This is a genomic window from Aliivibrio sp. 1S128 (genome assembly GCF_001691065.1).
In the GTDB taxonomy this organism is placed as follows: Bacteria; Pseudomonadota; Gammaproteobacteria; order Enterobacterales; family Vibrionaceae; genus Aliivibrio.
Map to the genome: position 1 here is coordinate 492,389 of NZ_MAJV01000025.1, position 43,731 is coordinate 536,119.

The window sequence follows — 43,731 nt, forward strand, 5'->3', positions numbered from 1 at the left end:
ATTTAGGTAAAATGACTCAAGCTTCACTGACGATAAACGATGAATTAGGACAAGTTGTTTTGGGGGACCCCTTAGCCTCCCTGCAAGCAGTTGTAGAAATCAATAACACAGAAGCGTATCGAAAAATTTTATTCGGTGGTGGGATTGGTGCGAGTGAGGCATATGTTGCTGGTTGGTGGACAAGTCCAAATTTAACGAAGGTTATTCAGGTATTAGGGCGTGAAGAAGGTGTGCTTGATAGAGTAGAAAATAGCTTTAGTAAATTGGTTCAGTTTTTTGATTTAATAAACCATAAGCGCAATAAAAATACCAAAGAAGGATCGAAAAAGAACATCTTAGCGCACTATGACTTAGGCAATGAAATGTATAAAACGTTTCTTGATAAAGAGATGTTGTACTCAAGTGCTATTTACCCAAATGCCGATGCAAATTTGGAAGAAGCGCAACTATTTAAGTTACACACCATTTGCGAGAGACTTGAACTAAAAGAAGGTGAAACCTTACTTGAGATAGGCACGGGATGGGGAGCGTTAGCTATTTATGCAGCACAGCATTATGGCGTAAATGTGACCACGACGACGATTTCTGATGCTCAATATGAATTTGCAGAGCAGAGAGTAAAAGCCTTAGGATTAGAAGACCGAATTACGCTTCTAAAACAAGATTATCGTACGCTGGAAGGCCAGTATGACAAATTAGTATCAATAGAGATGATAGAAGCGGTAGGACACGAATACCTAGGCACCTTTTTTGATGTATGCAGCCGACACCTTAAACCTGAAGGCAAGATGCTAATTCAAGCAATTACCATTGCAGACCAACGCTATGACCAATACCGTAAAAGTGTCGATTTTATTCAGCGTTATATATTTCCGGGGGGCTGTTTACCATCGGTTAGTGTGATGGCAAATAAAGTGGCAGAGAATACCGATATGGTGATTACTTCTCTACATGACATAGGGTTAGATTATGCAAAAACATTACGTCATTGGTATGAACGTTTTGATGAGGCGAACAGTGATTTAAAACAAATGGGGTATGGGGATGATTTTATTCGCTTATGGCAATTCTATCTTTGTTACTGCGAAGGTGGTTTTTTAGAGCGTAAGATAAGTACTGTGCATTTAGTGGCTGCAAAACCACAACATGGGGTGTGCTAGTAGTCGACCATTACTTGTATTTACCAATCTAAATATATTGTTAATAATCAATTATTTAGCTTGGTAACTTAGGAGGCATCAATGTTACGTTATTTCCCTCTAATTAATGCAATCTGGTTTCAATTAGTTTGGTTTGCTGTCATCCTTTATCAACAGCAAGCGATTCCTTTTTTACTTGTTTCAATATTACTTCACCTTTTAGTTTCGCCAACACGGAAAATAGACTTTTATTTACTCATTTTAATTTCAATGTTAGGTGTTCTTGGTGATGTATTATTATCATTTACAGGTGTATATCAATTCTCTAATGATGCACTAATACCCGTTTGGCTCATTTTATTATGGTGTCATTTTGGTTTTGCTATTAATCACAGTTTAGGGTGGTTATCTCGTTTTCATCTTGGACTAATCGTTTTAATTGGTGCGGTTGCAGGCCCATTAAATTATTTAGCGGGACATAGATTAGGCGCTGTGGACTTCTCATATTCATATCAAATAACTTTATTTTCAATTGGAGTGATCTGGGCGGTCAATCTACCCGTATTTATTATTATTCAAAAGCGTTTAAGAGCAAAAATAAATAATGAGGGGAAGAGCCATGAGAACACTGATAAGTATACTCATCATAGCAAGCCTGTTAACTATAAATAGTGTGGCTGCGGCGCCATTGCAAGGTTTACAAAGCAGTGGAAAATCAGAGCTGTCATGGTTCTTAATCTCAGTATATGAAGCGCAATTGTTTACCACCTCAGGACAATTTGTGTATGGGCAGTACCCACAGGCGCTTGAGATTGAATATTATCGTAATATAACAAAAGAAAACCTAATTAAAGCGACCAAAGAACAATGGGAAGAGCAATCAATCAAGCACCCAGATTTAGATTTTTGGTTAGTTGAGTTAGAGCAAGTCTTTCCTGATGTGAAACCTGAAGATAAATTGGTTTTTAGTATTGATAAAATAGGAAATAATCAATTTTTCTTAAATGATAAGCCTATTGGAGCAATAGCAAATAAAGATTTCTCCCAGCTTTTTTTGGATATTTGGGTTTCAGAAAAAACCACTTACCCAGATCTACGTCTTAAATTAATAGGAGAATAATAATGAAAAAGATAGTGCTGCTTATTTTCAGTATTCTATTAGTTGGCTGCTCTTCTCAAGATATTGATGACTATGCAAATATAAGCCCTGAGTTTTCAATGAAAGCTTTTTTTCAAGAGAATTTAAAAGCAGAAGGGATAGTTAAAGATTTCAATGGCACTGTCATCAGAACGTTCACCGTCGATCTTCAAGCTCAATGGAATGGAGATACATTAACACTAGACGAACAGTTTCTATTTAATGACGGTGAAGAACAAGAGAGAACGTGGATTATTCAAGATCTAGGTGATAACTCATACACAGGAACCGCCAGTGATATTCTTGATACGGCTTATGGAAAAAGTGCAGGCAATGCTCTTAATTGGCAATATTCGATGATATTAAAAGTAGATGATTCAGAATATGAAGTAGATTTTGATGATTGGATTTATCAAGTCTCAGATAGTATTGTTATCAATCAAACTGAAATTTATAAATGGGGTATACAAGTCGGTGAAGTTGTACTTGTTATCCGAAAATAAGTAAAACCTTGAAATGAAACATGCCGCTAAACCAAAACCACTCACTTTATTCCCTCGTCGAAGTGAGTGGTTTTTTATATAAGATTAATACGAATAAATCGTTTATTTAAAATAAGAGTAATTTAGTTTTTATGCTACGGCACAGTCATTTGATAGCATTAATTCATGAGCGAAGAAGCGCTTTAATGTGGTTAAGTTTTCATAATGGCCATCAGCTGAAAGAAATTGCACCTCATTACAATTAGCAGCGACTAAATAGGTGGTCATCTCAGCGTTCTTTGCTGCAGAAAGTCCAGTAAAGCTGTCTTCTATTACGATACATTCATGAGGAGATATTCCCAGTTTTCTTGCTGCAGTCAAATAAACATCGGGGTGAGGTTTTCCAAATTGTTCATTTTCAGCACTGCAAATAACATCGAATGATCCCCATAAATTAAGTCGATTAAAAACGGCGTTGATCACTGTATGAGTTGATGACGTTGCGAGTCCGATTTGATAGCCTGATTCTTTAAAGAATTGAATGATATTAGCTAGCCCCTCCATTGCCTGACCTCGTGTTGAAATACGAATGCAGAGTCGCGTCAGTATATTTTTTTCAAGTACTTTTGGATCAATCTCGATATGATAAGCATGACACCATATTCTGGCTATTTCATCTATTCGCTTCCCCATTGTTAGTCGTTCACATTCTTGAGTGGAAAGAGTAATGCCATATTGCAACAAAGATTCTTTTTGAGCTTCTTGCCAGAATGGTTCTGAATCAATGATGACGCCATCCATATCAAATATAACTGCTTTCTTATTCATATATTCCTTCGTTCTAAAAGTGGATGTGGTAATTATCAAGTTGTATTTACCACATCAAAATAAAAGCGTTATGATATTTTAATTTCATTTATACTGACTTCTGTATGGCTAAATCCCGGTTGTTCGACTTTCACTAGATAGGTAAAAACAAACGCAAGAAGATAAAGTACGGTATAGGCAAGTACGACTCCAATCGTGCTGAAATAAGGCAATAAAAGAGCGGCAATTGCCGGAGCTAAGAAGTTAGATAAGCCAGAAGATAGGTTATAAACAGATATAGCAGCACCTTTGTGTTTTGGTTCAAGTGCAGGGAACACTGCCGCCATCGGAACAAATGCTGCGACAAAAATACCTAGAGATATTGCAGGGATCAGTGCCATATAAAAGTTATTGCCAAAGTGTTGAGGTATATAGTAGAAGGCAAGGGTAGATGCGGCCATTCCTAAACAACCAAACCAACGTACTATTTTTATCCACCCAAATTTTTCGCCCATAATCCCCCAAAACACATTTGAGAAGATAGTAGTGAAGAAGAAAACCGTCCATACCTGTAACCAACTTGAGGTAGTAAATCCTAATTCATCAACAAACATCATTGGCATGATTACAGCAAAACCAAAGAGAGATAATGTATTAATAATGCGAATGAAGCTTGAATAGAGAATATTTTTATTTGTATATAGCAAGGTGACTGCACGGCTTAATTCGGTTAATTTCTCTTTAGTAGTCAAATTTTGCATGTGAGTAGAGGTTTTTATATTTCGTAATGAAATCATTGCGATAATGCCACCTATGAAACAAAAGACTAACGATAACCATAGTGTGCCTAATTCACCGATCCACGGAATAGTAAAGCTAGGGATATAACTGCCCGCAACGCCAATACCAATTGAATAGACAGTCCAAAACCAACCTAATGATGAACTCACACTATCACTGCGTACGTTGTGAATAATTATGACAATGAAAGAATATAAGAAGAGGGGATAAGCTAATCCTCTGATCCCGTAAAATAACAGTATGAGGCCATAGTTAGAATTGCCTAATCCAAAAATCAAGAACAGCACGTGGAAGATACACCACATTATGAATCCAATTTTCATTGTCTTTTGTGGTGTAATTATTTCAGCAACAACCCCTGAAACCCAAGCGGATAGAGCAGCCGCTAAACCATATACTGTGAACGCAAGAGAGGCCTGAGTTGGTGTGAACCCAAGTTCTGTCATGTAATGAGATAAAAAGGCCAATTCAAAACCATCACCAGTCATGAATACGGCGATAGCGATATATCCCCATAATAGATTTAGTGGTAATCCTAACCACTGCTTGTTTGTATTTTCCATATATTTCTCTTTCTGTAGGGTAAAGAAAATGAGCACCCTTAATCAATTAAGGGTGCGTAGTTTTTTATTTTTTTAATAATGTATGTTTTATTTATTTCTTAGTATTAAATCATTGGTGTATAGATTTCTAAATTGTGTATATCGAGCAGACAAGTAATCGGTATTTATTGGTTGAGGTTGGTACACTTTATGTATTTCTGGTTTCTTACACACATCAGATAGTGCTTTTCCAGAGGACAGGCACGCGAGTCTCGCAGCACCCAGTGCGCCGCCAGTTTCTCCCCCTTTGTGAGTAACAATTGATATCGTTAATGTATCGGCAAGTAATTGTGCCCAGAATGGGCTTCTTGCTCCACCGCCTACAAGGGAGCACTGTGAAATCTCAGTGCCACTGTCGTTAAGCATTCTGAGTCCATCTGCGATACCAAAACTTACCCCTTCAATTACGGCGTAACCAAGTAAGGCTCGGTTGCTTGAGTGAGTAATACTATGAAATATCCCCTTTGCATTAGGATCGTTATGAGGAGTTCGTTCGCCTGATAAATAAGGTAAAAATAAAGGGGCCTTTGATTTATCTTCTTGGCTTAATTGCTCGATTTCTTGTAGCAACTCGACTTCAGTAATATCAACGAGGCGACAAAACCATTGTAAACAACTGGCGGCACTCAGCATGACGCTCATTTGATGCCAGCGGTTAGGAAGTACATGACAGAATGCATGTACCGCGGCTTCTGGTGCAGGGCAGTAGCTATCATTTACCACAAATAATACGCCTGATGTGCCTAGAGAAATAAATGCATCTCCAGGAGATACGGCACCGATCCCAATTGCACTAACGGCGTTATCTCCGCCGCCACCAGCAACGATAACCGACGGACTTAATCCCCATTGGAGGGCTATTTCTGGAGATAAAGAGCCTGATGAATCGCACCCTTCGATAAGATCAGGCATTTGGCTGCGATTTAGTTCGCACTTATCCAATAAGTAATCAGACCAATCTCGTTTTTCTACATCTAACCATAGTGTGCCTGCAGAGTCGGACATATCTGATATTTTCAAGCCTGTCATCTTGAATCTCAGGTAATCCTTAGGGAGTAAAACGGTTGCTACGTTGGTAAAGTTTTCAGGTTCATTCTTTTTGACCCAAAGCAATTTTGGTGCTGTGAATCCTGGCATTGCTAAGTTACCCGTAATTTTATTTAATTCGGATGCGTTAGCCTCTAATTCAATACATTCCTGGTAACTACGCGTGTCGTTCCATAAAATAGCAGGACGGATCACGTCTCCTGCTGAATTTAACAACACGGCACCATGCATTTGACCAGATAAACCGATGGATTTAATGGCTGCCCAATGTTGTTCGTATTTTTTCCTAAGTGTATTAATCAGATAATCTGTTGTTTCCCACCATTCTTGCGGGGATTGCTCTGACCAATGAGGTTGAGGGCGTTGAATAGTTAACGGCGCACTATGTGAAGCAACAATGTCCCCATTTTCATCGATAATGAGTGCTTTAACTTCAGAAGTACCAAGGTCGATTCCTAAATACATGCTTTTCTCCTATCGAATGAGTGATGAAACGTGGTGAATTTTTTCACGCAGTAGTGCTTCAAAATCATCTCGTTCTGCTAATTCACCAAATAGTGCTTTATCTCGAGCATATATTGCGATCGGATCAGCTGAATTAAACATGGTGTGAACGGATTCACTGTCTAAGATCCCATCTTGGTATTCATAAGGAAGTTCCCCCTTATGCCATTGTTCCATGAAGGTGTAGAAAAGAGCGGGTAATAATGCGGTTGCTGATGGAACTGCCCCACGTTGATAGCATTCGATCATGGTTGGCGTGATCATTGCTGGTATTTTTGAGAAACCATCTGCGGCTACGCGTTGGTTGGTATCTTCAATGTAGGGATTCGTAAATCGTTCAAGTACGACGTCACGGTAGGTAGGTAAATCAATACCGTTGTCACCTAAGCAAGGAATAACATCTTGAGTGATATATTCATCGGCGATGTTGTAGATGTAATCGGTTAATGTACTTTCATGAATAAATGTTTTTCCAACTAATGTTCCAGCCCATGCAATGCAGCTGTGAGAGGCATTAAGAATTCGAATTTTTGCTTCTTCATAAGGAATAACAGAGTCAACCATCTCAACATTAACAGTCTCTAAATTAGGACGAACGTCTTTGAAGTTATCTTCAATAACCCACTGAATGAAGGTTTCGCCCATTACAGGAGCATTATCTGTGATGCCTGTTTTTTCTTTTATGCGGTTTGGAAGTTCAACGGTTGGGCGTGGTGTAATACGGTCAACCATTGTATTTGGGCAGGTTGTGTTGTTTGTAACCCATTCAAGAACGTCTATTTTTCCTGTTAAGGTTAAAAATTCAACGAGTCCATCTTGGAAGCGCTCACCGTTGTGACGTACGTTATCGCAATTCAGTAGAGTTAAACTGCCTGATTTTTGCTCGATACGTTTTTCAAGGATCTTCGTGATCGTGCCATAAATCGTGTCAGAACCACCAGAAAGATCGTGTTTTATAGCGATGTTATTGATCTCTAGTTTATGGTTTGTATCTAAATAGTATCCTCCTTCAGTAACGGTAAAAGCGATGACTTTTGTCTCTGCTTTTGCGCCTTCCTTGATCAGTGGTGCTAAATCATCTTGCCATGGAAGTAATTTTTTTATTGATGTTATTTGTTCATATTTACATTCGCCAGCAGGGCTAATTGTTTCAAGAACGTATTCACCATTTTGTTCGGCTAACGTTGAAACGACATCTTCAGCGTCATTGCGAATGTTTCCTGCTGAAATACTCCATGTATCGTCTCCTGATTCAATCAGTTTATGTAGATACCATGCTTGGTGCGCGCGATGAAATGACCCTAAACCAATGTGTAGCCATGTGTATTTATTGTTCATGTTTTAATCCTCTAGTATTTGATAGCTTGACTATAATCGAACAATTGAAATGATAATTGATCATAGATCACAAATGGTCAAAAGATATTTAATTGGTCTTTTGCTCATTTTAAATCGATTGAAAGGTGTTGAACTAAATGTGTATTAAGAGGAAAATGTATTTTTACTGCTTTTGGTGAGTTACAGAGTGATTAAGGGAGTTTACATTGGCTAAAGATGACAGTTTTAAGCTTGACCAAATGGTGCGATCTGCGTGGATGTATTATGTCTCAGGGAAAAACCAAACAGAAATAGCATCCCAATTAGGATTATCTCGCCCAGTAGTTCAGAGGTTGATAGCGAGCGCAAAAGAGGAAGGGGTTGTATCTATTGGTCTTCATCACCCGATTGCAAGGTGCCTAGACTATGCGGAGCTTCTAAAAGAAAAGTACCAACTAATTGAGTGCAATATTGTTCCTGATAGCAGCGAAGAAGAAAGATTAGATAATGTATCCTTTGGTTGCTTTCAGCTTATGTCTAAGTATTTAAAGAATCAAACCAACAAAATTATTGGTATTGGTTCTGGCTTAACGTTAAAAAATGCAATTTACCGAATAGATTTTGAAACTCCAGAGAGTAAGTGTGTTGCGCTGATCAGTGCAATGGCAGTAGATGGTATATGTAATTATTATGATGACGTACCGCTGTTGTTAGCTCGAAAGTTGCAAGCGAATTATTATCAATTACCAGCACCAAGATACACGCTTTCTCTTGAAGAACATGATTTTTGGCGTAATACGAATGCCTTTAAAAATGTGTCACAAGTAGCTGAATCATCAGATATTATTTTTATCGGAGTGGGTGCTCTTGATAATGCGAGTGCGATTGTGAAGGATGGGTTTATTAGTTTTGATAAAGGTGAAGAACTAAGAAAACAAGGAGCTGTGGGAGAAATATTAGGACGGTTTATTAGTGAGGATGGACAAGTTGTTGATTGCGAAATTAATTCAGTGATCACTAGTTATGACATCCGTCAAAATAATTGCCCTCGAATTGCTACCGCTTGTGGTGAAGAAAAGCGTCCTGCGATTCTTGCTGCTTTAAAAGGTAAATGGATTAATGGGTTGGTTACCGATGAAGGAACCGCTAGATGGTTACTTGCAAGATAAATAGATCTTACTTAGAACGCAAAAACGCTGAGGATCCTCAGCGTTATTTATTTTTTCTTGCTCTAAAATTTACTTGCAAACAAGATTATTGTTACGGTTCTTTAACCCCTTATAGGCCTTCATCATGTTTTCTTTCTTCACAAAACGCTTTGGTGGTGACAATACTTCTAATTGGTAATCCGTATTATTATTCGTAATATTTTCTGTTGGGGAGATAATAACGACATTAAGCTTTGGGTTTAACTTTATTATTTGTGCCGCAGTGCCTAATCCATTTTCAATATGGAATTTCCCAGCAATGTGCATAACTTGAGAATCAGGATGCTCAATTAAGTAATCAACAATACTTTCTGCCATTGTGGCGTCCCATACCATTTGAGCGGCAAATTGCTTTTGCGTTTGCTCTTCATCACCATGATGCATAGAAGCGAGAAATTTTGATTTATAAGGAGATTCTGAGACATCAATGTTTTTTGCTAACCATGACGTTTCCATTGCATCCAATTTGTCTAGGTAATTAATACCTTGTTGACCTATGCATTTAACAATGGGTTTTGGTGCATTAGACGCAATAATGTCACGATTTCCCGCTTTTGCTATTTCCACCAACGGGCGATAATCACTTTCGTAATTAGGCCATGCATTCGCGTCAGACATTAACGTTTGCTCACCTATTTGACCGGTTAAATATTCGTCAACAACCGTTTGTTTATCACGGCTGAACTGCTCCATAGATAATGCTAATTTAGGGTTTGTTGCAGAAAGTTCTTTAAATAAATCGGTTTGGAAGCGGTGAACTGCCGCGTGAGTGTGCCATTCACCAACCAGAATAACATCAGCTTTTATTATTTCATTAGGTAAGGTTGAAAGAGATAAAGGCAAGCCTGTTGGCGATAGTAATTGATAATCATAGAAACTGGTGATAGCTTGGGAAGGTGCTGATGTTGATTGAATTTGTTGACTGCAACCAGACAACAAAAGAACAGAAGCAAGAGAAAATAAAAGCGTGGATTTCATAATAGAGATTCAGTAGAGAACAGTCCTATAGAGTAGGATAAAACGAGAGATAATTCAATCTTAATAGTAATCATTACCATTCGTAATTGTAAGGTTTGGATTAGATCTTGTATCTCTGTCACAGTACTGCAATTCAAGACTCGTATAATCGGGCTCTTGGAACTCACATAAGGATATTAATATGAGTGCAAATTACCTTGATGAAACGAGGTATCATGAAGAGGTGGAATTAGAGTGGCTAGACGCAATTGAAGCGGGCTTGTACTTCCATAATTCAATAGAGGTTGAGAGTGGTTCTGATACGACCCTCAACGATTAATGTTTTCAATTCTCACTATTTTTAATAGTACAAAGTGATTTAATCACTTGATTTAGGCAAGAAGGAAATAGATTCGCCTTCCGCGGTTAAAATCGAAATCTGTTCCGGCTTGCCTTTTTCATCCAATCTCAATTCCCCGATCGAACTTTTGTTGATTAATTTATCGTTGTTTGTCACTGACGGATCTCGTTTGGTAACAACTAAATTCTTACGTTTAGTAAACCAATTCAACGGAGAGTGTGGGCTATAAAGCACTCTGTCCATAAAATCACAAAAACGAAGTAAGGTATTAGGAAACTCGTTTTTAAACCCACTACAAGTAATTTGGTAGATATCAGGGCTTGATTTGCTGTGACGTAATTTAATGTCATAGGCAAAAGAGTAATGCACATCACCAGACAAGATAACAAAGTTTTGTGGTGTTTTAGGATGAGTAAGAATACTCAATAATGTATTTGCTGACCCGGGATGAGCCATCCAGTTTTCAGCATCAATTACTAACGGTTGTCCTAATAGTGTCATTGTTTTTTGCAAGGCTTCAATAAATTTAACCCCAAAAATAGGCGCAGCAGAAATGATGATAATCGCGTCTTGTCCAATGAGCTCATGCTGAAAATCAAGCATAGCTTCCCAATCCATCAAACCAGAAGGCTTATTAGAATTTGATTCAGAGCGCCAACGACGAGTTCGTGTATCTAAAACGACGACTTTTGGGGTGGTATTAATTGAATAATGCCATTGTTCAAAGCGAGTTAGATCTCTGATAAGAGCGGTGTGTTCGCCATGATCATAACAATGGAAAAGGTGACGAAAACGAGTCAAAAATGTGTCATCAAATTGTTCAGGGTTATTTCCCCAACCTTGGCAAAGAAAGTAACCCATTAAGCCGTTACCGATAACTTGAGCAGCAAGGGGGTGGCCATTGACGGCATTTTCCCAACCAATCGTTAAATTCCAATCATCGGTAATGTCGTGATCATCAAAAATCATATATGTCGGAATATGAGCAAACAATTGTTGAACGTCAGTCAACCCTTGTACAAATTGCTTTATAACAGTTTTTTCTGTTTTCCAGCAAGCTTGCCATTTTTTATCCCATTTCTCTTCGGCATCAGGAAGAGAAATGGGCAAAGTAATGCAATCCCACAAGGTTGGTGACCAAACTAATAGATACATGACGAAGAACTCGGCACATGTCATTAGATGGTTCTCATGCTCACTAGAGCTAAAAATAGGGCGTGATTTATAGACATTCCATCGAGAAAGGAAATTAGTATTGTCTGTATAATGCGGTAAGATCTTATCCCTATGATATAAATTATGTTCATGCGAATACAATTCAGAGCTGGTTGAAATTAGCTTATCGGGCAGCTGTTCTTCGAATAAACCTAACAACGGTATAATTTGTTGAATTGCCATTAACATTGGCCCTGCAACATCATCGGCATAGATCTGATCGCCACTCATCATTAGTAAAGACGCACGATCTTCAATCGCTTGTGTTTTCACTTGTTGATTGGCAATAACTAAACTGTCTTTACTTGGATAATGCGGATTACGGCAAGAACCATGCAAAACGTAATCAGCTTTATCTTTAATTATCAAAGAGAAATGTTCTTCAGAAGGATAGAGCGCATTAGGTATTAATTCGGATAATGCACCATATTGAGTAATGATGTCGTAACCAAGAGCTTGATTTACGGGGAAGCTCTCTTTGCATTGAAGTAGATAAACCCAAGCATGATGGCCAATTTTGATGCATTGTTCATCGGTGATCATAAACTTAAATGCATTACCTTCCCATTGAATTAGGGTATGACCGTCGAGGGGTTCTGAAGTCGTTAGCCATAAGTTGACTTCAGTCGCACTCGATTTCCTAATAATAGGCCCAGCAAGAACTAATGGTAGTGTGTTAGACATCAATTAATACAACTCTTAATAATGGATGAGACCATCATAATACTTGGTATGGCTAACTTGCAACATCCTGAGCTTTGGCATTTTTGTAGATTTCTAGTGTTTTTAATCGTTGTACTGCATGTTCAATAATAGGTTCTACATAATTATCAGGTGTTAATAGTGGTTTGCTATTGGGTTGATGTAATAGTTTTCCTGTTAGTATTGTTAATTCTGGCAACCAATATTTAATAAAAGTGCCATTATTATCAAAGCGTTCACTTTGTGTTGTCGGGTTAAAAATACGGAAATAAGGCGTACTGTCACAGCCAACAGATGCACACCATTGCCACCCTCCATTATTCGATGCAAAATCACCATCAATAAGTTTTGACATAAAATACTGTTCGCCCCAACGCCAATCAATGTGTAAATCTTTAACTAAAAAACTGGCGGTGATCATTCGTAAGCGATTATGCATCCAACCTGTATTATTAAGCTGTTTCATTGCAGCATCAACAATAGGAAACCCAGTTTCGCCCTTGCACCATTGGTCAAATTTATTACGGTCATTATTCCATTGAATATATTTGTCAAAGCTAAGGAACGCTTGGTTTTTAGATAGCAAAGGGTAAAAGTGAAGCAGGTGAGTGTAAAACTCTCGCCAGATGATCTCATCAAGCCAAATTTCTTGCCCCTGAGTTAATTGATTATTTGCTTCTAAATGAAGGCGCATAATGCATTGTTTGGCAGAGATTGCCCCAATGGCTAAGTAAGGCGATACCTGACTTGTACCTTCAATGGCGGGGTAATCCCGTTGTTCATGGTAATGTTGTGATTTTTCACGACAAAACTGACGCATATTGTTAAGTATTGCTTTGTTTGAAACAGACCATGCTTTACTTTCATTACTCATCGAGTTAGTAAAATCGTTCTCACTATAACGCAGCAGTGAGTTCAATTGAGGAGTCGATAATTGAACTGAAGCTGTTACTTTTTCAATGGTTGGGAAGTGCTGATAAAAGTACTCTCTCCATGCTTTTTTAAATGGCGTAAAAACCTTATAAGGTTGTTGAGTTTTATTTAATATTTTACCTGGCGTTATTGTGCATTTATCGTCATAAAAAGTGCAGTGAATATTTGGTAATAGATCGGTTAGTTTATGATCTCTATCGAGTTCGTTTGCTTCATACTCTTTATTTGCAAAAAGGTGTGAAACATTAAGATCGTTAAATACCGGTTTTAACGATAAGTGAATGTCTTTGAACCAAGGACAAGAGAGTATGAGTAATGGAATATTGAGTTCACTAAGCTCTTTTTTAAGCTCAATCAACCGTCGTTTAATTAAATCAATTTGAATGGTTGATTTATGATGCTGCTGCCATTGAGATTCGCTGATGATATAAACAGCGATAGTCGGTGCTTGATTAGCAAGGGCCGAGGATAACGCCTTGTTATCCGCGACTCTTAAATCATGCCTAAACCAAACACATTGCATTGTTGGTTTATAAGCCATAGCGTAATCTTAATTCTTGTGGGTATGGATTGAGGAACGATTGTTTAGCTAAATATTCATTAGAATGAATCCCTAAATGATGCTTAATTAAGGTAATAGGGGATAATAAAGGAAGTAACCCTTGATTGTAGTCTTGGATAATTTGAGCTAATTCAACTTTTTGTGGTGATGCGAGTTCTTTTTTGAAATAACCTTGGAGATGCATCAATACATTCGTATTGTTTTTACGAGACGCTCGTATTGTCATTGTTTGCATCAATTGAGTTCGATAAATAGCAAAGAAGTCATTAATGTCATAATCGGCTACTTTGGCCACTAATTTGCCTAAATTTTTGTACCCTACGGTAGAGTGTGACATTAAGGTATATTTATAACGAGAATGAAAGGCAACGATTTTACCGGCAGTAGGTTCACCATCCATTGATTGGTATAAATCGTGTAAACAGAACACACGAGTAATGAAGTTTTCTTTAAGTACAGGATCACTTAATCGGCCATCTTCTTCTACTGGTAGCCAAGGCATTTCTTTCATTAGGATTTGAGTGTAAAGACCAACCCCATTTTTTGTGGCACTGTTTTTACTGTATACCTTAACGCGTTCCATTCCACAGCTTGGCGAATTAGCACATACAATATAGCCACACATATCGGTTTCTTTGAGTCTATTAACTGTTTTTTGAGAGAATTCGATCATTGAATCGGTGTAATCGAGCGATGAATCTTTTGAATCAACCAGCGCGATTCTTTGCTCGTTTGTTATCAAACGTATTGTCGGTCGGGGAACAGACATACCACTGCCAACTTCTGGGCAAATAGGTACGTAAGTAAAGTACGGGGCAAGTACTTTAGACGCGAATTTGTTGCTTTTGTGTCCGCCATCAAAACGTACACTTTCGCCATTTACGCAGGAACTAATACCAACTTTAATATCCATGATTTGACACTCCATTGCTTATTTTTATTATCAATAGCTAATTAAACGAATTAACTCTCTATTTGGTTCACTTCAGCTTGACTCTTTTTTTTTACTCGCGCAAACTGCCTGTAAACATATTGTGACACCCATCTTAGTTAAGGAAGTATTTGTGCGTCTTGAAGTACAATGTAAAGATCGATTAGGACTAACCCGTGAATTACTTGATATTTTGGCTTCTCAAAACATCGATTTGAGAGACATTGAAATAGAAAAAACAGGGTTAATCTACCTTAACTTTCCAGAAGTAGAGTTTGATGAGTTTAGTCTATTAATGGCAAAAATTCGTCGAATTGAAGGCGTAATGGATGTTCGTAAAATCCCATTCCTACCAAGTGAGCGTCGCAATACTGAATTACTAGCGGTATTAAGTACACTTCCTGATCCTGTTTTTTCTATTAGCTTGAAAGGAAAAATAGACAATGCGAATCAGGCCGTTGCTTCTTTATTTAATTTAGATAAAGAGACCTTGATTGGGCAACCAGCGAGCTTATTATTATCTAATTTTAATGTTATTGATTGGCTCGAGAATTCACGTATTCGCCAGCGAGAATCAATGGTAATTGAAGGCATGAATTACCTCATGGAAATCATGCCTGTTTATATTACGGATGATGATAATGCCTCTATTTTAGCCAGCGCGGTTGTCATTATTAAACCGTCAATTGAATCGCAACGAGTTCGTCCATTTTTGTTAGAGCCCTCTAATATTGGGTTTGAACATTTTGTTGGATCATCCACTAAATACAAAAAATTAATATCCCAAGCTAAAAAGCTGTCGGATATTGATCAATCTTTACTGATCCAAGGTGAAACTGGTACGGGCAAAGAAATGTTAGCGCGTGCGTGTCACACTGCGTCGATTCGTTCAGGCAAAGCTTTTATGGTAGTTAACTGTGCAGCGATGCCAGATGATGTCGCTGAAACTGAATTGTTTGGTTATGCTTCGGGTGCATTCCCTAATATGCCAGAAGGCAAAAAAGGGATCATTGAACAAGCGGACGGCGGCACGGTCTTCTTTGATGAAATCAGTGAAATGAGTCCGCTTCTGCAAATAAAATTATTGCGTTTTATTCAAGATGGTAACTTTCGTCGTGTCGGTGAAGAAAAAGAAATTCACGTTGATGTGGGGATTATTGGTGCAAGTAAAAAAGAACTTCTAGATTTAGTTGAACAAGGCCTTTTCCGTGAGGACCTTTACTACCGCTTAAATGTATTGTTTTTAGAAATTCCACCATTACGTGAACGTCCATCAGATGTAGCAACATTATTCGAGTTTTTCGTTGCTCAACTATGCAAAGAATTAAATATTGTTAAGCCTTCGATCTCTGAGGATGTGCATGATTATTTACGCAGTTATTCATGGCCTGGTAATGTACGTCAGCTAAGAAGTTCTACGTTAAAAGCATTGACGCAAATGGATAGGAATCAATTGAATACTTCTCACTTTATGCTGCCAACTGCGGATAGTAGTACTAATATTATAAATATTAATACTGATGGGACATTAGATGAGATCATGAAGTCATACGAGTCAAACATACTTTCTGGATTGTACAGTGAGTTCCCATCAAGCCGTAAATTAGCGAAGCGCTTAGGGGTTTCGCACACCGCTATTGCGAATAAGTTACGTGATTACGGTATTGGTAAGAAGTAGGGAGAAATAACATGGATGTGCATTTTGATTTTGACCATTACCAAGTTCGTTTAATTAAAAGTACAGATTCAGTGATGATTGCGAATTATTTTATGCGTAATCGCCATCATTTAGAGCCATGGGAACCAAAACGTGCGAATGCTTTTTTTACACCAGAGGGGTGGAAACAGCGTTTATTGCAGTTAGTTGAATTACATAAGCATAATTTGGCGTTTTATTTTGTTGTTTTTGATAACCAAAAAAGTCAAATTATTGGCACGGTGAGCTACAGTAATATTACTCGTTTTCCTTTTCATGCTTCTCATCTTGGGTACTCTTTGGATGAGAAATACCAAGGAAATGGCATTATGCAACGAGCAGTAAAAAAGACGGTAGATTGGATGTTTTCAGTACAAAAACTTCACCGAATTATGGCGGCTTATATTCCCCATAATGAAAAAAGTGGCAAGGTATTATCTGCCCTTGGTTTTGAGAAAGAAGGTAAGGCAAAAGATTATTTGTTCATTAATGGAGCGTGGGAAGATCATATTCTTACATCAAAAGTGAATAGGGCTTGGAAGGCTGAATAATCGTATTTCGTCATAAAAGTAAGAAAAAATGAGAAAATTGGAAAAGTTAACCATAGAGATGTACTAAGTTTAGTGTAATCTATGTAAGTTAATTTCAATTATTTTAAGATAATGATAAAGAAGGAATTTAAATGCTGAAGTTCATCAAGTTTTTACAGTTATTGATTTTAGGTGTGGTTGGTGCGTTTGTGATTCAATCAACCGTGCTACACGGCATTGGTATTTTTAGTGAGCGCTATGTCATCATGAGTTTAGTGCTAACGGCATTGTTAGAGTTAGCTATCTTCATTATTTATAAGTTAGTAGAAGATGATTTTACTAATGAAGCCAAGAAGAAATAATAGCTATTTAGAATTGTAGCTAAAATAAAAGCCGATATATTTAAATGTATCGGCTTTTTTGTGCTTATAGATAAAGGCCTGTTATGTGAGTTAAAACAACTCACATAACGCGCTATCAATGGCCTTTACTAGTTTGGTAATATGCTCTGGTTGTGAAATAAATGGTGGCATCATATAGATCAGCTTGCCAAATGGACGTATCCAAACCCCTTGTTTAACAAAATGCGCTTGGATCTTTTCCATATTGACCGGTGTCGTTAATTCCACCACACCAATAGCTCCTAACCAACGCACATCTGCAACCACATCGTATTTTTTAAGCTGTGGCAGTAATTCTGAAAAACAAGTTTCAATCTGTTTAGTTTGAGTCTGCCAATGATTCTGTTGAATTAATTCTAGACTCGCATTAGCGACAGCACAGGCCAATGGATTTCCCATAAAAGTTGGTCCATGCATAAAGCATCCGGCGTCTCCACTGCATACAGTATCAGCGACAATTTTACTGGTGAGAGTTGCAGATAATGTCATGTAACCACCAGTAAGCGCTTTACCAATACACATGATGTCAGGTTCAATGTCGGCATGCTCACAAGCAAACAATTTTCCTGTTCGACCAAAACCAGTCGCAATCTCATCCAAAATTAGCAATAAGCCATATTCATCACACAAACGGCGCACTTCTTTTAAATATTGAGGGTGATACAAGCGCATTCCGCCAGCGCCCTGAACAATTGGTTCAAGGATCATGGCAGCGATCTCTTCGTGGCGTTCTGCCAGCATCTTTTCTAAAGGAATAATATCAGCAGGGTTCCATTCACCACCAAAACGGCTATCCGGAGATTCAACAAACAGGTGTTCAGGTAAAAAACCTTTATATAAACCGTGCATTGAATTATCAGGATCGGTGACAGACATCGCGGCAAAGGTATCACCATGATAACCATGTCGAACAGTGACAAATTTAGAGCGAGGTTGACCTTTTGCGTGCCAATATTGCAGAGCCATTTTTAAACTAACTTCAACCGCTACTGAGCCTGAATCAGCTAAAAAGACTTGCTCTAATCGAGAAGGGCTTAGTTCAACTAATTTTTTACATAAATCGACCGCAGGCTGATGAGTAATGCCACCAAACATCACATGGGCCATTTTATCGGTTTGATCTTTAATGGCTTGATTTAGATGAGGATGACAGTAACCATGAATGGTAGACCACCAAGAAGACATTCCATCGACCAACTCTTGACCATCCTCTAAATAGAGATGTACGCCATTAGCATGGGTAACAGGATAGCAAGAGAGCGGGTTAATAGTAGATGTGTAGGGATGCCAAATGTGCTGACGGTCAAAATCCAAATCGACGTTACTGTTCATTAATTCACCGGTTGTAAACTTAATCTTTTCATTAAGGTTGACAGTGTATCGTTTAACCGTAGACTAGCCAAGTATAAATATAAGCTAAAACCACAATAGAAAGTGGTCGGATGTTAGTAATAGCAATGGTTATAGCATGTTAATGGAAGGAATTTACACGTGGAAGTGAGACATAACTGGACAGTCGCCGAAGTACAAGAATTGATGGATATGCCGTTCATGGATTTAGTTTTTGAGGCTCAATTAGTGCATCGAAAACACCAACAAGCGAATTATGTACAAGTCAGTACCTTGCTATCAATTAAAACAGGTGCCTGCCCTGAAGACTGCAAGTATTGCCCTCAAAGTGCTCATTATCGTACAGATGTTGATCGTGAACGCTTGATGGAAGTAGAAAGCGTACTTGATGCAGCTCAGAAAGCGAAAAACTCAGGTTCGACTCGTTTTTGTATGGGTGCAGCGTGGAAAAATCCAAAAGAGCGTGATATGCCATATCTTCTTGATATGATTAAAGGCGTGAAAGAAATGGGCCTTGAAACATGCATGACGCTAGGCATGATCACTTCAGATCAAGCAGGTGAATTATCGGGTGCGGGCTTAGATTACTACAACCACAACCTAGATACTTCGCCAGAATTTTACGGCAACATCATTACTACTCGTACGTATCAAGATCGTTTAGACACGTTATCTCATGTTCGCGATGCAGGAATGAAGATTTGTTCTGGCGGCATTATCGGTATGGGCGAAAGTGACAGTGATCGTGCGGGTCTGTTTGTTGAACTAGCGAACCTTCCTCAACATCCAGAATCAGTTCCTGTGAACATGTTAGTGAAAGTGAAAGGTACACCGCTAGAAGACGCAGAAGATGTCGACCCATTTGATTTCATCCGTCTGATTGCGGTTGCGCGTATCATGATGCCAGAATCTGCAGTTCGTTTATCTGCGGGTCGTGAAAGCATGAATGAGCAGATGCAAACGCTATGCTTTATGGCGGGTGCAAACTCTGTATTTTATGGTTGTAAGTTGCTGACTACCCCAAATCCAGATGAAGACAGTGATATGCAACTGTTTAAAAAACTGGGTGTGAATAGTCAACAAGTAGCGCAGAAACCAGATGTGGTTCAAGAACACGAATTATTAGATCGCGTTGCTGAACGTGTCGCTTCTCGTCCTGAAAAAGACGATTTATTTTATGAAGCAAGCGTTTAATCAACGTATTAGCTCCGCGCTTACCCAACGTAGGCAAGCGGGGCTAACTCGTTCTCGAAGAGTAATAGAGCAAGGTAATCAATCAAGGTTAGTGGTGGATGGTAAATCCTACATTAACTTTTCGGGTAATGATTACCTTGGCCTTGCAGGCAGCAAAGAACTAACTCAAGCATGGCAACAAGGGTTATCTTTATATGGCAGTGGCAGTGGTGCTTCACCATTAGTGACGGGTTATTCAAAACCGCATGCCAATTTGGAATCTCAACTGGCTGAATGGCTTGGGTTTGATTGTGCATTACTGTTTAATTCAGGTTTTAGTGCCAATCAAGCGGTGCTTTTTTCATTATTAGAAAAAGGCGATACGTTGTTACAAGATAAATTCAACCACGCTTCATTAATGGAAGCGGGAATGTTCTCACCTGCGACCATGAAACGCTTCAAACACAATGATATTGCTCACTTAACTAAATTATTAGACGCTTGTGATGATTCACCTTCTTTAGTTGTGACTGAAGGGGTTTTTAGTATGGATGGAGATTTATCACCACTTTCAGATATTGCTAAAGTAACCAAAGATAAAAATGCGTGGTTAATGGTGGACGATGCCCATGGGTGTGGCGTGTTAAGCAATAATGGCCGAGGTTGTTGTGATTTTTATCGAGTAACACCAGATATTTTAGTCGTCACGTTTGGTAAAGGGTTTGGTCTATCTGGCGCTGCGGTTTTGTGTAATCACGAATGTGGTGATTACCTCGCACAATTTGCTCGTCATCATGTCTATTCAACAGCAATGCCTCCTGCTCAAGCTCATGCGTTATCTCATGCCTTATTGATGATCCAACAACAAGAATGGCGACGTGAAAAACTCAAAGAATTAAATCAACAATTTGAATCAGAATTGACTGGTTTTTCAGGAGCGGTGAAAACAGAGACGCCGATAAAGCCGATTATTATCGGCGAAGCGGACGCGGCAATTGGCATGTCAGATAAATTAAAAGCACAAGGTTTATGGACAACAGCGATTCGCCCTCCAACGGTACCAACAGGAACGGCACGATTAAGAGTGACATTAAGTGCTAACCATTCGATACAAGATATTACTCAATTAACGCAAGCAATAATAAAATTAGGATGATGAGTTATGGTTAATCAAGCAGTCGCCATAGAAACCTCACATTGGACACCAAGCCAAGAGAAACAAGCCATTCAAGCAGCCTTTAGTAAAGCCGCGAATACGTATGACCGCTCTGCTGAATTTCAACGTCAGGTGGCGGATACCTTATTATCTTACTTACCTCAAGACCTATCAGGGCAGCGTATCGTCGATGTAGGTTGTGGAACGGGTTATTGCAGTGAGCAACTGTTAAAGCGCGGTGCAACAGTGGTGGCGTTTGATCTGTCTCAATCAATGTTAGATAAAGCCAAAGAGCGCTGTGGTGAGTTGAACATATCTTATGTGCAAGGTGATGCAGAGCATTTACCCTTTATCAATAATGAATTTGATGTGGTTATTTCTAGTTTAGCACTGCAGTGGTGTCAGGATTTATCCGTACCTTTACGTGAAATGAATCGAATTACCCATAACAAAAGCAAGGTTATATTTTCAACTTTGTTAGATGGCTCACTATTTGAGTTGAAAAAAGCGTGGTCAAAGGTTGATTTATATCAACATGTTAACGATTTTATTACCTCATCTATGGTAAACCTTGCGTTAGCGCAATCTGAATGTAACAAGTTTACACTAGACTGCACGCCAGTCGAGATGACGTATTCTTCTGCTCTTGCTTTAATGAAAGATTTAAAAGGAATTGGAGCAACGCATTTATCTAATGGTCGCCACTCAGGTTTATTGAGTAAAGAAAAGCTATTAGCAGTAGAAGAAGCGTATCAAGTTTTTAAGAATGAATTTAATAAGTTACCTGCTACTTATCAGGTAGGCTTTGGAGTTATAAGTAATGATTGATGCATTTTTTGTTGCAGGTACAGATACCGATGTAGGTAAAACCGTCTCTTCTAAAGCTATTTTAGACGCTTTAAATATGAAGGGGCTAAATACAGCCGCATATAAACCTGTTGCCGCAGGATCTGAAGACAAAGGTGAAGGCGTTCAAAACTCTGATGCAATCCATTTACGCTCTGTTGCCAATGTTGAATTAAGCTACGAAGAAGTAAACCCGTATGCATTATTATTGCCTTCATCACCTCATATTGCAGCGGAAGCGGAAGGCGTAGTCATTGATTACTCTGTACTGTCTCAAGGTTTAGCTGCGTTAAAAGCGAAGTCAGATGTAGTATTAGTGGAAGGCGCTGGCGGTTGGCGTGTTCCAGTCTCTAAAGACGATTGTTTGTCTACTTGGGTAAAACAAGAAAAATTGCCAGTTGTATTAGTTGTTGGTATTAAATTAGGTTGTTTGAGCCACGCGATGTTAACGGCAGAAGCGATTCAACATGATGGGTTAGAGATTATTGGTTGGGTTGCAAACCGAGTAAACCCAGGTACTGAGCATTACGCTGAGATTATCGCGATGTTAGAAGATAAAATGCCTGCGCCAAAATTAGGCGAAATCCCATACATGCCAAGTGTTAAGCGTAAAAATATGGGTAAATATATTAATCTAGATGTGTTAGGAAGCTAACTTCTATTGCTATAAACACAGTTAAAAACAAGAAAAATAAATGCAAAAGCCAATATCTTTTATGATGTTGGCTTTTTTGTTGGCGTTAATTAGAAAACGTTTCTCTAAATAACGTTACCATCGCTCGCGTTTTTTCAGGTAAGTAGCTTGGTGTTGGGTAAATCAAAGTAATGGTTAAATCAGTAAATGAGGTTCTTGGTAAGACTTCAATGAGTTCGCCATTTTTGATTTTATCTTCAATTAAGATCGAAGGCAGAAGGGCAATGCCTTTACCTGACAGTGCTAATCGTTGAAGCAGATTTAGATCATCACTAAATAATTGATAATCAATCCCTTGAGGAAGTAAGCTTTTATTATAGCGACTGGCGAGCAGATGAAAGTCATTTAACTGAGCCACATTATCAGGATTGCCATTAAGCACTAAATACTCTGCAGAGGCAACCATACTATAAGGAATTTGAATTAAGCGTTGCTGAATATAGTCATCATGCAAAGGTTCGATATAGCTAGGTAGAATTTGTAGATCAATATTTTCACGACGAAGATCCAACGATTGAACATGATGCTCAATCTCTAATTTAACCTCTGGAAACTTCTTCATATACTGTTCAATTAACTGGGAGAAAATCTCGGTCATTCCAAGAGCTGGTGGGATAGCCACCTTTAATCTGCCTCTTGGTGTTAAGTGATGATCCTTCATTAGTCGGCTCGCATCCACTAAGGTATTGATTGGGTTAGAGGTTTGCTCATACAGCCATTTCCCTTGCTGGGTTAATTCAATCGCTCTTGTCGTTCTGATGAGTAATTGATGGCCAAGTGCTTTTTCTAATTCTTGCAGTCGACGGCTGACTTTTGAGCGCTGTAATCCTGCAAATTGTGCGGCAGAGCTAATGCCTTTATGCCTAACAATAAGAACAAATAGGTAAATATCATCAAATGAAACGGTGCTTTCTGGCTGGTTGCTCATCTCTATTGTCCTGTTAATAGGTCATATGTGGGCTATTTTGCCATCTATTCGGAATGAAATCACGCACTATAATGAGACATACATCACGGAAACTTTGACTTTATTGAGAACTTCTATGCAAGCTGCAGAGCAAAAATTCAAACAATGGATGCGTATCCTAATCGTATTATTTTTAATCGTTACTGCCTATTTAGTGATGGCAGATAGATTAACGCCGTTAACGACCCAAAGTAAGGTGCAAGGATTTGTGGTTCAAATATCACCAGAAGTGTCTGGTCGAGTCGTTGAAGTTAATCACACAAATAATCAATTAGTTAAGCAGGGCGAGTTACTGTTTAAGATTGATGATGAAAAATATCAATTAGCTGTTCAAAAAGCCGAAATTGGATTAGCTCAAGCAAAAGAACAAGAAGCGTCATTAGTGGCGGATATCGAAGCGGCACGCTCAAATGTTAAAACGACTCAAGTAACGGCAGATAATGCGAACCGTGAATATCACCGTATTAAGCGATTAGCAAAATCAGGAGCAGTATCTGCATCAGGTTTAGATTCAGCAATGACTAAGCGCGACCAAGCGGCTGCCAATTTTATGGCTTCAAAGCAAAAGTTACACGCATTGGAAGTGAAATTGGGTAAAGGAGATGGCCAAAGTAGTGCCGTACTTTCTGCAAAAAATGCCTTAAAACAAGCGTTGCTGAATTTAGAAAATACTCAAGTAATAGCGCAAAGCGAGGGGATAATTACCAATATGCAGCTGCATGTCGGTTTGTTTGCCAATGCTAATCAGCCATTACTGACGTTTATTCCAACCGATTCACTGTGGATCTCTGCAGATTATCGTGAGAAAGCGACCTCAGAGATGAGCAAAGGAATGTATGCTGAAGTGGCTTATGATGCACTGCCGGGTGAAGTGTTTCCATTATTGGTAGAGAGCCGCGATTATGGGGTTGCTTCTGCCCAACAAAAAGCCAATGGCCAATTGAGCAGTGTAGAAGTGAGTAACCGTTGGGTTCGTGATGCCCAACGTGTGCGAGTGAATTTAATTAGTGAAGAGGCTATTTCACCACGACTATTTGTTGGCTCGCGAGCAACCGTTATTATTTATACGTCAGGCAATACCGTCATTGATTACATTGGTCATAGCTTAATTACCATGATCAGCTATCTACATTACATATACTAGGTGGAATGTTGATATGAAAGCATTACGGATATGGTTTGGTTGTGTTCTAGGCTTTGCAATATGTACTGTATTTGGTTGGTCAAACGGCATGTTCGGAACTCTGTTACCACTGTTTATTTTATCTAATCTGAATCGTTGGAACTGGGGAATGTTCATCCAGTTGGTTGTCAGTGTCGTTTGGGTGAGTATTCAAGTGGTATTAATTGTCGGTTTTTTACAGCCATATCCACTATTAATGACCGTAGCTGTCGGCATTATGCTGCTATTTAAATGCCACGCAATGCACTATAAAGCGAGTTACTTATTCGGTTATACTGGCTTATTAGTCGGTTCAATTTTATTGAATTTTGGATCGTATGTGACATTTGATTTAGAAAACTTCATTGTCGGGGCATGGGTTGCTGCCATTATGGTGATCCCTATTTGTGCTTTAGCTTTCTATCTGTTTCCTGATCCTATTGACAGTAATGCACCGATTTTAAAAGTAGAAGGCCAGAGCAAAGATCCACGAGAGATGCTAGAACAAACGGCATTGGGCTGGATGGTTGCCATGATCGTATTCTTGATATTTGAAATCGGCACATTAAATGATTCATTATCAGCCCAAGCCTCAATGCTTATCATGCTCTCTCCAATGACACTCGTTGGTTCGTTGATGATGGCTCGAATTCGTATCGTAGGGACTATCTTAGGCTGTTTGGCTGCGATGGCGATGCAATTGATACTTTATGATCTGTATGACAATCCAATTTTATACATTCTAAGTTTTGCAATTGCATCAGGCTATTTTTGTAAATGGTTAGCCAGTGAAAACCCAATAATGAAGGGCGTTGGGTTCTCAGCAATGGCGGCATTAACCATTCCAATTACAGGCGTGATCCCCGGTCAAAAAGATGCATTTTTTGCTATTTTGTATCGAGTCTCATCCATTATGGTGGCAGTGATAATAACCAGTATATTAATTTGGGTATGTTATCGATTAATTAAACTGTTCCCTGTGTTTTTCCGAGGGGTTGAGCGAGAAGAAAAGGCTCACTAACAATTTGAATTAGTAGATAATAAGCCAAGAGGTTAGTACATTGTTACGAACCTCTTGGCTTTTTTTGTTTATGTGATAACGTCTGTGTAGTTGAAAATTATAAGAAAATAACAAGGACAGTCATGAGCTCAATTATTGAATGTATTAAAACCGTCGGCCGTGGTGAGCGCAGCCGTAAGCCATTAAGTTTTGATCAAGCCTATCAAGTAATGAAAGAATATCTTGCTGGTGAAGTCTCTAGTGACAAGATGGCAATGTTGATGATGCTTATCCGAGTTCAAAATGAAACGGTTGAGGAGATCAGCGGCTTTACCACTGCTATCCGTGAATTTATTCGTAACGAACAAACGCCAGAGTTAAAAGATCTCAACGTTGATATTGATTGGGCGTGTTTTGCCGGTAAGCGTCAGGTTCAAGGCCCATCATGGCAGTTATACGCAGCGCAAATTCTAGCGAACAAAGGATTTAGAATATTGCTTCATGGCCACTTACAACTGGGCAGCACGCGTGAACACGTCTCTCAAGTGATTGATAAACTAAATATCCCTCGCTGTTCAAGTATTGCAGAGACACAAAAAGCATTAGATGAAGGTAATATCGCTTATTTACCTTTATCGGTTTATGCTCCTCAAGTAGAAACCATGCTGTTATGGCAACATGAGTATGGTCTACGTACCCCTGCGAATACCTGTGCGCGTATGTTAAACCCAGCATCAGCTCCAATTTCATTACGTGGAAGCTTTCACCCAGGATTACCACAACTGCATGGTGAAGCTGAATCTCGTCTACAACAAGCGACCGAAGATTGCTCAGAATTGGCACTGTGCTTTAAAGGCATGGGCGGAGAATCTGAATTTAACCCTAAAGTTAGCCAGTCTCTGTGGTGTGCATCAAAAGGGGTATGTGAAGAGCTGTATTGGGAAGAAGCATTAATTGAAGAGTTACCAATCCCTCAAATTTGTTTGTTAGGTACTAAGCCCGAGCAGCTACAACTAATGGCGAACACCGTTATTTTTAATGTCGCTAATGTTTTATGGGCACATAAACGTGAAGAGAATTACCCAAGAGAGGAGGCGATTAAGCTGGCTACTCAATATTGGGAAGAGTATGTAAACACACTCGATTAACTCTTTATTAAGCAAATGAATCTGTTAAGCCGTAACTTTATCGTTGCGGCTTTTTTGTGACCATAGCCATTTAGTTTATTACATCAGTGTAATAGTAATTCACATATAGCTCTATTATCAAAACACAGTTAATAATTGATAATGTTCTCCTAGTCAATCATACATTTGGAGACCATTATGGCTAATGGATTTACAAGAGATGGTGGCGTACAAGAACAAATTGATGCCACTGTGACTGATGCAATTAATCGTGCGAGAGCACACCTTACCCATGAACATAACGACACAGATTATTGTCTTGAATGTGGTGAGTTGATCCCTGAAGGCCGACGTAAAATCATCCCCGGCGTTGAATTGTGTGTGGGATGTCAATCTAAAGAAGATACACGTGAAAAAGCATTCAGCGCTTACAACCGCAGAGCAAGTAAAGACAGTCAATTACGATAGCAATGGTTACGGTTAAAATCTGCATTGGTATAACAATGGCGAAGTATCATACTTCGCCATACTATTACTGAGAAATGGTTTTGAATAAAAAAAGAGAGGCTATTTACGATTGATACGTGCCAAGAAATAGGTATTTACGTACTCACCCTGTCTAAACGCAGAATCAATTGCTTCACCTTCAATGACAAACCCGAATTTTTTATACAGTGAAAGCGCGGCATCGTTATCAACAAAAGCATCAATCTCAATGCGGCGAACATTAAGCCAGTTGTCAGCAAGTTCTATAACGGTTTCGATTAGCTTACTACCAATACCACGGCCATGATAATCATCGTGAACGCCCATTCCAAAATGAGCAACATGACGAGTCCTAGGTTGTGTTACTTGTTCAAAACCAATATTACCGACAACCTTGTTATCAATAAGGGCAACATAGCTATAGACGTTATCAGGTTTGCTTGAAATGCGTTTTTCCCAGAGAGTAGGCGATGGGAGTGGCAGTTGAAGAGTTTGCGCCTGAGCGAGTGGTTGACTATATAACTCACATAAACCATCAATGTCTTTTAACTCTGTTGGGCGAATCACTATTTCCATTACCTGCATCCTTTGCCTAATAAACATACACTTAACTTAACCAGAATCGCCTTCGATGACAAGCACTGATCCCATTTGAATCTAATAATTACCGTTTATTCCTGTTATTTACCATTCGTCGCATCCTCCAGTTTTTTGTTTTTACCTTAGCTAATCTGTAAACATCAAAAAGGGATCTCATACTAACTAAGGACAACCTAATGAAACATAAATTAACGACACTAGTAGTCAGCATATTTATGAGTGTGATGACTTTCTCCACGCAAGCGGCATTAACTGATAAAGACATTGCAGTATATAACCAAGCGGCAGCAGGCGATGAAGATCTTGTTGAATCGGCTTATGAACGTTTTGAACAATTAATTCAAAGTGAGGGGGCAACCCCCTTAACTCTCGTTTATCTTGGCAGCTCAGAAACCCTAAAAGGCCGAGACGCCATGATGCCTTGGACAGCAATGAAATACGTTGAACAAGGGTTAGCTAACATTGGCAAAGGGCTAAATTTACTTGCTACGGAAACTACCCCAATTGAAGATCAACCCGTTGTGTCTGGTCTTCCTAATTCTTATCTCACCCGTGCTTTAGCGGCAGCAACGTATTCACAATTGCCTGATATGTTTAATCATTTTGAGCGCGGTTATGATCTTTATTTGGCTCTTTTATCTGAGCCTACTTTTCAACAGCAACCTTATCAAGCCACCGCTTGGGTATACGGTTATGCAGTACAGGCAGCGCTTCGTGCTGATGATATAAATCAAGCCAATCAATGGGTAGCAGTCATGAGTGAGCGAGATAACAATCATCCTGAATCAATAAAAGCGCAGGCACTTATTCGTTCTAAAAACTAGGAGGCGATAATGATCAGTTTTAGTGGCATAGAAAAAACATATCAATTGGGCTCTCAAGACGTTAAAGCGTTGAAAAAGGTCGAGGGCTTTATTATTAAAGGCAGCATGGTGGCTCTATGCGGCCCATCAGGTTCAGGAAAAAGCACCTTACTCAATATACTTGGCCTGTTAGATATGGATTATAAAGGCAAGATCAGAATGGATGGACAAGCTTATCCTAAAGATCCCATTAAAGCTGCCACGTTACGTCGTCACAAATTAGGTTTCGTATTTCAACGCTTTAATCTAGTGCCAGTGATGACCGCTTTAGAGAACGTTGCCTATCCGCTGCATTTAAATGGCTACAATCGAGAAGATCAAAAACGCTTAGCCACTGAAATGTTAGAAAGAGTAGGCCTTGGCAATTTTATTCATCACCGACCAGACAATCTTTCTGGTGGACAGCAGCAACGTGTCGCCATTGCTCGTGCGTTGGTTCATAAACCAAGTTTAGTCATTGCCGACGAACCAACGGCGAGCCTAGATAGCCACACGGCAGAAAAAGTGATTGATATTATGAAAGCGTTAGGCAAAGAAATGGAAACCACCTTTATTATTGCGACGCATGATTACCGAATGGCGCAGCATTGTGATGCCAGTATAAATTTACTTGATGGCACGATCAGTAAGGAGACTATCTCATGGACAAGTTAATGGCCTTAGTTCCTGATTCATTGCGTCTTGCTTGGTTGAACTTATTGCGTAATGGACGCCGTAGTGCGCTTTCAATTCTTATTATTACTATTGCCGTTTTTGCGCTAACCAGTGCGGGCGGTTTTGGTTTATATACTTATGATTCATTGAAAGAATCGACAGCAAGAGACACTGGACACCTTACTCTAAGTCAGCCGGGTTATTTTGAAAGTGATGAAGAGATGCCGCTTAGTAATGGACTTTCAGATACTTCAAGTTTAATTAATAAAATCATGAAACACGATGAAGTAAGAGGAGTGCAACCGCGTATTTATTTTACAGGGTTAATCTCTAACGGGATAAAGTCGACCATATTTATGGGAACGGGTGTCAACGATCGTGAGTTTGATATGAAAGGTCCATTTCTAGACATGAGATCAGGAAAAACCTTAATGGATATTACATCGAGTCGATATGACGTGATGGAACCTGAGATTATGCTCGGAGTGGATTTAGCTAAAAATCTAAATGTGGGTATTGGTGATTGGGTTACTTTACTGGCAACGACCAGTGAGGGTGCGTTGAATGCGTTTGATTTTAAAGTACATGGAATTTATTCCACAGGGGTTCCAGAATTAGATAAACGTCAGCTGTATATTCACATTGACTCAGCCCAAGAGCTGTTGATTTCAGATAAAGTGAGTACATTATCCGTCTTTCTGTTCGATACCGAGCAAACAGAGCTTATGCACCAACGATTAAATGAAGAAGTAAAAATTACACAACAAGATATTGAAATTACCCCATGGCAAGACAGAGCCTTCTTCTACAATAAAGTAAAAAGCCTTTATGATCTGATTTTTGGTGTGATGGGATTTGTGATGGGATTAGTCGTCTTTGTTGCGCTGTTTAATACCATGACAATGTCCGTGACTGAGCGAACTCGTGAAATTGGTACCTTATCCGCACTGGGAAGTTACCCAAATGAAATTATCCATTCATTCTTAAGAGAAGCGGGTTTACTTGCTGTCATTGGTGTGTTTTTGGGGGCGTTAACCACTGCGATTACCACCGCGTTTCTGATGGTTATTGATGTACAAATGCCACCACCTCCGGGCAGAACCGACGGTTATCCATTAAATATTTATTTCTCTTTTGAGTTAGTCGCTTACGCAGGTTTTGGTGTGATGTGTATTTGCCTGCTTGCTGCGTATTTATCCGCTCGCAAAGGAGTCAAAAAACCAATCACGGAGGCGCTTATCTATGTCTAAACTCAAATTATTACCTACATTATTTTTATTAATAGGTTTTCAATCTCCAGTGGTGGCGACAGAGCTTGACCAACCAACGATTAATCAACAAGAGTTGACTCAACCAGAAAAAGAAATTCGGGATAGCCAAATTAAACAAATGATTAAGGCGGCGGATGATTATCGATTAGATAATGCGGCCGCAAAAGTGGTATCAGAAGTATTACTGTATAAAAATAATGAGTTAGATAAAACACGTCAATACACGGTCTATATGCGAGAAAATAGAGAATCATTAGTGCTGTTTAATTCTCAAGTAGAAGCTGGGCAAAAGATGCTGATGTTAGGTGATAATTATTGGTTATTAATGCCTAAAAGTCGCCGGCCAATCCGTATTACGCCAATGCAGAAATTATTGGGAGAGGCGTCTGTCGGTGATATTTCAACGCTAACATGGAGTGATGATTATCAAGGGCAGTGGCAATTGAGTGAGTCACTGACATTAGAGAATGGTAAGCAGGTGCAAACTGAAAAACTCAAATTAAATGCCATTACTAAAGGCGCGAGTTATTTCACTATTGATTTATGGTTAGAACAGGGAACTCATTTTCCAATCAAAGCTGATTTGTATCTACGTTCAGGGAGAATGGCGAAAGAAGCGTGGTTTATTAAAGGGATTAGAGAAGGAGAAACTAAAGTAATCTCGATGGTATTAAATGATCGGATCCAAACAAACCAAAAAACCGTCATTGAATACAAAGAAATTGTACCAACAGATATTGCGGATAAATATTACAACCCCGCTTATCTATCTCGCACCAAACAATTGGATTTGTAACAATGAGCAGGGTTATTAAATCTGTACTACTCGTTAGCGCTGGTTTTTTTTCTGCCACGTTGTCAGCGTCGGACTTTACGTTTGAATGGGATTGGATGCTCAGTGCCGAAACGGTTCAACAAAGAGAGACGGCTTTCTCTCCAATAACAGATAACGAGCATCAAGAGTCATTCAATGGTTTATTAGATGTTCAGATTGGCTATCAAGATTGGAATGCGGTGGTGGCACTGAAAGGTAATGATCTCTATTACCACTCAAGCCTTGAGTATCAAGATAAAAGTGCAGAAGCGGAATTGATTATCAGTGAACTGTTTTGGCAAAGTAGTGTTGATATTGCCAATACATCATTGGATTTACAACTAGGTAAAGTCCGAGTCGATTGGGGCGTTGGCTATGGTTACCGACCGTTAGATATATTCACGCCATATCGTCGTAACCCAGTCGGCATTCAAGTAGAAGAAGGGGCGGGGGTAGCCTCGGTATCTTATTTTGATAACCAAGGCGAATGGTCATTAATCTATACCGATTCTTCATGGACACAACAACAAGGGAATGAGTTAGAAGAGCAAAGCGAACAGCAAGGGATAGGAATAAGACGTTATGCGTTAATGGGAGATACCGAATACCAATGGGTCGCTTATTACGATGACGTTCGGCAAGGATTAGTGGGGGTAAGTGTCGTGACGGTGCTTGATGCTGCGTGGGAGTTTCATGGCTCGGCCGTGTATCAATTAAAGTATCTTTCTTATCAGCAGCCTAGTATCACGCTTTATCCTGTCACCTTAAAAAAAGAAGAAAATGCATATCAAGCCTTAGTCGGATTTACGTGGGCAAATGCCGTAGGCAATAGTATTGTCTTAGAATATTGGTATGACAGCCGAGCATGGAGCAAAAGCGATTGGAATAATGCGTTTATTGTGGCAACGCCATCGTATCAACAAGGCTTTAATCAGGCGAATATGGTTCAACATAACATGATGTTTCATTGGAGCCTAGATCCTAACGCATGGTCAACATGGCAATGGAGCCAAAACATATCATGGCTAAGTCAATTTACCCCAACATTTGATGTGCTTTACTCACCAGAAGATAATGGCGTGATAGCAACGCAGTGGTTAAATTATTTACTGCATGACTCGGGTGATTCCAGTATTGAAATGGAACTTGCCGCGCGTTTTTTAACAGGAAAAAGCGATTCTGCGTATGCAAACCTACCAGATAAGCATATGATCTTACTGAACCTAAAAGGAAGATTTTAATGGTTACAATAAACAAACAAAAAGAGCCAACGTTTAGATTACTAAAAAGCTTTTCTATCACCACGGTATTTTGCATTATTATTGCGATGGTAACGAGTAATCTTTGGCCATCACCATTTTATGAACATATCATTATTAGCCTTGGTTATGGCTATAGTGCAATTTTGTCTGCGTACATATTAGATAAACTTTTCCCGATGATTAGAAAAGTGTACTCAAGCGCGATAGCCATGGTATTCACTGTTATTTTTGGCACACTGCACGCTTTTATATGGCTTAAAAAATACGATGACTTTTCAACGATAGAAGCGCTTAAACCCGTAGTGCTATTAGGACTTATATTTTCAATAATCTGTTTTTACTATTTTCATACTAATGAACAAAAACTATTAGCAGAACAAGAATTAGAAGTGGCTAAGCGTAAGCAATCAGAACAAGAAAAAGCACTAGTACTTAGCCAGTTGAGCCAATTACAAAGTCAAATAGAACCGCATTTCTTATTTAATACACTTGCCAATATTAGTGCGTTAATTGAGCTAGACAATAATAAAGCGAAGCTGATGTTAGAAAAACTAACCGATTTACTGCGAGGTACGTTAAAAACAAGCCGTAAACCATTAATCAGCTTAGAACAAGAGACCGAATTACTCAGCGCCTATTTAGCAATTCAGCAAATCCGGTTAGGTGAAAGATTAAACTATGACATCGATAATCCGTTGATTGACTCATTGTCATTACCCCCATTATTAATCCAACCCCTAGTTGAAAATGCCATTACACATAGTATTGAACCTAAGGCGAGTGGTGGACAAGTTAAGGTAAAGTTTAAGCAACTTGATGGTATCTTTAAGGTTACAATCTCTAATAATGGGTTAGGTTTAAATTCAACGTGTTCTACTGCGGGTAATGGCATGAGTCTGAATAATATAAAACAGAGATTACAGGATTTGTTTGAAGGTAAAGCATCGTTAACTATCACTGAAAACAAGCAAGGTGGCGTAACCACGGAGTTATCAATACCCATGGAATGTTTAGAACAACTGAATAAGGAATATTCATGAATCAATCGACTACCGCTATTATTGCTGACGATGAACCTTTATTACGTTTTCATCTTGAAAAAATGCTCTCGGATTTATGGTTAGATTTAGAGATTGTCGCTACCTGTGCTAATGGTAAAGAAGCGCTCGAAGCAATAGAGTTGCATCAACCAGACGTAGTTTTTCTGGATATTAAAATGCCAGAGTTAGATGGCATGACATTAGCGACTCAACTGCAAAAATCGGCCACGCCACCTTTGATTACGTTCATTACAGCGTATGATGAGTTTGCAATAAAAGCCTTTGAAAATAATGCGATAGATTATGTATTAAAGCCAATATCAGAAACAAGGCTAGCGGTAACGTGTGAAAAGATACAACAGAGAATTGTTCAACAAAGGCTCTCTAAACAAAGAAGTTCATCAGATCCTTTGATAGAAGTCCAAAACAGCCCACACCAAACCATACTTAGTGATTTGTTAATTCAAATACAGCAGTTGTCTGCTCAAAAAACGCCAGATTATTTAACTTGGATTAAAGCCTATCAAGGAGAAGATTTACACCTAATCTCTATCTATGATGTGCTTTATTTTAAAGCAGAAGATAAATATGTTTCTGTTTATGCCCAACAAGAAAATAATAAAGTAACCGAGTATTTGATCCGTTGTTCTCTTAAGGAGTTACAGCAGAAAATAAATCCGGATCATTTTTGGCATATTCATCGTTCAAGTATTGTGAACGTAGCTAAAATAGACAAAGTAAAAAAAGATCTGTTAGGGCATTTGCACGTTCATATTGGTGGGGTGAAATTGTCAGTAAGCCGAAATGCTCAAAGCCTGTTTAAAGGCATGTAAAAAGCGAGAGTGTGAGTGTAACGCCCCATTTCTACAGCATAACTATCAATAGAAGGTAATCTAATAGATAAGCAACAGGGCGCTACAAGGGTGGTTCAATAGTCTTTGTAGTAAGCTATAAGCATCTAACTACAGTCTTACAACGATACTCTGATACGGTGTAAGTACTAGGTGTGATCCTAAATGAGTGACAGGATCCAGATTTGCAATTAAGCATTCAACTTCTTTATCCGTTAAATGTTCAGGCAGAGTTAACGTCTGAGACTCAGCAGTAAAGTTATTTAGCACGACTAAATGTTGATCGGCATCTTTACGTTCATAAGCAAATACCGCAGGGTGATCTTCAAACAGTGGAATGAAATCACCATACACAATTACAGGATTCTGTTTTCTCAGTGCGATCAGCTTTTGGTAATGATAAAAAATAGAATCGGTATCTTCCAAAGCTACGGCCACGTTTATCTCAGGGAAATTCGGGTTCAATGAGATCCAAGGCGATCCTTGAGTAAAACCAGCGTGGGCAGAATCATCCCAATGCATTGGTGTACGCGCGTTATCACGACTGTTAGCATGAATGCCTTTCATCATGGTCTCATGACTAACGCCAGAGTCAGTTTTTACTTTATAGAAGTTCAGCGTTTCAATGTCTTTGTACTCTTCTAACGTATCAAATGCCACGTTAGTCATACCAATCTCTTCACCTTGGAAGATATACGGTGTTCCCTTCAATAAATGCAGGGTTGTTGCTAACATTTTTGCGGACTCAACACGATATTGACCATCACAACCGTACTTAGAAACAACACGAGGCAAATCGTGATTATTCCAAAACAGTGAGTTCCAACCATTATTGCTTAACTCAAGCTGCCATTTAATCATCACTTGCTTAAAGGCATTAAGATCTAACGGTTTTGGTTTCCACTTATCGCCGTCTTCCCATAACAAAGTAATGTGCTCAAACTGGAACACCATTGATAACTCATTACGAGCAGGGTTACTATAAAGCTGCGCGGTTTCTGGCGTGGCATCCCACGTTTCACCTACGGTTAATAAGTCTTTATTACCAAACGTCGCTTGATTCATCTGTTGAAGAAGCGGATGTAAACGATCGCCATTACCCGTGATCTTTTTATCGATTTCTTTACCAATTAAATCAATCACATCTAAACGGAAGCCACCAATACCTTGGTCGATCCACCAATTCATCATATCAAACACTTTTTGGTGAACCGCAGGGTTTTCCCAGTTTAAATCTGGCTGACGTTTTGAGAATAGATGGAAATAGTATTGCTGATTTTCCTCATCCCACTCCCACGCCGTACCACCAAAAATAGAGCCTAAATCACTTGGTGCTTCACCGTTTTCACCCGCATCACGCCAGATATAAAAATCACGATATTCACTGTTTTTGTTGTTTTTTGCTTCAACAAACCAAGGGTGTTCATCTGAGGTATGGTTAACCACCAAATCCATCACGATTTTAATGCCACGTTGTTCCGCTTTTTGCATTAATTCACGCATGTCATCCATGCTACCAAATTCAGCAGCAATGGCTTGATAATCAGAGATATCATAGCCATTGTCATCCATCGGAGACTGATAAACAGGAGAGAGCCAAATAACGTCGATACCAAGTGTCGTTAAGTAATCGAGCTTGCTGATAATACCTTGAAGATCACCAATACCATCATTATTTGAATCACAAAAGCTGCGTGGGTAAATTTGATATACCACACTGTTATGCCACCAACGTTTTTCCATCTTGATATCCAATATTCATTAAAGAAAGTAAAACTAATATAGCGAAATTAAATCGGTATGAATAATTGATAATTTGAACTCTGATATAGAAAAAATTTATATCACGAGTATGGTAGAGGCGATACTTACTATGGATTATCATGATGGAAAAGCAGTACCGTTACTTTTATGAGGTGGCTCGCCAAGGCAGTATTAAAGCCGCGGCGGATAAATTGTTCATTAGTCAACCAACACTCACAACGGCAATCAAAAAATTAGAAGATGTACTTGGCACATTATTGTTTCATCGAAAATCTAAAGGAGTTGAATTAACCAGTGCTGGCTGGGTCTACTATCGTTATGTACAAGATATTTATGAAAAACACGGCCAGATGATGCATCAACTCTCTGACATGAAAGCCCGTAGCCAAGGTAAAATTAAAATTGGGATTGGTGAAGCGTGGTGGGAGTGTTTTGCCGCGGATGTTATTAAAAAATTTATAGAGACTCATCCCAATAATTCACTCTACATTGAGTTTGGTAATGGATTATCAATGCTAAGTCATTTGCTTAATGGTGATATTGATCTCTTTATTGGTCATGAAATAGAAAATATTGATTCTCGTAACCGAGTGCGTTTTATTCCCTTATTTACAGAGCGTGAATCTTTATATGTTCGAGAAGGGCACCCATTATTAAATGATGAGGCGTTAAGCCTGCATGATTACCCACAAATAAAAGTTACGCCAGACCACACTAGAGACGGGAAAGTTCTGAATGATAAAGGGGCCGAGACTTTTGCAATTAAAGCACAGCAAGTCAAAGTGGTTTATGAATTAGACTCGTTAAAAGCCAGTATTGATATGCTTAAAATGAGCGATTCGATTATGCCTTATACCGATAAAATTAAAGAAAAAATGAAAGATCAGAACATTGCTACATTACCAATTACAGATCATCGACAAGGCGTCGTCGGGATTTATTCAAATACCGAAGTATTGTCCGAAAATATGGAGTACTTAGTGAATTTATTTAAGCAATAAACAAAGGAGTAGGTAAATAAAGTAAAGATCATTCTAAGATGAACTAGAATTAATTAAATATATGCTACTGTAGCAATAATATAAACATTAATGAGAGTCACTATCATGTCGAGCACTGCTCATTGGAGAAATCCAAAAACCTTTCTTATTTTAATCTCGATTGTCGTTCCTATCGCATTTTCGGCTTGGAGTGCTTTGCTCAATAACTTTGTGATTGAAAAGGCCGCTTTTACAGGTGCCGATATTGGTTTACTGCAAAGTGTACGTGAGATCCCTGGGTTTTTAGCGTTTACCGCTGTTTTCGTCCTTCTTTTTCTTCGTGAACAAAAATTCATGATCCTTTCTTTAGTGATGTTGGCTGCGGGTGTAGCAATTACAGGCTTCTTCCCGAGTGTTTATGGATTGTTGTGCACTACGTTATTAATGTCGACGGGGTTCCATTATTTTGAAACCTTAAAACAGTCATTATCTCTGCAATGGTTTACGAAAGAAGAAGCGCCTGAAATGTTAGGTAAACTAATTTCAGTGGGAGCGTTGGCCTCTTTATGTACGTATGGGGCGTTGTGGGTATTACTTGAAGTTATACAGCTAGAGTTTAAATGGATTTACTTGATTGCAGGCTCTGTTGCTTTGGGTATCATTATCTTTATGTGGTTCGCTTTTCCTGAATTTAAAAGTGAAACGCCTCAAACTAAAAAGCTAGTACTGCGTAAACGTTACTGGCTGTATTATGCATTAACTTTTATGAGTGGCGCCCGTCGTCAGATATTCACTGTTTTTGCTGGTTTTTTAATGGTAGAAAAATTTGGGTATTCAGCCGCAGATATCACCTTATTGTTCCTCGCTAACTACGCATTTAACTGGCTATTTGCTAAAAAAATCGGTCGTTGGATTGGTGTCGTTGGAGAACGTAAAGCGTTGATGTTTGAATACGGTGGCTTAATTTGTGTATTTGTTGGCTATGCCGTAGTACAAACGGCAGAAGTAGCTGCGGCATTATACATTATTGACCATTTGTTCTTCGCGTTAGCGCTTGCTATTAAAACGTATTTCCAAAAAATTGCTGATCCTGCTGATATGGCTTCTACCGCCGGTGTGGCATTTACGATAAACCATATAGCAGCAGTCATTATTCCGGTAAGTTTTGGTTTGGTATGGTTAGTGTCTCCTGCTGCGGTATTTTATGTAGGCGCAGGAATGGCATTATTATCCTTAATATTGTCTTTAAACATACCTCAAGCACCAACTGAAGGAAATGAAACTCGCATTTTAAAGTGGAACTGATTAAAGTAATGCCATTGCATAAATTAAAAGGAAGTTGCATGAATACAATTACTCATGATCTTGAAAACAAATGCTATCAAATCACTTTAGAAGGGGATCAAGTCGCTAAAGTGTATTATGAAAAGAAAGGTCATATTCTAGATGTCATAAGCACCCGTATTCCTGATGAGTTACAAGGGAAGGGGTATGGAAAAGTGATGATGGAATCGTTTCTCTCTGAAATGAAAGCGTCTAACTTACAGATAGTACCGGTGTGTTCTTATGTTGTTCATTACATGAATCGAAATGAGCAATGGCAATTCTTAGTTGCGAAATAATTAAATCAAATAAAGCCTAGTTCAATTGAGCTAGGCTTTATTTTTATCTATCTAATTGAACAGAAAAAAGGATGGAAAAGATGTCTCTACAAGCGTTTATTGAAAGGTTAAATACTCAGCCAGAATTGGTAGATTTTTCAGACACAATGTCAGTGATTGACGCGAATTATGATTTTATACCAACGGAGTTTTCTAATGGAAATACCGTTAGTGAAGCAGGGCAGAATAATGGGTCGTGTAAGATCTTTGCTTTCGCTCAATTAAATCAATTGACGGTTGAGCAAACGTTGACTTGCTTTGGTCAATATTATCGTGACGATGTGTTACAAAACCCAACCAATGACGATCACCAAAATATACGTAACTTTATGGTGACGGGTTGGAGTGGTATTCAATTTAAAAGTGAAGCATTAAAACTTAAATAACCCTATATAGAAACCAATAAAGAGAGACCATAATGATCAAACTTGCTGTTATTGGAACAAGCTGGATTACTGAACGTTTTATTGCGGGGGCGATAGCGTCAGGAAAATATGAATTAAAAGCGGTGTATTCTCGTTCATTAGAACAAGCAAAAGCGTTTGCAGAGAAGTTTACGGTAGAACTGGCTTTTGATAACTTAGATCAATTGGCTGAGTGCCGTGAGATTGATACGGTATATATTGCGAGCCCTAACTCTTATCACGCGCCACAATCAATTCAAATGATGAAACAGGGCAAACACGTTATCTGTGAAAAGCCAATGGCATCAAATTACACCCAAGCACAACTTGCCTATAAAACAGCAGAAGAAAATAATGTGGTTCTGTTTGAGGCGTTTATGTCTCCGTATTTACCTAATTTTCAAGTAATGAAAGCGCAATTACCAAGCCTAGGATCAATCAGAAAAGCGCACATTACCTATTGTCAGTATTCTTCCCGTTACCCAAAATATCTAAATGGTGAAAACCCTAACACCTTTAATCCTGAGTTCTCTAACGGTTCTATTATGGATATTGGTTTTTACTGTGTGGGCTCTATGATTGAGTTATTTGGTGAACCTAAATCTATTCAAGCACAAGCGCACTTATTGGATTCAGGTGTTGATGGTAACGGCAGTATCATTTGTGGTTACGATGGCTTTGATGTCGTTGTCATGCACTCTAAAACAAGTGATTCTTATGTGCCAAGTGAGATCCAAGGTGAGAATGGAGCCATTTTGGCTGATATGATCTCTATCGGTGAGAAAATCACAAAAATCACTCGTGGTGGAAAAACCGAAAATTTAACCGTGGAGCAGAATGACAACCCAATGATCTATGAAGCACTTAAATTTGCAGAACAAGTTGAAGCCAACCAAATGGATAAACATGCGGTTGAACGTTCATTATTGATTTCGAAAGTAACGACAGAGATCCGTAAGCAGACCGGCGTTGTTTTCCCTGCGGATAGCTAGTGTTTTTACTTAACTATTTTTAATAAAAAAGCCGAATAATATTACATTATCCGGCTTTTTTATAGTCTACAGAATGCTTTATTCAAATGATTTATTAGTGATATATCCTTATGTTAACGATGAGTGTTGATAAGATGCTAGGTTAATGTTTTGTATAAATAAGATTAATTTTTAAGATGATGTTTTTTAGTGTTTACATAACCAAGTTAAGTATATATAGTCATAAATAGTGAATTTATATTTAATTTGTTTTATGCAGTAGCAAAAGGAATATCGTTATGGAACAGACAGACATTACCTCCCTTATCCCCATTGTAATTACACTTTTTATTTCTCTGACCACGAAAAATGTGGTCGTTGGTTTATTCGCGGGCGTACTTAGTGGTGTCGCCATGATTAATGGATTGTTCATTCATGGTGACCCTTTAGAAACGTTCGGTGTGATGATAAAAAGTTATATTTCGCCACAGTTAACGGACAGCTATAATGCTGGTGTTATCGTATTACTTGTTTTTATTGGTGGCTTTGTTGCATTGATGGAAAAATCAGGAGGAGGCTATGCATTTGCAGATAAGGTAACTACGTGGGTTAAGAGTAAATTCCAAGCTCAAACATCAGCATGGCTGGGTGGAATAATCATTTTCTTTTCTGATCTAGGCACTCCTTTAATTGTCGGTCCCGTTTTTCGTCCTCTTTTCGACAAATTAAAAATATCTCGTCAAAAATTGGCTTTCATTATTGATTCAACGTCATCTCCTGTTGCTATTTTAATCCCTTTTATTGGATGGGGTGTTTATATCATGGGATTAATTCAAAAAGAGTTTACCGCGCTAAATGTTGAACTATCAGATTGGGATGCATTTATTGGCGCAATTCCATTTCAGTTCTATGCCATTTTAGCGATTGCGATAGTTCCTCTTGTTGCTTTTAAAAAACTGGATTTTGGTCCGATGGCAAAAGCAGAATATGCCGCTGAAAAAGGTAATATACACATTTCATCAGAAGTATCTAAAGAGATATTTACGCATAAAAATGCAAAAGCATCATTTGTATGGGCGCCATTACTTGTTATGGGATTAGTATTAGGCTTTATGCTTGTGCCTTTAGGTTTCCCGTTTGAGAAAGTATCAGGTTCAGTATTTCGTTCTGCACTTTCAACTGCCTATTTCTTTGCGGCGGCGACGTTAATTTGTCTTATGGCTGTTTATAAAGTAAGAAATTGGTCGGAAGGCATTTCTGTCTATATGAAAGGCATGGGTAATATGATGCAAGTCGCAATTATCTTGATCCTTGCTTGGTCATTAAGCTCAGTTGGTAAAGAGTTAGGGACGGCAGCTTATATTGCAGAGCAAGCACAAAATGGTTTCCCTCATTGGTTAGTTCCTGCGGTTGCATTTTTATTAGCAGCAATCATTTCTTTTGCTACAGGATCGTCATGGGGAACGTTTGCCATCATGATGCCTTTAGTTATTTCAACAGCACTTGCTATTGATGCTCCATTATACGCGTGCATTGGTGCGGTGTTATCTGGTGGTTTATTTGGTGACCATTGTTCCCCGATATCTGAGACGACCATTTTATCGTCGACAGGGGCTGGGTGTGATCAGTTTGAGCATTTTAAAACTCAATTGCCTTATGCCTTATTAAACGGTGGAATTGCTTTAGTCAGTTTTGTTATTGCGGGTCTTATTGAAAATCCATTAATTTTTGTATTCGCTTTGGTAGCGCAAGTTACTTTGGTGTTTATATTCGCTAGATTAACATCTGTTAATATCACCAATGAAAATAAGGTTGTGACCAGTTAGACTAGGCCTTTTATATTATTGTAGTGAGTTGAACGGTCCTTTGTTGGGCCGTTTTTTGTTTTAAATAAAATAAGTAATTTTAAATGTAATTAAGAGGTTGGAGACTTACAAAAACAAGAGACGTCGACCTAGGAAGTTAAGAGTGATAGGGAATAGAGTTTGACTGAGGAACCTATTCATATTTATTATTAGATTGAGTTAGATACGATAGAGAGCTTATTTGGTTCAAACAAAAGTGAAATACGCTCCGTTTCTGGGCATGCACTGCCACATATTTGGTTACCTTACAAAATAGCAGGACAACCTCAAACGCTTTATGCATACCATAGCTTGTCACAGATGACTGATGATCAATTGTCTGAGTTAGCCAGCAACCCTGAGTCTATGGCGCAGTTAATTGAAGGGATGGATAACTATACAGAATCACAACAACTTATTAATGATGGCGTTTCCATTATTGCACTTCAACCGACACTTTCTTATCAAACTTTACCATCATCAATTGAAAAGCAAAATGAACAAGGAATTGCGACTTTGCTTATATCATCCCCACAAAATGAAATTATTTTTGCTTATTGGCATCATTCCATTGTCGATGAACCTGATGACTACTTTGAATTATGTAATACAGAGCACGAGTGGTCACAAAAAGTCTACTTAGCGCAACCATCTGTACTTGATGATGGTTATCAATCCATTCGATTCACGGGTTGGCCGAGTGAGGTTGAAACCGTCACGTTAAAGCGCGTAAACAAAGGCAATGAATATCACCCTGAACAACCGCCAATCATTATTTATCAAGACATCGCAATCAAAGAATTAGTGTAGGGATACCATGAATTCAAAACACCTATGGACAGCATTAGTCGTATTTATTTTTTTAAACGGATGCAACCAAGAAGGATCATCTGCGCCTAGTACCGCAGTAGCCCCTCCAAAAACCGACATTGAATTGCTTAACGAGCAAGAGTGGGACGATAACCGTATTTATGTCACTAAAGACAACTACATCTTAATGAAAGAAGCCAATGGCACGATACCGGGAATAATGAAGCCCTGTTTTGTGGTGAATAGCGCCAAAGCATGGCCAAGAGAAGACCTGTCAAATGCGGACTCTTACGATTTACCGAGAGTAGATTTTAGGTGGAATAACGGGAAGCATGATGCTTATTCAGTAATGACAGAAAAACAGATTTACGAAGCGAGGGATAAGATTTGGAGTATCAAAACAGACGGTACGGATTTACGGTTAGTTACTGACTTTTTAGATGTTGTTCCGATGAATAAGCAGCATGAAGCAGTTCCAATACGAATGATGCGTCGTTCACCGAACAATCGTTATTTAGCTTGGAGTGACAGTGTAAATAAAGTAATTTTTGATTTAAAAACCCAAGAATCGATTGTATTAGGTTCTGACCTTGGACATTCTCAATTCCTCTGGGCGGAAGACAGCAGCTATCTGTATTTTGAAGACAG

Annotated in this window: 43 protein-coding genes and 1 pseudogene (1 of these 44 running past the window's edge); 32 read left to right on the forward strand and 12 right to left on the reverse strand. The window is 38.8% G+C overall.

The window, feature by feature from the left end; all coding sequences use genetic code 11:
- The 4 genes from A6E03_RS06420 to A6E03_RS06435 form a co-directional block, all read left to right on the forward strand.
- Positions 1-1,160 carry the 3' portion of a cyclopropane-fatty-acyl-phospholipid synthase family protein gene (locus tag A6E03_RS06420; protein ID WP_065600433.1) on the forward strand. Its footprint begins 115 nt before the window's first position, so only the last 1,160 of its 1,275 coding nucleotides appear in the window; its start codon lies off the left edge, out of view; the stop codon is at positions 1,158-1,160.
- Between the two features lie 81 nt (positions 1,161-1,241).
- A complete protein-coding gene (locus A6E03_RS06425; protein ID WP_065600434.1) occupies positions 1,242-1,811 on the forward strand; it encodes a DUF2878 domain-containing protein in 570 nt (189 codons plus the stop codon).
- Positions 1,759-2,259, forward strand: a complete 501-nt coding sequence (locus A6E03_RS06430; protein WP_065600435.1) for a chalcone isomerase family protein — start codon at positions 1,759-1,761, stop codon at positions 2,257-2,259. The genes A6E03_RS06425 and A6E03_RS06430 overlap by 53 nt, the downstream gene beginning before the upstream one ends.
- Before the next feature lie 2 nt (positions 2,260-2,261).
- Positions 2,262-2,780, forward strand: a complete 519-nt coding sequence (locus A6E03_RS06435; protein ID WP_065593482.1) for a DUF3833 domain-containing protein — start codon at positions 2,262-2,264, stop codon at positions 2,778-2,780.
- A 129-nt stretch (positions 2,781-2,909) separates the two neighbouring features.
- Here the strand turns inward: A6E03_RS06435 and hxpB are convergent, their stop codons facing one another.
- The 4 genes from hxpB to dalD all read right to left on the reverse strand — a co-directional run bounded on the left by hxpB (position 2,910) and on the right by dalD (position 7,858).
- A complete protein-coding gene (gene hxpB / locus A6E03_RS06440) occupies positions 2,910-3,587 on the reverse strand; it encodes a hexitol phosphatase HxpB (protein ID WP_065600436.1) in 678 nt (225 codons plus the stop codon).
- 68 nt (positions 3,588-3,655) lie between these two features.
- On the reverse strand, positions 3,656-4,930 hold the full coding sequence (locus A6E03_RS06445; protein WP_065600437.1) for an MFS transporter: 1,275 nt from the start codon (positions 4,928-4,930) through the stop codon (positions 3,656-3,658).
- An 87-nt stretch (positions 4,931-5,017) separates the two neighbouring features.
- Positions 5,018-6,481, reverse strand: coding sequence for a xylulokinase (gene xylB / locus A6E03_RS06450; protein WP_065600438.1), 1,464 nt, complete (start codon positions 6,479-6,481; stop codon positions 5,018-5,020).
- A 9-nt stretch (positions 6,482-6,490) separates the two neighbouring features.
- Entirely contained in the window at positions 6,491-7,858 is a 1,368-nt protein-coding gene (gene dalD, locus A6E03_RS06455; RefSeq protein ID WP_065593486.1) for a D-arabinitol 4-dehydrogenase, read from the reverse strand.
- A 206-nt stretch (positions 7,859-8,064) separates the two neighbouring features.
- On the opposite strand from dalD, the gene A6E03_RS06460 reads away from it, so the two are divergent.
- The gene (locus tag A6E03_RS06460; RefSeq protein WP_065593487.1) at positions 8,065-9,006 is read left to right on the forward strand and encodes a sugar-binding transcriptional regulator; all 942 of its coding nucleotides are present in this window, start codon (positions 8,065-8,067) and stop codon (positions 9,004-9,006) included.
- Positions 9,007-9,075: 69 nt separating this feature from the next.
- Here the strand turns inward: A6E03_RS06460 and A6E03_RS06465 are convergent, their stop codons facing one another.
- Positions 9,076-10,023: a ChaN family lipoprotein gene (locus A6E03_RS06465; protein WP_065593488.1), complete on the reverse strand. Its 948-nt coding sequence runs from the start codon at positions 10,021-10,023 to the stop codon at positions 9,076-9,078.
- A 181-nt stretch (positions 10,024-10,204) separates the two neighbouring features.
- On the opposite strand from A6E03_RS06465, the gene A6E03_RS20000 reads away from it, so the two are divergent.
- Positions 10,205-10,342, forward strand: a complete 138-nt coding sequence (locus A6E03_RS20000) for a hypothetical protein (protein ID WP_141676960.1) — start codon at positions 10,205-10,207, stop codon at positions 10,340-10,342.
- 39 nt (positions 10,343-10,381) lie between these two features.
- Here the strand turns inward: A6E03_RS20000 and A6E03_RS06470 are convergent, their stop codons facing one another.
- From A6E03_RS06470 to A6E03_RS06480, 3 genes are read right to left on the reverse strand one after another with little or no spacing between them, the layout of a single operon-like run.
- Positions 10,382-12,262 carry an alkaline phosphatase D family protein gene (locus A6E03_RS06470; protein WP_065593489.1) on the reverse strand — a complete coding sequence of 627 codons (1,881 nt, stop codon included), beginning with the start codon at positions 12,260-12,262 and terminating at the stop codon, positions 10,382-10,384.
- A gap of 52 nt (positions 12,263-12,314) precedes the next feature.
- Complete coding sequence (phrB, locus tag A6E03_RS06475; protein ID WP_065600439.1) at positions 12,315-13,754, reverse strand: deoxyribodipyrimidine photo-lyase; 1,440 nt, start codon at positions 13,752-13,754, stop codon at positions 12,315-12,317.
- Entirely contained in the window at positions 13,744-14,688 is a 945-nt protein-coding gene (locus A6E03_RS06480) for a DUF523 and DUF1722 domain-containing protein (protein ID WP_065593491.1), read from the reverse strand. Before A6E03_RS06480 ends, phrB begins: the two co-directional genes overlap by 11 nt.
- Positions 14,689-14,839: 151 nt before the next feature.
- Between A6E03_RS06480 and tyrR the strand changes: the two genes are divergently transcribed.
- From tyrR to A6E03_RS06495, 3 genes are all read left to right on the forward strand, one after another.
- Positions 14,840-16,384 carry a transcriptional regulator TyrR gene (gene tyrR, locus A6E03_RS06485; protein WP_065600440.1) on the forward strand — a complete coding sequence of 515 codons (1,545 nt, stop codon included), beginning with the start codon at positions 14,840-14,842 and terminating at the stop codon, positions 16,382-16,384.
- A gap of 11 nt (positions 16,385-16,395) precedes the next feature.
- Positions 16,396-16,953 (forward strand): ribosomal protein S5-alanine N-acetyltransferase, encoded by a 558-nt coding sequence (gene rimJ / locus A6E03_RS06490; protein ID WP_065600441.1) that lies wholly within the window; start codon positions 16,396-16,398, stop codon positions 16,951-16,953.
- A gap of 131 nt (positions 16,954-17,084) precedes the next feature.
- Entirely contained in the window at positions 17,085-17,294 is a 210-nt protein-coding gene (locus tag A6E03_RS06495; RefSeq protein WP_065593494.1) for a hypothetical protein, read from the forward strand.
- A 90-nt stretch (positions 17,295-17,384) separates the two neighbouring features.
- Here the strand turns inward: A6E03_RS06495 and bioA are convergent, their stop codons facing one another.
- On the reverse strand, positions 17,385-18,665 hold the full coding sequence (gene bioA / locus A6E03_RS06500; protein ID WP_065593495.1) for an adenosylmethionine--8-amino-7-oxononanoate transaminase: 1,281 nt from the start codon (positions 18,663-18,665) through the stop codon (positions 17,385-17,387).
- Between the two features lie 159 nt (positions 18,666-18,824).
- On the opposite strand from bioA, the gene bioB reads away from it, so the two are divergent.
- Genes bioB through bioD form a run of 4 tightly spaced genes read left to right on the forward strand, consistent with a single transcriptional unit; the run spans position 18,825 to position 22,513 of the window.
- Positions 18,825-19,877 carry a biotin synthase BioB gene (bioB, locus tag A6E03_RS06505; RefSeq protein WP_065593496.1) on the forward strand — a complete coding sequence of 351 codons (1,053 nt, stop codon included), beginning with the start codon at positions 18,825-18,827 and terminating at the stop codon, positions 19,875-19,877.
- A complete protein-coding gene (bioF, locus tag A6E03_RS06510) occupies positions 19,861-21,012 on the forward strand; it encodes an 8-amino-7-oxononanoate synthase (protein WP_065600442.1) in 1,152 nt (383 codons plus the stop codon). Before bioB ends, bioF begins: the two co-directional genes overlap by 17 nt.
- 6 nt (positions 21,013-21,018) lie before the next feature.
- Positions 21,019-21,840, forward strand: coding sequence for a malonyl-ACP O-methyltransferase BioC (gene bioC, locus A6E03_RS06515; protein ID WP_065593498.1), 822 nt, complete (start codon positions 21,019-21,021; stop codon positions 21,838-21,840).
- On the forward strand, positions 21,833-22,513 hold the full coding sequence (bioD, locus tag A6E03_RS06520) for a dethiobiotin synthase (RefSeq protein WP_065600443.1): 681 nt from the start codon (positions 21,833-21,835) through the stop codon (positions 22,511-22,513). The genes bioC and bioD overlap by 8 nt, the downstream gene beginning before the upstream one ends.
- Positions 22,514-22,598: 85 nt before the next feature.
- Here bioD and A6E03_RS06525 read toward each other — a convergent pair whose 3' ends face one another.
- Positions 22,599-23,480 (reverse strand): LysR family transcriptional regulator, encoded by an 882-nt coding sequence (locus tag A6E03_RS06525; protein WP_065600444.1) that lies wholly within the window; start codon positions 23,478-23,480, stop codon positions 22,599-22,601.
- Between the two features lie 115 nt (positions 23,481-23,595).
- Between A6E03_RS06525 and A6E03_RS06530 the strand changes: the two genes are divergently transcribed.
- The 4 genes from A6E03_RS06530 (at position 23,596) to A6E03_RS06545 (ending at position 27,276) form a co-directional block, all read left to right on the forward strand.
- Positions 23,596-24,663, forward strand: a complete 1,068-nt coding sequence (locus A6E03_RS06530) for an HlyD family secretion protein (RefSeq protein ID WP_065600445.1) — start codon at positions 23,596-23,598, stop codon at positions 24,661-24,663.
- Between the two features lie 13 nt (positions 24,664-24,676).
- On the forward strand, positions 24,677-25,702 hold the full coding sequence (locus A6E03_RS06535; RefSeq protein WP_065593502.1) for a DUF2955 domain-containing protein: 1,026 nt from the start codon (positions 24,677-24,679) through the stop codon (positions 25,700-25,702).
- A 122-nt stretch (positions 25,703-25,824) separates the two neighbouring features.
- Positions 25,825-26,829 carry a glycosyl transferase family protein gene (locus tag A6E03_RS06540; RefSeq protein WP_065600446.1) on the forward strand — a complete coding sequence of 335 codons (1,005 nt, stop codon included), beginning with the start codon at positions 25,825-25,827 and terminating at the stop codon, positions 26,827-26,829.
- A 177-nt stretch (positions 26,830-27,006) separates the two neighbouring features.
- Positions 27,007-27,276, forward strand: a complete 270-nt coding sequence (locus A6E03_RS06545) for a DksA/TraR family C4-type zinc finger protein (RefSeq protein WP_065600447.1) — start codon at positions 27,007-27,009, stop codon at positions 27,274-27,276.
- A 99-nt stretch (positions 27,277-27,375) separates the two neighbouring features.
- Here the strand turns inward: A6E03_RS06545 and A6E03_RS06550 are convergent, their stop codons facing one another.
- Positions 27,376-27,870: a GNAT family N-acetyltransferase gene (locus tag A6E03_RS06550; RefSeq protein WP_065600448.1), complete on the reverse strand. Its 495-nt coding sequence runs from the start codon at positions 27,868-27,870 to the stop codon at positions 27,376-27,378.
- Positions 27,871-28,070: 200 nt separating this feature from the next.
- Here A6E03_RS06550 and A6E03_RS06555 point away from each other — a divergent pair, with 200 nt between their 5' ends.
- From A6E03_RS06555 to A6E03_RS06585, 7 genes are read left to right on the forward strand one after another with little or no spacing between them, the layout of a single operon-like run.
- Positions 28,071-28,718, forward strand: coding sequence for a hypothetical protein (locus A6E03_RS06555; protein ID WP_065593506.1), 648 nt, complete (start codon positions 28,071-28,073; stop codon positions 28,716-28,718).
- Positions 28,719-28,727: 9 nt separating this feature from the next.
- The gene (locus A6E03_RS06560) at positions 28,728-29,411 is read left to right on the forward strand and encodes an ABC transporter ATP-binding protein (protein ID WP_065600449.1); all 684 of its coding nucleotides are present in this window, start codon (positions 28,728-28,730) and stop codon (positions 29,409-29,411) included.
- The gene (locus A6E03_RS06565) at positions 29,399-30,661 is read left to right on the forward strand and encodes an FtsX-like permease family protein (protein ID WP_065600450.1); all 1,263 of its coding nucleotides are present in this window, start codon (positions 29,399-29,401) and stop codon (positions 30,659-30,661) included. Before A6E03_RS06560 ends, A6E03_RS06565 begins: the two co-directional genes overlap by 13 nt.
- On the forward strand, positions 30,654-31,478 hold the full coding sequence (locus A6E03_RS06570) for an outer membrane lipoprotein-sorting protein (protein ID WP_065593509.1): 825 nt from the start codon (positions 30,654-30,656) through the stop codon (positions 31,476-31,478). Before A6E03_RS06565 ends, A6E03_RS06570 begins: the two co-directional genes overlap by 8 nt.
- A gap of 2 nt (positions 31,479-31,480) precedes the next feature.
- Positions 31,481-32,737 (forward strand): hypothetical protein, encoded by a 1,257-nt coding sequence (locus tag A6E03_RS06575; protein ID WP_065593510.1) that lies wholly within the window; start codon positions 31,481-31,483, stop codon positions 32,735-32,737.
- Positions 32,737-33,798 (forward strand): sensor histidine kinase, encoded by a 1,062-nt coding sequence (locus tag A6E03_RS06580; protein ID WP_065600451.1) that lies wholly within the window; start codon positions 32,737-32,739, stop codon positions 33,796-33,798. The genes A6E03_RS06575 and A6E03_RS06580 overlap by 1 nt, the downstream gene beginning before the upstream one ends.
- A complete protein-coding gene (locus tag A6E03_RS06585; protein WP_065600452.1) occupies positions 33,795-34,631 on the forward strand; it encodes a LytTR family DNA-binding domain-containing protein in 837 nt (278 codons plus the stop codon). Before A6E03_RS06580 ends, A6E03_RS06585 begins: the two co-directional genes overlap by 4 nt.
- A gap of 129 nt (positions 34,632-34,760) precedes the next feature.
- Here the strand turns inward: A6E03_RS06585 and A6E03_RS06590 are convergent, their stop codons facing one another.
- Positions 34,761-36,392 carry an alpha-glucosidase gene (locus A6E03_RS06590; RefSeq protein WP_065593513.1) on the reverse strand — a complete coding sequence of 544 codons (1,632 nt, stop codon included), beginning with the start codon at positions 36,390-36,392 and terminating at the stop codon, positions 34,761-34,763.
- Positions 36,393-36,535: 143 nt separating this feature from the next.
- Between A6E03_RS06590 and A6E03_RS06595 the strand changes: the two genes are divergently transcribed.
- The 8 genes and pseudogenes from A6E03_RS06595 to A6E03_RS06630 all read left to right on the forward strand — a co-directional run.
- Positions 36,536-37,414, forward strand: coding sequence for a LysR family transcriptional regulator (locus A6E03_RS06595; RefSeq protein ID WP_065600453.1), 879 nt, complete (start codon positions 36,536-36,538; stop codon positions 37,412-37,414).
- Between the two features lie 105 nt (positions 37,415-37,519).
- Complete coding sequence (locus tag A6E03_RS06600; protein ID WP_065600454.1) at positions 37,520-38,698, forward strand: MFS transporter; 1,179 nt, start codon at positions 37,520-37,522, stop codon at positions 38,696-38,698.
- Positions 38,699-38,736: 38 nt separating this feature from the next.
- Positions 38,737-39,015 (forward strand): GNAT family N-acetyltransferase, encoded by a 279-nt coding sequence (locus tag A6E03_RS06605; protein ID WP_065593516.1) that lies wholly within the window; start codon positions 38,737-38,739, stop codon positions 39,013-39,015.
- An 80-nt stretch (positions 39,016-39,095) separates the two neighbouring features.
- The gene (locus A6E03_RS06610; protein WP_065600455.1) at positions 39,096-39,440 is read left to right on the forward strand and encodes a HopJ type III effector protein; all 345 of its coding nucleotides are present in this window, start codon (positions 39,096-39,098) and stop codon (positions 39,438-39,440) included.
- 32 nt (positions 39,441-39,472) lie between these two features.
- Positions 39,473-40,450: a Gfo/Idh/MocA family protein gene (locus A6E03_RS06615; RefSeq protein WP_065600456.1), complete on the forward strand. Its 978-nt coding sequence runs from the start codon at positions 39,473-39,475 to the stop codon at positions 40,448-40,450.
- Positions 40,451-40,728: 278 nt separating this feature from the next.
- Positions 40,729-42,255, forward strand: a complete 1,527-nt coding sequence (locus tag A6E03_RS06620) for a Na+/H+ antiporter NhaC family protein (protein ID WP_065600457.1) — start codon at positions 40,729-40,731, stop codon at positions 42,253-42,255.
- Between the two features lie 339 nt (positions 42,256-42,594).
- The gene (locus A6E03_RS06625) at positions 42,595-43,083 is read left to right on the forward strand and encodes a hypothetical protein (RefSeq protein ID WP_255310600.1); all 489 of its coding nucleotides are present in this window, start codon (positions 42,595-42,597) and stop codon (positions 43,081-43,083) included.
- A 7-nt stretch (positions 43,084-43,090) separates the two neighbouring features.
- Positions 43,091-43,731: pseudogene (locus tag A6E03_RS06630) on the forward strand (hypothetical protein); the annotation flags it as partial.

Coding starts and splice junctions, on each gene's coding strand:
- A6E03_RS06425 (WP_065600434.1), top strand. CDS start 1,242: ATGTTACGTTATTTCCCTCTAATTAATGCAATCTGGTTTCAATTAGTT.
- A6E03_RS06430 (WP_065600435.1), top strand. CDS start 1,759: ATGAGAACACTGATAAGTATACTCATCATAGCAAGCCTGTTAACTATA.
- A6E03_RS06435 (WP_065593482.1), top strand. CDS start 2,262: ATGAAAAAGATAGTGCTGCTTATTTTCAGTATTCTATTAGTTGGCTGC.
- hxpB (WP_065600436.1), bottom strand. CDS start 3,587: ATGAATAAGAAAGCAGTTATATTTGATATGGATGGCGTCATCATTGAT.
- A6E03_RS06445 (WP_065600437.1), bottom strand. CDS start 4,930: ATGGAAAATACAAACAAGCAGTGGTTAGGATTACCACTAAATCTATTA.
- xylB (WP_065600438.1), bottom strand. CDS start 6,481: ATGTATTTAGGAATCGACCTTGGTACTTCTGAAGTTAAAGCACTCATT.
- dalD (WP_065593486.1), bottom strand. CDS start 7,858: ATGAACAATAAATACACATGGCTACACATTGGTTTAGGGTCATTTCAT.
- A6E03_RS06465 (WP_065593488.1), bottom strand. CDS start 10,023: ATGAAATCCACGCTTTTATTTTCTCTTGCTTCTGTTCTTTTGTTGTCT.
- A6E03_RS20000 (WP_141676960.1), top strand. CDS start 10,205: ATGAGTGCAAATTACCTTGATGAAACGAGGTATCATGAAGAGGTGGAA.
- A6E03_RS06470 (WP_065593489.1), bottom strand. CDS start 12,262: ATGTCTAACACACTACCATTAGTTCTTGCTGGGCCTATTATTAGGAAA.
- phrB (WP_065600439.1), bottom strand. CDS start 13,754: ATGGCTTATAAACCAACAATGCAATGTGTTTGGTTTAGGCATGATTTA.
- A6E03_RS06480 (WP_065593491.1), bottom strand. CDS start 14,688: ATGGATATTAAAGTTGGTATTAGTTCCTGCGTAAATGGCGAAAGTGTA.
- rimJ (WP_065600441.1), top strand. CDS start 16,396: ATGGATGTGCATTTTGATTTTGACCATTACCAAGTTCGTTTAATTAAA.
- A6E03_RS06495 (WP_065593494.1), top strand. CDS start 17,085: ATGCTGAAGTTCATCAAGTTTTTACAGTTATTGATTTTAGGTGTGGTT.
- bioA (WP_065593495.1), bottom strand. CDS start 18,665: ATGAACAGTAACGTCGATTTGGATTTTGACCGTCAGCACATTTGGCAT.
- bioF (WP_065600442.1), top strand. CDS start 19,861: ATGAAGCAAGCGTTTAATCAACGTATTAGCTCCGCGCTTACCCAACGT.
- bioC (WP_065593498.1), top strand. CDS start 21,019: ATGGTTAATCAAGCAGTCGCCATAGAAACCTCACATTGGACACCAAGC.
- bioD (WP_065600443.1), top strand. CDS start 21,833: ATGATTGATGCATTTTTTGTTGCAGGTACAGATACCGATGTAGGTAAA.
- A6E03_RS06525 (WP_065600444.1), bottom strand. CDS start 23,480: ATGAGCAACCAGCCAGAAAGCACCGTTTCATTTGATGATATTTACCTA.
- A6E03_RS06530 (WP_065600445.1), top strand. CDS start 23,596: ATGCAAGCTGCAGAGCAAAAATTCAAACAATGGATGCGTATCCTAATC.
- A6E03_RS06535 (WP_065593502.1), top strand. CDS start 24,677: ATGAAAGCATTACGGATATGGTTTGGTTGTGTTCTAGGCTTTGCAATA.
- A6E03_RS06540 (WP_065600446.1), top strand. CDS start 25,825: ATGAGCTCAATTATTGAATGTATTAAAACCGTCGGCCGTGGTGAGCGC.
- A6E03_RS06545 (WP_065600447.1), top strand. CDS start 27,007: ATGGCTAATGGATTTACAAGAGATGGTGGCGTACAAGAACAAATTGAT.
- A6E03_RS06550 (WP_065600448.1), bottom strand. CDS start 27,870: ATGGAAATAGTGATTCGCCCAACAGAGTTAAAAGACATTGATGGTTTA.
- A6E03_RS06555 (WP_065593506.1), top strand. CDS start 28,071: ATGAAACATAAATTAACGACACTAGTAGTCAGCATATTTATGAGTGTG.
- A6E03_RS06560 (WP_065600449.1), top strand. CDS start 28,728: ATGATCAGTTTTAGTGGCATAGAAAAAACATATCAATTGGGCTCTCAA.
- A6E03_RS06565 (WP_065600450.1), top strand. CDS start 29,399: ATGGACAAGTTAATGGCCTTAGTTCCTGATTCATTGCGTCTTGCTTGG.
- A6E03_RS06570 (WP_065593509.1), top strand. CDS start 30,654: ATGTCTAAACTCAAATTATTACCTACATTATTTTTATTAATAGGTTTT.
- A6E03_RS06575 (WP_065593510.1), top strand. CDS start 31,481: ATGAGCAGGGTTATTAAATCTGTACTACTCGTTAGCGCTGGTTTTTTT.
- A6E03_RS06580 (WP_065600451.1), top strand. CDS start 32,737: ATGGTTACAATAAACAAACAAAAAGAGCCAACGTTTAGATTACTAAAA.
- A6E03_RS06585 (WP_065600452.1), top strand. CDS start 33,795: ATGAATCAATCGACTACCGCTATTATTGCTGACGATGAACCTTTATTA.
- A6E03_RS06590 (WP_065593513.1), bottom strand. CDS start 36,392: ATGGAAAAACGTTGGTGGCATAACAGTGTGGTATATCAAATTTACCCA.
- A6E03_RS06595 (WP_065600453.1), top strand. CDS start 36,536: ATGGAAAAGCAGTACCGTTACTTTTATGAGGTGGCTCGCCAAGGCAGT.
- A6E03_RS06600 (WP_065600454.1), top strand. CDS start 37,520: ATGTCGAGCACTGCTCATTGGAGAAATCCAAAAACCTTTCTTATTTTA.
- A6E03_RS06605 (WP_065593516.1), top strand. CDS start 38,737: ATGAATACAATTACTCATGATCTTGAAAACAAATGCTATCAAATCACT.
- A6E03_RS06610 (WP_065600455.1), top strand. CDS start 39,096: ATGTCTCTACAAGCGTTTATTGAAAGGTTAAATACTCAGCCAGAATTG.
- A6E03_RS06615 (WP_065600456.1), top strand. CDS start 39,473: ATGATCAAACTTGCTGTTATTGGAACAAGCTGGATTACTGAACGTTTT.
- A6E03_RS06620 (WP_065600457.1), top strand. CDS start 40,729: ATGGAACAGACAGACATTACCTCCCTTATCCCCATTGTAATTACACTT.
- A6E03_RS06625 (WP_255310600.1), top strand. CDS start 42,595: ATGACTGATGATCAATTGTCTGAGTTAGCCAGCAACCCTGAGTCTATG.